At 61.8% G+C, this 57671-nt stretch carries 46 protein-coding genes (2 of these 46 only partly in view); 24 read left to right on the top strand and 22 right to left on the bottom strand.

What is annotated here, in order from left to right:
- From IHE57_RS13660 to wecC, 4 genes are all read right to left on the bottom strand, one after another.
- Positions 1-477, bottom strand: the 5' portion of a protein-coding gene (locus IHE57_RS13660; protein WP_209373823.1) for a Gfo/Idh/MocA family protein. 516 nt of this gene lie to the left of the window's left edge; only the first 477 of its 993 coding nucleotides appear in the window; it begins with the start codon at positions 475-477; its stop codon lies off the left edge, out of view.
- A gap of 1 nt (position 478) precedes the next feature.
- Positions 479-1591 carry a DegT/DnrJ/EryC1/StrS family aminotransferase gene (locus IHE57_RS13655; protein WP_209373821.1) on the bottom strand — a complete coding sequence of 371 codons (1113 nt, stop codon included), beginning with the start codon at positions 1589-1591 and terminating at the stop codon, positions 479-481.
- Entirely contained in the window at positions 1588-2190 is a 603-nt protein-coding gene (locus IHE57_RS13650; protein WP_209373819.1) for an acyltransferase, read from the bottom strand. The genes IHE57_RS13655 and IHE57_RS13650 overlap by 4 nt, the downstream gene beginning before the upstream one ends.
- Before the next feature lie 125 nt (positions 2191-2315).
- Complete coding sequence (gene wecC, locus IHE57_RS13645; protein ID WP_209373817.1) at positions 2316-3575, bottom strand: UDP-N-acetyl-D-mannosamine dehydrogenase; 1260 nt, start codon at positions 3573-3575, stop codon at positions 2316-2318.
- A gap of 237 nt (positions 3576-3812) precedes the next feature.
- Here wecC and wecB point away from each other — a divergent pair, with 237 nt between their 5' ends.
- A complete protein-coding gene (gene wecB / locus IHE57_RS13640; RefSeq protein ID WP_209373865.1) occupies positions 3813-4919 on the top strand; it encodes a non-hydrolyzing UDP-N-acetylglucosamine 2-epimerase in 1107 nt (368 codons plus the stop codon).
- 7 nt (positions 4920-4926) lie between these two features.
- On the opposite strand, the gene IHE57_RS13635 is transcribed toward wecB, so the two are convergent.
- Entirely contained in the window at positions 4927-6810 is a 1884-nt protein-coding gene (locus IHE57_RS13635) for a glycosyltransferase family protein (protein WP_209373815.1), read from the bottom strand.
- Positions 6811-7151: 341 nt separating this feature from the next.
- Here IHE57_RS13635 and IHE57_RS13630 point away from each other — a divergent pair, with 341 nt between their 5' ends.
- From IHE57_RS13630 to IHE57_RS13600, 7 genes are all read left to right on the top strand, one after another.
- Positions 7152-8987 carry a polysaccharide biosynthesis protein gene (locus IHE57_RS13630; RefSeq protein ID WP_209373813.1) on the top strand — a complete coding sequence of 612 codons (1836 nt, stop codon included), beginning with the start codon at positions 7152-7154 and terminating at the stop codon, positions 8985-8987.
- A gap of 194 nt (positions 8988-9181) precedes the next feature.
- Positions 9182-10024 carry an MraY family glycosyltransferase gene (locus tag IHE57_RS13625; protein WP_209373811.1) on the top strand — a complete coding sequence of 281 codons (843 nt, stop codon included), beginning with the start codon at positions 9182-9184 and terminating at the stop codon, positions 10022-10024.
- The gene (locus tag IHE57_RS13620) at positions 10021-11280 is read left to right on the top strand and encodes a glycosyltransferase family 4 protein (RefSeq protein WP_209373809.1); all 1260 of its coding nucleotides are present in this window, start codon (positions 10021-10023) and stop codon (positions 11278-11280) included. The genes IHE57_RS13625 and IHE57_RS13620 overlap by 4 nt, the downstream gene beginning before the upstream one ends.
- 71 nt (positions 11281-11351) lie before the next feature.
- Positions 11352-13016 (top strand): glycosyltransferase family 4 protein, encoded by a 1665-nt coding sequence (locus tag IHE57_RS13615; RefSeq protein WP_209373807.1) that lies wholly within the window; start codon positions 11352-11354, stop codon positions 13014-13016.
- Entirely contained in the window at positions 13013-13894 is an 882-nt protein-coding gene (locus tag IHE57_RS13610; RefSeq protein WP_209373805.1) for an ABC transporter permease, read from the top strand. The genes IHE57_RS13615 and IHE57_RS13610 overlap by 4 nt, the downstream gene beginning before the upstream one ends.
- Complete coding sequence (locus tag IHE57_RS13605; protein ID WP_209373803.1) at positions 13881-15218, top strand: ABC transporter ATP-binding protein; 1338 nt, start codon at positions 13881-13883, stop codon at positions 15216-15218. The genes IHE57_RS13610 and IHE57_RS13605 overlap by 14 nt, the downstream gene beginning before the upstream one ends.
- Positions 15218-16096, top strand: coding sequence for a DUF6270 domain-containing protein (locus IHE57_RS13600; RefSeq protein ID WP_301541245.1), 879 nt, complete (start codon positions 15218-15220; stop codon positions 16094-16096). The genes IHE57_RS13605 and IHE57_RS13600 overlap by 1 nt, the downstream gene beginning before the upstream one ends.
- A gap of 821 nt (positions 16097-16917) precedes the next feature.
- On the opposite strand, the gene IHE57_RS13595 is transcribed toward IHE57_RS13600, so the two are convergent.
- The 4 genes from IHE57_RS13595 to IHE57_RS13580 all read right to left on the bottom strand — a co-directional run bounded on the left by IHE57_RS13595 (position 16918) and on the right by IHE57_RS13580 (position 23022).
- Positions 16918-18720 carry a hypothetical protein gene (locus tag IHE57_RS13595; protein WP_209373799.1) on the bottom strand — a complete coding sequence of 601 codons (1803 nt, stop codon included), beginning with the start codon at positions 18718-18720 and terminating at the stop codon, positions 16918-16920.
- A 923-nt stretch (positions 18721-19643) separates the two neighbouring features.
- Positions 19644-20567 carry an LCP family protein gene (locus IHE57_RS13590; protein WP_209373797.1) on the bottom strand — a complete coding sequence of 308 codons (924 nt, stop codon included), beginning with the start codon at positions 20565-20567 and terminating at the stop codon, positions 19644-19646.
- 138 nt (positions 20568-20705) lie between these two features.
- The gene (locus IHE57_RS16790; protein WP_209373795.1) at positions 20706-21692 is read right to left on the bottom strand and encodes a YceI family protein; all 987 of its coding nucleotides are present in this window, start codon (positions 21690-21692) and stop codon (positions 20706-20708) included.
- Positions 21693-21816: 124 nt separating this feature from the next.
- Entirely contained in the window at positions 21817-23022 is a 1206-nt protein-coding gene (locus IHE57_RS13580; protein ID WP_209373786.1) for a YbfB/YjiJ family MFS transporter, read from the bottom strand.
- A 175-nt stretch (positions 23023-23197) separates the two neighbouring features.
- Here IHE57_RS13580 and IHE57_RS13575 point away from each other — a divergent pair, with 175 nt between their 5' ends.
- Positions 23198-24799 (top strand): hypothetical protein, encoded by a 1602-nt coding sequence (locus IHE57_RS13575; protein ID WP_366933963.1) that lies wholly within the window; start codon positions 23198-23200, stop codon positions 24797-24799.
- Between the two features lie 393 nt (positions 24800-25192).
- On the opposite strand, the gene IHE57_RS13570 is transcribed toward IHE57_RS13575, so the two are convergent.
- From IHE57_RS13570 to IHE57_RS13545, 6 genes are all read right to left on the bottom strand, one after another.
- Positions 25193-26275, bottom strand: a complete 1083-nt coding sequence (locus IHE57_RS13570; RefSeq protein WP_209373784.1) for an XRE family transcriptional regulator — start codon at positions 26273-26275, stop codon at positions 25193-25195.
- A 19-nt stretch (positions 26276-26294) separates the two neighbouring features.
- The gene (locus tag IHE57_RS13565) at positions 26295-27092 is read right to left on the bottom strand and encodes a hypothetical protein (RefSeq protein ID WP_209373782.1); all 798 of its coding nucleotides are present in this window, start codon (positions 27090-27092) and stop codon (positions 26295-26297) included.
- 303 nt (positions 27093-27395) lie between these two features.
- Positions 27396-28787, bottom strand: coding sequence for a cation:dicarboxylate symporter family transporter (locus IHE57_RS13560; protein ID WP_209373780.1), 1392 nt, complete (start codon positions 28785-28787; stop codon positions 27396-27398).
- Positions 28788-28926: 139 nt separating this feature from the next.
- A complete protein-coding gene (locus IHE57_RS13555) occupies positions 28927-29199 on the bottom strand; it encodes a GNAT family protein (RefSeq protein WP_209326161.1) in 273 nt (90 codons plus the stop codon).
- Positions 29200-29292: 93 nt separating this feature from the next.
- Positions 29293-30663: an alpha,alpha-trehalose-phosphate synthase (UDP-forming) gene (locus IHE57_RS13550; RefSeq protein ID WP_209326162.1), complete on the bottom strand. Its 1371-nt coding sequence runs from the start codon at positions 30661-30663 to the stop codon at positions 29293-29295.
- A 109-nt stretch (positions 30664-30772) separates the two neighbouring features.
- Positions 30773-30988: a CsbD family protein gene (locus tag IHE57_RS13545; RefSeq protein ID WP_209326163.1), complete on the bottom strand. Its 216-nt coding sequence runs from the start codon at positions 30986-30988 to the stop codon at positions 30773-30775.
- A 429-nt stretch (positions 30989-31417) separates the two neighbouring features.
- Between IHE57_RS13545 and IHE57_RS13540 the strand changes: the two genes are divergently transcribed.
- From IHE57_RS13540 to IHE57_RS13525, 4 genes are all read left to right on the top strand, one after another.
- Positions 31418-32074: a TetR/AcrR family transcriptional regulator gene (locus IHE57_RS13540; protein ID WP_209373778.1), complete on the top strand. Its 657-nt coding sequence runs from the start codon at positions 31418-31420 to the stop codon at positions 32072-32074.
- A gap of 82 nt (positions 32075-32156) precedes the next feature.
- Positions 32157-32564 (top strand): hypothetical protein, encoded by a 408-nt coding sequence (locus IHE57_RS13535; protein WP_209373776.1) that lies wholly within the window; start codon positions 32157-32159, stop codon positions 32562-32564.
- Positions 32565-32610: 46 nt separating this feature from the next.
- Positions 32611-34269 carry an ATP-binding protein gene (locus IHE57_RS13530; RefSeq protein WP_209373861.1) on the top strand — a complete coding sequence of 553 codons (1659 nt, stop codon included), beginning with the start codon at positions 32611-32613 and terminating at the stop codon, positions 34267-34269.
- Positions 34259-34960: a response regulator gene (locus tag IHE57_RS13525; protein ID WP_209373774.1), complete on the top strand. Its 702-nt coding sequence runs from the start codon at positions 34259-34261 to the stop codon at positions 34958-34960. The genes IHE57_RS13530 and IHE57_RS13525 overlap by 11 nt, the downstream gene beginning before the upstream one ends.
- 80 nt (positions 34961-35040) lie before the next feature.
- Here IHE57_RS13525 and IHE57_RS13520 read toward each other — a convergent pair whose 3' ends face one another.
- Positions 35041-35952: an Ltp family lipoprotein gene (locus IHE57_RS13520; RefSeq protein ID WP_253720276.1), complete on the bottom strand. Its 912-nt coding sequence runs from the start codon at positions 35950-35952 to the stop codon at positions 35041-35043.
- A gap of 195 nt (positions 35953-36147) precedes the next feature.
- Here IHE57_RS13520 and IHE57_RS16785 point away from each other — a divergent pair, with 195 nt between their 5' ends.
- Positions 36148-38430, top strand: a complete 2283-nt coding sequence (locus IHE57_RS16785; protein WP_209373772.1) for a helix-turn-helix transcriptional regulator — start codon at positions 36148-36150, stop codon at positions 38428-38430.
- 58 nt (positions 38431-38488) lie between these two features.
- Here the strand turns inward: IHE57_RS16785 and IHE57_RS13510 are convergent, their stop codons facing one another.
- A complete protein-coding gene (locus IHE57_RS13510; RefSeq protein WP_209373770.1) occupies positions 38489-39391 on the bottom strand; it encodes a LysR substrate-binding domain-containing protein in 903 nt (300 codons plus the stop codon).
- 168 nt (positions 39392-39559) lie between these two features.
- Between IHE57_RS13510 and IHE57_RS13505 the strand changes: the two genes are divergently transcribed.
- The 3 genes from IHE57_RS13505 (at position 39560) to IHE57_RS13495 (ending at position 42797) form a co-directional block, all read left to right on the top strand.
- Entirely contained in the window at positions 39560-40477 is a 918-nt protein-coding gene (locus IHE57_RS13505; protein ID WP_209373768.1) for a CoA transferase subunit A, read from the top strand.
- Positions 40474-41304, top strand: coding sequence for a CoA-transferase subunit beta (locus IHE57_RS13500; RefSeq protein WP_209373766.1), 831 nt, complete (start codon positions 40474-40476; stop codon positions 41302-41304). The genes IHE57_RS13505 and IHE57_RS13500 overlap by 4 nt, the downstream gene beginning before the upstream one ends.
- 77 nt (positions 41305-41381) lie before the next feature.
- Positions 41382-42797: an MFS transporter gene (locus tag IHE57_RS13495; RefSeq protein WP_209373764.1), complete on the top strand. Its 1416-nt coding sequence runs from the start codon at positions 41382-41384 to the stop codon at positions 42795-42797.
- Positions 42798-43239: 442 nt separating this feature from the next.
- Here the strand turns inward: IHE57_RS13495 and IHE57_RS13490 are convergent, their stop codons facing one another.
- Complete coding sequence (locus IHE57_RS13490) at positions 43240-44565, bottom strand: sigma-70 family RNA polymerase sigma factor (protein ID WP_209373756.1); 1326 nt, start codon at positions 44563-44565, stop codon at positions 43240-43242.
- A 501-nt stretch (positions 44566-45066) separates the two neighbouring features.
- Between IHE57_RS13490 and IHE57_RS13485 the strand changes: the two genes are divergently transcribed.
- Positions 45067-46824, top strand: coding sequence for a SpaA isopeptide-forming pilin-related protein (locus IHE57_RS13485; RefSeq protein WP_209373754.1), 1758 nt, complete (start codon positions 45067-45069; stop codon positions 46822-46824).
- Between the two features lie 96 nt (positions 46825-46920).
- Positions 46921-47145 (top strand): LPXTG cell wall anchor domain-containing protein, encoded by a 225-nt coding sequence (locus tag IHE57_RS16780; protein ID WP_366933966.1) that lies wholly within the window; start codon positions 46921-46923, stop codon positions 47143-47145.
- A gap of 126 nt (positions 47146-47271) precedes the next feature.
- Here the strand turns inward: IHE57_RS16780 and IHE57_RS13475 are convergent, their stop codons facing one another.
- Positions 47272-47925, bottom strand: coding sequence for a histidine phosphatase family protein (locus IHE57_RS13475; RefSeq protein WP_209373750.1), 654 nt, complete (start codon positions 47923-47925; stop codon positions 47272-47274).
- Between the two features lie 207 nt (positions 47926-48132).
- Positions 48133-50706: an HNH endonuclease signature motif containing protein gene (locus IHE57_RS13470; protein WP_209373748.1), complete on the bottom strand. Its 2574-nt coding sequence runs from the start codon at positions 50704-50706 to the stop codon at positions 48133-48135.
- 695 nt (positions 50707-51401) lie between these two features.
- Here IHE57_RS13470 and IHE57_RS13465 point away from each other — a divergent pair.
- Positions 51402-52607 carry an NAD(P)-dependent malic enzyme gene (locus tag IHE57_RS13465; protein WP_209373746.1) on the top strand — a complete coding sequence of 402 codons (1206 nt, stop codon included), beginning with the start codon at positions 51402-51404 and terminating at the stop codon, positions 52605-52607.
- 101 nt (positions 52608-52708) lie between these two features.
- On the opposite strand, the gene IHE57_RS13460 is transcribed toward IHE57_RS13465, so the two are convergent.
- Both IHE57_RS13460 and IHE57_RS13455 read right to left on the bottom strand, forming a co-directional pair.
- Complete coding sequence (locus IHE57_RS13460) at positions 52709-53131, bottom strand: organic hydroperoxide resistance protein (RefSeq protein ID WP_209373744.1); 423 nt, start codon at positions 53129-53131, stop codon at positions 52709-52711.
- A 138-nt stretch (positions 53132-53269) separates the two neighbouring features.
- A complete protein-coding gene (locus IHE57_RS13455) occupies positions 53270-54382 on the bottom strand; it encodes an SPFH domain-containing protein (RefSeq protein WP_209373741.1) in 1113 nt (370 codons plus the stop codon).
- A 311-nt stretch (positions 54383-54693) separates the two neighbouring features.
- Between IHE57_RS13455 and nagB the strand changes: the two genes are divergently transcribed.
- From nagB to IHE57_RS13435, 4 genes are all read left to right on the top strand, one after another.
- Complete coding sequence (nagB, locus tag IHE57_RS13450) at positions 54694-55476, top strand: glucosamine-6-phosphate deaminase (protein ID WP_209373739.1); 783 nt, start codon at positions 54694-54696, stop codon at positions 55474-55476.
- Positions 55477-55581: 105 nt separating this feature from the next.
- On the top strand, positions 55582-56418 hold the full coding sequence (locus tag IHE57_RS13445) for a CoA transferase (RefSeq protein ID WP_209373737.1): 837 nt from the start codon (positions 55582-55584) through the stop codon (positions 56416-56418).
- Positions 56419-56573: 155 nt separating this feature from the next.
- On the top strand, positions 56574-57653 hold the full coding sequence (locus IHE57_RS13440; protein ID WP_209326183.1) for a glycosyltransferase family 2 protein: 1080 nt from the start codon (positions 56574-56576) through the stop codon (positions 57651-57653).
- A protein-coding gene (locus tag IHE57_RS13435) for a hypothetical protein (protein ID WP_209326184.1) crosses the window boundary here: on the top strand, positions 57650-57671 show its start. Its footprint extends 896 nt past the window's final position; only the first 22 of its 918 coding nucleotides appear in the window; its start codon is at positions 57650-57652; the stop codon falls past the right edge of the window. The genes IHE57_RS13440 and IHE57_RS13435 overlap by 4 nt, the downstream gene beginning before the upstream one ends.

Genomic DNA, 57671 nt, shown 5'->3' with positions numbered 1-57671 from the left:
GACATCGGCGATTCTGCTGGGGAATGGGCCTTGTCGACTGGTTGAGATCTGATAAATTTCGCCGAGGTCTCCTGCTTGCAATCGTCTGCGAAGCTCCTGCAGAGACGCATTGTATCGCTCAATATGACCGACTGCGCCCACCAGGTTGGCGGCCTGAAACAGCTCGGCAAGTTCGAGCGCCTCAGCATAACTTCCCGCGAGGGGCTTCTCGATGAGCGCGTGCACGCCTGCTGCAGCAAGCTTCTTTCCGGTCTCATAGTGCAAGTGCGTCGGTACGGCTACTACGCAATAGTCAATTCCGAATTCGATTAGCTCATCGATACTAGAGAAGACGGGTAGATTGCCTGCCACTCCGTGAGGGTCTCCAAGTGCGTCGGCCACGGCAACGAAATCGACTCCTTCAAGCGCGTGGAGATTTCGGGCATGGTGACGCCCCATCATGCCAAGGCCAACCAGTCCAGCTCTCAAATCAGGCATGTCAAGCTCCAGCCCGTACCGCGGTGTTCACTCCGCGCACGATTCGGTCGAGGTCGGATTCGCCGAGTTTAGGATGGATCGGAAGTGATAGACACTCCGAAGCAGCTTGCTCGGTGGCAGGAAGGTCAAGACCTGGAGCGAATTTAGCCAGAGAAGGCAATCTGTGGTTGGGAACCGGATAATAGACACCAGTGCCGATATTGAACTCATCTTTGAGGGCGTTGGCGACTTGATCGCGGTCGGCAGCTTCCGCGCCGTCCAAACGAATCGTGTACTGGTGATAGACGTGCTTACGACCTTCTGGCACGTGAGGAGTAACGACTCCTTCCAGGCCCGAATTCAGATAACCTGCGTTCGCCCTACGAACTTCAGTCCAGGACTGTACTTGGCGAAGCTGCGCACGTCCGATAGCGGCGTGGACATCCGTCATGCGGTAGTTGAACCCGATAACTTCGTTCTCGTACCGCCGTTCCATACCTTGGTTGCGGTAGACGCGTACTAAGCGGAGGAGCTCTTCATCCGTTGCGGAGAGCATGCCGCCTTCGCCTGAGGTCATATTCTTTGTCGGATACAGGGAGAATGCTCCGAACGAACCGAAAGTACCCACCTGGCGCCCCTTGAACTCAGCGAGGTGAGCTTGAGCAGCATCTTCGAAGAACTGCAGATTGTTCTCGTCGCAGATGTTCTGCAAACTTGCGATGTCAGACGGGAGCCCATAGAGGTGAACGGTCATGACGGCTTTGGTGCGGTCCGTAATGCTCGCTTTCACCGAGGCCGGGTCCAGTGTGTAGGAGTCGATGTCTATGTCGGCGAATACCGGTGTCGCGCCAGTCAGAGCGACGGAATTGGCAGTGGCCGCAAACGTAAATGAAGGAACGATGACTTCGTCGCCCTCGCCGATTCCAGCGGCAAGGAGTCCGAGGTGGAGAGCAGATGTACCGGAGTTCACCGCGACACATGTTGCCGGGCTTGCCACTTGTTCAGCGAATTCCTGCTCGAACTTAGCGACTTCCGGTCCTTGTGCGATCATGCCAGTCTTCAACACATGGTCCACTGCGTTGCGCTCTGTATCACCGATGATCGGTGATGCTGGCGGTATGAACTCACTGTTCATTCAGAGACCTCTTCCAATTCGTCAGAATCTTCCTTCTCTCGATAGACATCGCCTGTCGAGTTGTCTTTCCACAATCCGCTTTCGTTCATTTCAAGGGGTGTGCCTGATTTACCCACCCACTTGATGCGCCGCGCGGGTACACCTGCAACTAGGGCATGCGGTGGAACATCGCTAGTGACGACGGCGCCCGCTGCTACTGTTGCCCAAGCCCCGATGCGAACTGGAGCAACGCACACAGCGCGGGCTCCGATCGCTGCACCCTGCTCGATTCTGACGCCCACTGCGTCCCAATCGCTCGCATCCTTCTGTCCGCCGTCGGGATTGATAGCTCGCGGGAAAGTATCGTTTGTCAGAACTGCGGCCGGTCCGATGAACACACCATTGGCCAGATCCGCCGGCTCGTAGACGAGTGCGTAGTTTTGAATCTTGGAGTTGTCGCCGACATGGACGTCTGAACCGATATAAGCACCTCTGCCGACGACGACGTTCTTGCCAAGACGAGCTCCGTCGCGGACTTGTGCTAAATGCCAGATTGAGGATCCTTCACCAATGAGGGCGCTGGCATCAACGTCGGCTGACTCTTGAATTCGTAGGTTCACAGCTGTGCTTTCTGGACAGGTTCGCGCGTGCAGATGCGCCTTGACACTATTGCAGTCATATTCTTAGGAAGCATACGGCAACTGTCCGGGAAAAATGTAATGCAGCAGAGGGGCTTCCACTCGGATCAAGTCCAAACCCCTCGAGTATCGTGGACGATTTTCTGAGCTAAGATCGATGGGTCGAGTTGGGTGAATTCTTGATGATCAACGAGTAGCAAAACTATGTCGGCGTGTTCAATGGCGCTTTCAGTCCATGACAGTGAGACATTCGGACAAGCTTGGAGCTCGACAGGGAGCTGATCGATGTTGGGTTCGGCTACGAGTATCTCGGCCTCTGGTAACTCTTCAGCCAACCGACCTACAATTTGTCGAGCTGGACTCTCACGCAGGTCATCAATGTTTGGTTTAAAAGCCAATCCCAGAGCTGCGATCTTCACGCTGCTTATTCGGCGGGCTTGTGGCAGCAGCTTGTCGATTACAAACTCCGGCTTTGCATCGTTGACTTCACGAGCTGTCTTGATGAGTGACGCCCTATCGGGCGACGCAGCTACGATGAACCACGGGTCGACTGCTATACAGTGTCCGCCCACTCCGGGTCCCGGTTGGAGAATATTCACTCGGGGATGGTGATTGGCGAGCTCAATGAGCTCCCAGACGTTGATATCCAGCGAATCGGCAATCATTGAAAGCTCATTGGCGAAGGCGATGTTTACGTCGCGGTAAGCGTTTTCGGTCAACTTCGACAGTTCAGCGGTGCGAGCATCAGTCATGAGGAATTCGCCTTCGCAGAACAACTGGTAAAGCTCGCGGGCGCGCTCGCCGGCGTTTCCGTTCAGAGTTCCGATGATTCTGTCGTTGGTGCGGAGTTCGATCATAATTCGGCCAGGAAGAACACGCTCAGGGCAGTGGGCGAAGTAGATCGAATTGGGAGCGTTGGGCTCCAACGTCAGATCAGGGCGAACTTTGAGTATCGTCTCGGCGAGGAACTCCGTGGTGCCCGGGGGCGATGTTGATTCTAGCACCACGAGTTCGTTGCCGACGAGAAGTGGTGCAATCTGCTCACCAGCATCTCGGATGTAGGACAGATCTGGCTTGTGGCCGTCGACAAATGGTGTAGGCACGGCGACAATATAGGTCTCTGCGTGCGGGGTTTCCGTTGTTGCAGTGAGGAAGCCTTGAGACACGACACCGGCCACAGTTGTTGCCATGTCCGGCTCGACGAACGGGACGAGACCGCGATTGATGACTTTGACGTTCTCAGCATTTGTATCTACGCCGATCACATTTGCTCCCGAACTGGCCAATACGGCAGCTGTCGGCAATCCGATGTAGCCGAGTCCGATGACAGCTACTGTCGGGCGTCGTGTAGTTGCGCTGGGCGGCATACGTGCGGTGCTCCGTCTTGTTTAATAGTCACGGTCGAACCGATTCTAATTCAGAATTCTAAAGGCCGGTAAGGCCGAAATCTGCGAGTGCATCGTGCGTGGAGGGAACGGCAAGAGAGAAGGGTCAGAGCTGAGGACGGTGCTATATCCTGTAGAACGACCTTGATCAGGGGGCGTTCATAGTTTGCGAGGGAGATACGGTTGGACGAATACGGTGCCGAGAGTGAATCACGGGTCATGGTCATTTATGGGACCCGACCGGAAGCTATCAAGATGGCGCCCGTAATCAAATCGCTCGAGGCGGACTCCTATCTCACTCCCATAGTCGTTGTGACTGCACAACACCGCGAGATGCTCGATCAAGTAAATCAGGTATTTGGCATAGTTCCCGACGTCGATCTCAACATGATGGCGCATGGGCAGTCATTGAACAGTATCGCAGGCAGCGTCATCTCCAAGATCGACGAAGTGCTTGCCGAATTCGAGCCAGATGCTGTCGTTGTCCAAGGCGATACGACGACGGTGATGGGAGCAGCGATCGCTGCCTTCAATCGGGAGGTCCCGGTCGTCCATCTGGAGGCCGGGCTGCGTAGTGGCGACATCAACTCTCCGTTCCCGGAAGAAGCCAATCGGAAGATAGTTTCCCAGATTGCACGGGTACATCTAGCGCCGACCACGGTCTCGCGAAGCAATCTGCTGGCCGACGGGGTTCCCGAAGAGAATATCCACGTTATCGGAAACACTGTGATTGACGCCCTGCAGTGGGCCGTTGAGCGACCAGTGAAATTCAGCCTCCCCGAACTCCAAGCGCTCGAATCTGATGATCGTCGAGTTCTGCTGGTGACCACACACCGACGAGAGAACCTCGGCGAAAATATGGTGAACATCGGCAAAGCCCTGCGGAATCTAGCCACTCACTATCCCGATCTGCTGATCATCTGGCCCGCGCACAAGAATCCGAAGGTCCGCGCCTCGATCGCTCCTCAAATTCAGGACCTCGACAACGTCATATCCATTGAGCCCGTCGAATACGGCGAGTTTTCGCACCTCATCAACGCCTCCGACATTGTGCTCACGGACTCAGGTGGAATCCAGGAAGAAGCACCCAGCCTCGGCAAACCGGTCCTGGTGCTCCGGGAAAACACCGAGCGGCCCGAGGCTATAGACGCCGGAACGGTCAAACTGATCGGAACTGCGACAGAGACGATCATCTCCGAAGTTTCACGTCTCCTCGATGACAAGACGGCATATCGGGAAATGGCTAACGCCGTGAATCCGTACGGCGACGGTCACTCTGCGGGACGCAGCGTGGATATCCTCAACGAACTGCTCGGCAACCGCTGAGCTCTAGTCAGAAACAGTAGTGTCCACGACTGAATCCGAAGCTGTGGACATTGCTGTTGGCCAGGAGCAGATCGTCGTCGACATTCCAGGTGTGTCCATGAGAGTCACGGACTTGAACGAAGTTGAAGCGATCTGCTGAATAGATCCGTGCTCCTGCGGAGACCAGCCGACGCTGAAGGTCGGTGTCTTCACCAAGTGTGCGATCGGCAAACGGGAATCGTTGGAACAGCTCTTTGCGGCCCAACAGGGTGGGTCCCATGACCAAGTCGGTGAACCGATGCTCGCGTTCAGGGAATCGACACATTACGATGTCACGGTTGCGCAGATGAAGGTAGTGAGCTTGTTTGCCGACAAGATCCGCATTCGAATAGCGCAGAGCCGCGAGCTGATCTGACAGGTAGTGTTCGCCATATATGTCGTCGTCATCCATCTTGGCGATGATGTCGCCGGAGGCTGCCGCGACGCCTCGGTTGAGGCACGCGCCTAGAGAGTCTGAGCTTGCGGCTTCGATCAAAGTCAGATTCTCGATGCCCAGTTCAGACGCACGCTGCATCGCCTCTGGCGATGATTTGAAGCCGTGCTGGACGACGATCAGCTCACGGTTCTCAAGCTGTTGAGCGGCATGAGTTTCAAACACATTGCTGAGGTGCTCTGGTCGGTTTGTCGAAACCACGACAGAAACGGACCGAGGAATCGGATCACTGTATTCGACGCCGATGACATCCATGATCGACATCGCGCGATGAGTGTAGGTGTGTTCTTTCCATATGCGTCTTTGCGCGAGATGAACCGTGCGGTTCCGCAGTTCGCTGCTTCTGACGAACGCTCTGAGGACCAGTTCGGCTTCTTTCTGAGTTTCAGGCTGAGGGAGTTCTGAAAGCGGGAAGAACCGCTTCGTCGCTTCACTGGGAGTTGATATGACCGGGGTTCCGGATGCCGCGATTTCAAAGATGCGCCTCGCGCACATGCTTGGCGAGTCGACCACCGAATTTACGTTGAGAAAGACTTTGTAGTTCTTGTACGCGGTCAGCAGATTTCGATAGGGCAACGACCCGACGACTCTGTCCGCCAGGCGCCCGGGAAATTGATACCGTTCATCATCGCCGAGAAACCGAGAGAAGATCTCGAGTCCATGCTCCATTCGAGAAGACACCTCGTCGGCTGCTCCCAACAGCAGGTCCATCTGCGTTCGTCGTTCGGGGAACTTGTGCGTAAAATACATTCCCGCGAAAGCAATATCGCGACCAGCAAAGTTCTTCGACGGACGGACAGGAGAATGAATTGCAGGCTGGGCGGCAAACGCCAACGGGTAGACACGGTCATGGCCCAGCAATCTCTGGTAGTCGCCAACAAGCCGTACGTCGCTTGTGAACACCACATCGAACATTTTGGCAAGGGGGAGAAAGTCATCGAAGTGCGGCGGGTCTTCCTTGTTCCAGAAGACAGTAGGGATTCCGCAATGTCTGCATTCTGCCAGCAGTTCAGCAATCTCTGTACTTGGTCCGGTCGTACCGGTGAGTTTGAACTTCCAGTCTCCGCCGTTGCCGTTCCAAGCCGACTCAACGAATACGAAATCGAGAACGGCAAGCTGAGACTTCCACGCAGTGCGCTTCAGCGGGATAGTTTTCCATTCGTAGCTAAAGCTCTCGGCTGAGAACTCGTCGAGGATGGTACCCACGTTGAGGTTTTCAAATGCCGGACGACGATCGGTTCTCGGCGCTGGAGGGAACTCGTCTTTGAGATTGTCTGCATCTAGATGAGCCGTCGAAGCACCGCCGGCAACCGGTTGGGCAATGTTCCGACGACGTCTCCATTTCTGAAATTGAGCAGGTCCACCTTTGCGAAGATGCCAGAGACCTGTCCTCAGAGTACGAAGCGGCGATTGGGCCACTGTTGAATCCTTTCGGTCAGATCAATGTCGGGCGAAGGCTGGACGCACATGTGCACGGCTCAAATAGTGCTAAACACCGCAAGTGAAAACGCTCTCGGCGAAGAGCGTCAAGCGAAATGCAACCAGTTCTTATCGTTTTCCGCAGTATTCCTGTGCGAAACCTGTTAGGCCCAATAGTACAATCAAGAGGTCGCAAGAGGCTTAACCAGCTCCTGTGAGATGCAGGTGGCCCAAGTAGAGTAAGTCGAGCCAGACCATGGACGTCGAGGGAAACGAGGACAGTGGGAAGCAACTCCGGGCCCCATCCCTCGCGGACCCCGATTCGGCGATACGGCAGAGCTATGGCGCTGTCTCTTATCGACGGTCTCGTTTTTGCGTTCCTCGTCGTGGTAATGACGCTTGTGCGGTACGACTTCCATGCGCAACTCGTCAATGTTCCCGGTATATTCGTGTGTTCTGCGATCGCCATGGCCGTCTTCCTCATCGGCGGACCGCTAGCGATCTATCGCGGCCGCTACCGACGCGGTTCGACTGACCAGTTCGCAGCAATCGTCGGGACCGTCGCTTTGGGCGTCGGGACCATGTGGGTGGCGGAATTTGCTTTCGCCAACAGTCTGCTCATCCCGACCAGCGTCCCTATTGCTGCTGGTGCGCTGATGATCGTGGTCAAGAGCCTCGAAAACTGGGCTCGTCGCAATCTGCGCCAGCGCAGTCTTACGACTTCGGGATCGTCCCGCCCGACACTCGTCGTCGGAGCCGGCGATCAGGGGATGCTCGCCCTCGACATGATTGCCCACGATGCGAAGAGCGAATACGTCGCCGTCGGCATTCTCGATGACGATCCGGCTAAACGGCACCTGCGCTACAACGGCATCAGAGTTCTCGGACCAATTTCCGAAATCGCGGCGCATATCGACCGCACCGGCGCCGGAGTAGTGATCATCGCCATTGCTGACCTGCCACCCGAAGAGCTTTCACAGATCGCGTCGAACCTCAAATCTCGTCTTGTCGAGATCAAGATCATGCCGAAGCTCTCTGATTCCAACTACACTCGACCGGAGCCGGACTCAGTCGGCGTTTCCGATCTACGGCATCGAGGCTTCCGCGATATCAGCTTTGAAGATCTCATCGGCCGTCAGCCGATCTCGACCAATATCGATGACATCGCCTCCGCTATCACCGGGAAAAGCGTCCTCGTCACCGGTGCGGGCGGCTCCATCGGATCCCAGCTGTGCCGCCAGGTCTCTCGTTTCGACCCGGCTCGGCTCGTCATGACCGACCGCGACGAATCCGGGTTGCACGCCACGGAACTTGGACTTGAAGGTTCCGCGCTGCTGACCAGTGATGACCTCATTCTTGGGGACCTCAGAGATCCTGCGTTCATCGAAGCCCTGGTCGGAGAAACGCGGCCCGACATCATCTTCCACGCCGCAGCTCTCAAGCACCTGACCTTCCTTGAACGCTTCCCCGAACAGGCCGTTCGTACAAACGTCGGAGCAAGCCTCGATCTGCTCCAAGCTGCTGTGACTCATGAGGTCGATTCCTTCGTTCATATCTCCACTGATAAGGCCGCCGGGGCAACTTCCGTGCTCGGTCGGACGAAATTCTCAATCGAACGTGCGATCGCCTCTGTGGCGGCAGAGACCGAACGGCGGTACATGTCAGTGCGTTTCGGCAACGTGCTCGGCTCCCGTGGATCCGTGCTTGAGACCTTCGTGGCTCAGGTCGCGGCAGGCGACCCCGTCACCGTTACTGATCCGGAAGTCACTCGGTATTTCATGACCGACGATGAGGCCTGTGAACTTGTTCTGCAGGCAGCAGCGATCGGCGGTCCTGGAGAGACCTTAGTTCTCGATATGGGCGAGCCGATTCGCATCGCCGACCTTGCCGAGCGAGTGATCGCGTTGTCGGGTCGCAGCGATGCGCAGATCGTCTACACGGGCCTGCGGCCGGGAGAGAAGCTCACCGAGGCACTCCTCTCGCCGGGGGAAGTCGACAGCCGACCCAACCATCCGCTCATCACACAAGTGCCGATCACACCGATCGATCTTGAGAAGCTTGCAGCCCTCGTCGCCGAATCTCGCGATCCGCAGGTCTACACCCACCGGGAAGACCTCGCAGCAGGGTTGACGAGCCTCCTCGACGCAGAATCACAGGACACCGGAGTCGGCTCCTGATGGATCTGCAGTCGCTGGTGATACTCGTCGGAGCCGCAGCGATCACGGCGGTCAGCGTGCTCGTCGTCTTCCCGCTGCTGCGCAGAGCAGGGATCGTCGACGTCCCCTCGCATCGGTCTTCGCACACGTTGTCGACCGTGCGCGGAGGAGGCATTGCCATCGGTTGTGGGATCACCGTCGCAACCGTGGTCGTCATGATCTGGAACATCACCGAACACGGAGTCTTCGGACTCGGCAGTATTCTGCTGCCCGCCGGGTTCCTGGTGCTGACGTGGTGCTATTCGGCAATCGGTATGGCCGACGACCTTGACTCGCTGCGACCAGCCGGTCGATTAGTGGGGCAGATCGTCCTGGCTCTGCTGTTCAGTGCGACCATCGCCATGATCTCTTCTCAGGGCATTGCCCACCTGCTTGCCTTCGCCGTCCTTGGAGTGACCACCGTCAACGCCGTGAATTTCGTTGACGGCCTCAACGGCTATGCCGCTGAGTGGACGATCATCACAGCGGGGTGGTTCGCATTCGTCGGCTCGTGGATCGGTGAGAAGGACATAGAACTGCTCGCTTTGGCACTGGCAGGTGCAGCAGTCGGTTTCCTCCCCTTCAACCTCGGACGGGCAAAGGCCTTCCTCGGAGACACCGGCAGCTACGGAATCGGTGCAGCCGTCTTTGCGCTGGCAGTATGGCTCTTCGTTGAAGGTGTGCCGATCGTTGTCATCGTGGCTCCGATCATCTTCGTCTTCTTCGATGTCGGTCTCACCTTGGTGCTTCGTCTGTTTCGGGGCGCGAATATCCTGCTTCCCCACAGGGAACACATCTATCAGCGCATACAGCAGGCAGGGTGGCCGCACGGCTCCGTCTCGCTTTTCCACTCATGTCTGTGCATCCTCGCCTGCATCATGGCTGTGCCGACGCTGGTGAGCGGCAATACGGCAACGACTTACCCTGCCCATGTGTTTTGGGTAGTGCTGCTCGCTCTCTACGCGCTGTTGCCGCTGTGGCTCCGGCGACGTGCTCGGAAGGGGGCGGCGAACACATGAGGATCCTCCTGCTCAGCCATTACTACTGGCCCGAGGTCGGCGCTCCGCAGCGCCGATGGGCGACCCTCGTCAGTCATTTTGTCACCCAGGGGCACCAAATCGTCGTCGCAGCGCCTCACCCGCATTATCCGTACACGAGGCGCGATGAGTTCTTCGGTTCTCAGGTGGGGCGTCTGCGGAATCGGGTCGAGGCGAAGCTCGGCGGGACGTGGGAGACCGGCGAGCTGGGGGAGCGGATCCTTCGCGTGCCCTACCTGCACAGCGGAAGCTCTATGGCCCGTCAGCTGCTCGATCAAGGAGTCGCTTCGGCCGGCGCCGTGAACGCGATCATCGGAAAGATGCGCGGACCTCACACACCTGATATCGTCATTTCGACGACACCGGCCCTGCCGTTTCTCTTCGCAGGGGACATCGTCGCACGAGCGCTGCATGTCCCTCATATTGCCGAAGTTCGAGACGTCTGGCCCGATCTCATCAGCGATCTGTCGCTGGTGACGAATGCAGTCGGAAGGCACCTTCCTCGATTAGCGACTACCTATCTCGAAGAGAAGGCCCTTCCCGGGCTGCTCACAGTCGCCCAGCGACGAGCATCCGCGGTCGTCGTGACGACCGAGAGTTTTCGCTACCTCCTGGAACGTCGAGGGATTCAAGCTGAGGTCGTCCGCAGCGGTGTCGCACGGTCCGAGATCGACCAGACACCTCATCAGTGCACCGCCGACGACACCGACACCAAACTGCTCTACGTCGGCACCGTCGGTCGGTCACAGGATCTTGCCTCGGTCATCGCCGCGGCCTCGAGAGTCCCCGGTATCAGACTTCGCATCGTCGGCGACGGCGCAGACAGATCGAACCTGGAGACTCTCGCCGGAACGCTCGAAGCACCAGTCGAATTCTTCGCGCAGACCACCGGGCAAGCACTCGCTGATCATTGGGAATGGGCCGATGCAGGACTTGTCAGCCTCGGCGACGTTCCTGCCCATTCGCTCACGGTGCCATCGAAGCTCTATTCACTCATGGCCCGTCGGGTGCCGATTCTCGGTGTCGTGGCGGGGGAAGCGGCCGAGATCATCAGCGAGAACAAGGCTGGTGTCGTAGCTCGCCCCGGAGGTGTCGATTCGATCGTCACCGCGATGCAGGCATTGGTGCAGGGAGTCGAGAGTCCGGACGCCGCCGGTCATCAGTGGGTGGTCGACCACGCCTGCGTCGACGTCATGGGCGCAAAATACGACCAGATCCTTGAGCAGGTGCGGTCATGAACCTCAAGTTCCTTGCCAAGCAGATCGGCAATGCGGTCATCACGACTGCCGGCCACATGAACGAAGACCGTGTGTTCTTCTCCATGCAGCTTGCACGCAGGCTCCCGAAAACAGCATCACAGACAGTCGGTCGTCTGCTCGGGAAAGTCCCCGGTGCTGCGACACGTGCCGCCTCGGCGTGGCTGATGGGACAGGAGAGCCGCGCCAAGACCATCATCACAGCGGCCGAGGAGGAGAATCCGTCTCGGCTTCTCGGTGAAATCGCACTCAACCTCGGCATGCTCGACGTCGCTGATCGCATCGCTGATTCCCTTGAATCCGCAGCCTCGCTGCGCTCCCGAATCTTGTGGACCGAAGGCAAGATCGACGAGGCGATCCATGCCCTTCCGGATGGCAAACGCAAACGACGTCTCTCTGCAGAGCGCATATCCATGTCGCCTGGATGGTGGCCCGACACCGACACGTACCTCACTGCTCGACCCGCGGCCTGCACGAGCGCTGGAGCCGCCGCGTCCCTGCACGTGCTGACGAACTCACTGCCTCACACGAGATCCGGCTACGCCTATCGCAGCCACCTCATTCTCACTACCCTCAAAGATGCCGGGCATCGCGTGGCAGCGACCACTCGTCCCTCCTACCCGGTGACGATCGGTCGCCTCAGTGCAGACACAGTCGAGACTGTTGACGGTGTCGATTATCTTCGCGACGTGCCTCTCCGCCCAGCCGCCACTCCCACCGCACGGCTCGATGAGCAAGCAGCATGGATCGCGGACCAGGTTCTCGAACGTCAGGTCGACCTGTTGCACACCACTACTCACTACGTCAATGGGTTGGCCACCGGTGCAGCCGCCCGAGCAATCGGACTGCCCTGGGTGTATGAGGTCCGTGGAGTTCTCGAGGAGACCTGGGCTGCGGCTGGCAGCACCCCTGCCGAACGTACAGCCCGACGGACTAGTCAGCGCTTCGCACTGATGCGCTCGAAGGAGATCGAAGTCGCCTCAGCAGCAGATGCCGTCATCACTCTGGGTGAAACCATGCGGGAGCACCTCGTCGCCGGGGGAGTCCCAGCCGAATCGATCACACTCATTCCGAATTCCGTATCCGAGGCTGTGGTGAACGCGGACCCAACCCGTTCTCCGGCTAAGGCCCGAGCCCTCCTCGGTCTGCCAGAGGACGGTATCTGGGTCGGTACAGCCGCTTCGATCGTCGGCTACGAGGGTCTCGACGACCTCGTCGATGCCGTCGTTCTCGCCCGCAGACAGGGTACGGATATGCGGCTGCTCATCGCCGGCGATGGCGTCGCATTGCCCGAATTGCGAGAACGTGCCGCGGCACTTGGAGACAGGGCGATGTTCACCGGGCGTGTGTCGCAGACTCAGGCCATCGACTATCAACTTGCACTCGATGCCATCGTCATTCCGCGTAAGGACGAACCAGTCTGCCGGTTAGTCACACCGATCAAACCGATTGAAGCGATGGGACTTGGACGACCGGTCGTCATCTCGGATCTCCCAGCTCTGCGAGAGTTGGTGCCGGGGAATGCCGGATTGTGGACTCCGCCGCAAGCGCCTCAACTTCTGGCAGAATCGCTGTCCGAATTGGCTTGGGATGACGGCGCACGAGAGAATTACGGACAGAATGGACGTGCACACGTTCTTGCGACGCGCAGGTGGAAGGAAATCGGACGACGATATGGGCAGGTCTATTCTCAACTCATGGAAGCTGAAGTGCGATGAGTGAGACGAAGAATCCCCTGGGGCTGAGCTCGATTCCATCGGTCTCAAGCGAGGGACTCGTTCCTGTCGGACGACGAACGAGTCTGCGTAGCTATCTAGGTGCGTTGTGGAACCGTCGACACTTCATCGTCGCCGAATCCCGTGCCAAAATGTCCAGCTCGACAAGGAAGAATCTGCTCGGCTACGGTTGGCTGTTCCTTAATCCCCTGTTGTCGGTGCTCGCGTACTGGTTCATTTTTGGCTATATTCTTCAGACTCAAAGAGGCATCGACAATTTTCTCGGCTTCCTAGTCGTCGGAGTGTTCTTTTTCAGTTTCACCAGCAAGTGTATGACCGGCGGAACTGGAGCGATCCGCTCAGGCGCGTCTATGATCAAGGGATTCCAATTCCCGCGGGCGGCACTTCCGATCTCGACTGTCGTTCGTAATTTCCTTGACTTCATGCCGACTCTGCTCGTCATGGTCATCGTGCTTGTGGTCGTGCCACCGCTCGAAGTCATCACCTGGCGCATTGCCCTAGTTGTCCCGGTTATCATTCTGCAAACGCTCTTCAACGTAGGTCTAGCATGTTTCCTTGCACGTCTCGGTCATAAATTCCCCGACCTCACGAACCTAATGTCAATCATCAGCCGGTTCTGGTTCTACGGGTCAGGTGTGTTTTTCTCCATTGAAGATCGATTGGGAAATCATCCGATGCTTTTGGAAGCCATGCAATACAACCCGATGCACGCGTACCTGACGATAGCGCGCAACTCTCTGCTCTACGGGCTGGATTCGGATCCCAAAATGTGGGTCGTTGGAGCCGTGTGGGCATTCGGACTACTCATTGTCGGATTCTTGTTTTTCTGGAGAGGGGAGGAGAACTATGGTCGACTTTGAACTCCATGATCCGACAATTGTCGCCGAAAATGTACAGGTTCGCTATACCGTCAGCACAAACGATCCAAGTCACCGAGCCAAAGGTCTCCGACGATTGAGCAACGCCATCGTGGGACGTCGAGGTCAGACAACGGTTCGCGCTCTTCGCGGAGTCAATTTCGTCGCCCGCGAAGGGGAGATGGTAGGCATTGTCGGTGCTAATGGCTCCGGTAAGTCGACGTTTCTGCGTAACCTTGCCGGAGTTGAGCAGCCAGATCGTGGACGCATTCTCGTCCGCTATCAGCCGCTTCTGCTTGGAGTCAGCGCTGCGCTACAGCCAGCACTGTCTGGTAGTGAGAACGTGCGCCTCGGATGCCTTGCGATGGGGCTGTCACCCGCAGAAGCAACCGAAGCCTTTGACTATGTCGTCGAGCTCTCCGCTCTTGGCGCGGCGATCCACCGACCGATGGGAACATACTCTTCAGGGATGGGGGCCAGGCTGCGATTCGCAATCGCGTTGGCCGCGCGGCCGAAGATTCTGCTTATCGATGAGGCACTGTCGACTGGAGATGCGACCTTTGCCGAGCGTAGCGAACGAGCAATGGACGAGCTTCTCGCTGAGGCAGGTACAGTGCTGCTGGTCAATCACGCTGCCAAGGTGATCCAAGAATTGTGCACCCGCGCAGTTTGGATGCACAAAGGTGAGATTCTGATGAATGGTCCCGCAGAAGCAGTGGCCGAAAAGTACCGGTGGTGGGCGTGGAACGTTGCTAAAGGGAACGAACAAATTGCAGATAAGCTCCTTCATGACGTAGTCAGTAATGCCGTCAGAGAAGAAATTGACGTTCTTGAGCCGGAACTCATCAAAAATCCTATACCTCGCCACGCGGCACGGCGTAGGAAGAAGTTGATTCGTAACTCGCGGCATGTCAAAAGACGGACCAGTTCCACTCGCATTGGGGAAGCGTCGTCCTCGGCTGTTCAGACTGACAAGCCGCAAGTATGGCCAGAGAATTTAGACATTGAAGTCCCCAAGGCGACGTTTCCTGCGTTGCCAAAACCGGCTTCTCAAACAAGTAACGGACCGCGAAGTCACAACGAACTCCCGCCGCTTAGACTGCGTCCTAAAGACAGCAAAGTTGTGCTTCGTGCAGAGAATCCTGAGGATCGCGCTTCGACAGTAGCTGCATCGGATGATTTGACCGGAAGGAGGCTTAGTTCGAGGGCACGAGAAATGGCCGAGGATAGATATCAGTTGCGCCAGATGCGGCGAAGTGATGAGGAAGCCGGAGTTGAACGAAAACGTTACGACTCGGTGCCAGAAGTATCCGGAGACACATTGTGATGAGAATTGGGATATTCGGTTCATGCGTCAGCCGGGACACCTGTGAATTCATGCGAGACGCTTTGGTAGTTGTCTATGTTGCGCGGCATTCAGCAACAAGTCTCCAGTCCCCTCACGGCGTCAGTCGACTGGATCTCAATAGGCTTGACTCACCGTTCCAAAAACGAATGGTGTTAGGAGACCTGGAAGGACGTGGAGTCGACCGAATTCAGGGGCACGCCGATGAGCTTGATGTTGTGCTAGTTGACCTAGTCGATGAGCGGCGCGGCTATTGGCAGTTTCCAGACGGAACGACAATGACCAACTCTATCGAACTGGAATCTTGCGGGGCGTCTCGTCAAGCCAGGATGTCGGGTGCTCGCTTAGTAAAATTCGGCACCGATGAACATTTTGAAAAATGGCGGGCTGGCTTCGAACTCCTTGTCACAGGGTTGAAGTCGACGGACCTGCTGAACCGGTCGATTTTCATTGATATCGAATGGGCAGCTGCCATTGAGGGCGCGCAACATCCTCAGAACGATAGAGTGTCGCAGTTGGGCCGTCAGTTGCGACGGTTTCAGCGAGGAGCAAGAGAAGTCAACCGGAGCCTTTCTCGGGGCCGAAGTGTCGCCGAGGCGCTGACAAACCTACGCAATGTTCCACCAACCGAGGCCGAGGAATATTCTGATCGGGCGCTTGCGGCCAATGCCGATTACGCTCGTTATCGCGACCTTGCTCGTTTGAAAATTCCGAGTACCGTCACGAGAACGAGTGCTCAGGTTCGGATTGGAAGAGAGCACAAATGGGGACCACAGCCCTTTCACTATCGAGACGCCGATTATCGATCTATAGTTGAAAGTGTTACAAAGATGGTGAAGGGATTCGGCCCGAGTAAATAGCACCGACGAAATGATAAGCGGCTAACGAAGAGTTCGAAGTAGCACCAGAATGCCTAGTGCAAGTAGGCAGAGCGTGTACTGTGGATAGTATTAGCCCGCCGATGTTCAGAAAGCTTCGGTCCGCTTTAGCACGTGGAATAACGGTCTTATTGATTGGGTGCTATCGAAGCGAGGGACTGTCCATCGACGCCGGTCCAAGTCAAGCCACGACGGAATCCCGGTAATCGCCCGACTTAGGTTGGGCGGAGACTCGGCAACGCTCGATATATCGGCCGATAAGCAAATTGGTGGGCTTCGTCAGGACACTCTTACACTGACCTTTGAAACGCTCGATCCCACGAAATCAAATTTGGCACGCAGACACACACATCCAGCGTCGACGAGTAGCTGTAGGGAAGAGACATTTGGTAGCGGGTGTTGAACGGCATACAGAGCTCTTAGATTGGATGTGTTCGATGAGGTGAGATTCAGTGTCCACGATGTCACGAAGTTACACACCACTTCGTTACACAGGTGCTACCGAATAGCGCTTCCGTACAAGCAGACCACAGCTCGCCGAGCAAGCGCGCGCCCAGCGAACCCACGGTCAGAGAGAATCTAATAGGGCGGGACAGCCTTGGTTCTACCTGGTCGTTCCACACCGAACTTGTGCCAGGAAGAACCGAAAGACGACATCGCGGTCGGCCCTGCCGAGGTGATTAGTGGGTCGCAATCGAGTACTTCAAAAGCACCAGGTAGGTATGATCGTGACCGAAGGTCGATTCACTGCTCATTGTGAAGTTTCTGTGGCCCGCATTCAGGCTCTATCTAGCGGTGGCGGTTCACCCATCAGAGACTACTGTGTTGATCCTGTCCAGCAGGGAGTTAAAGCCCGCGTGCCAAAATACTGTCTCAAAGAAGGAGTTAGTGCGAGTTCGACCTCCGGGCAAATCAACAATTGCCTGTTCGACAGCGGCAGTAGAAAGGTCGAAAAAATCATTCTTTTTAACACTGTATTCGACGGACGCAAGAAAATCATCGCGATCAACTTCCCAGTAAGTGGGTTGTATTGTCACTTTATTTGTCACGGCGGGGTCGCTCCCAACCGCTGCCTCGTGGAAATAAGGAACTGATGACCACTCAGGGACTAGCTTGTTGGTCATTTCACGAAGAGCGTCTCCGTTCAGCTTTGAAGCGGGGTCATCCCAGAACACGTCCGCGACCATAGACGTTGAGAGCATGGGAATAAGCGTGTTTGGTCCGGGATGTGGGAACTGTCGTCGCATGCGGTTTACCAGGAAGGAGCCGTCGAGTGCATAGAAGCCGGTTATACCGTGGTCCGCCATCTCATCAAAGGTCGCCTTAAATTGATCGACGCCGCTCTCACGTATCTCAGCGGGCGCCAGGTGACGCATTTTTAAGAATGAACTCTGCATTCGATTAATCGCAGTTTCGGGATCACGTGAGATGACTTCGTTCTTCGTATAGTAATGGCCGCGGGCGAAATCCCCGAAAGCTCCGGACAGTGCCATAGATCGAACCGGAATCGGTTTGCGCCGAGGAGAGTTTTTTCGCATGAATGTTGGCCAATTGTCTCCGCCTGTGAATTCGAACCAGTCCGCTGCCCTCTCGAGAATCGGTGAGAGCTGGGTTGGCGGCTTTCCTGATTTCGCTTTGAGGCGATTGTCTCGGCGTTCCCACCTAAAGTGCTTGCGCGATTTATCATGGAGCTGCTCGGCTATGTCTGCCTCCAGATCGGGTGGTACGGCGGTGAAGGACTGAAAATCGAGATCTGACTGCAGTGCAAGTGCGGTCACGAACCTGGAATCCCTGCCGCCACTTAGACCGACGCTGAGGGAATTTTGTAATAGCGGCTTGGCCGTCGAGATCAACTTGAGCGCTGAGTCGATCGCATTGCCATATTGTGCAGCTCTGTCTCGGGAGCTCGATATGACGGAATAGAGCGAGGTGGGAAATCGAATTTTGAGTCCCAGGCTTGTCATTTTTACAAGCGTGCCTCCCGGGGCTCGTTTAATACCGTGTACATAAGTGTTATCGCCGACGGCTCCGCCGGTAGTGTAGTAAGATTCCCAATATTTGCGGTCGGACTTCGTTGGGATATTTCGGGCGACTGCGATAGCCGCTATATTATTTGATACGACGGAGAGCTCCTTGTGAACGCAATAATATAGTCGGCCGATTCCGAATGAATCATTCATTGCATGCGCTGTGTTGTCGTAGAAATTTGCATAGAAGAGGGAAAGAGGGGCTGCTGTGGGCTGGCCATCAGTCATTTTGAGGATCGTGTTCCTCGTGTAATCTAGCAAGGCTCGGCCGGAAGTATCTTGAATGACTGCACTGTCAATGATGGTGCTAGCTGTGGCCGCAAACTCCTGACTTGTCGCGCAGTATTCATTCCCAAACGAGGTCGTATACGATCCCGGGATATGAAAGCTGTACGTTCCGTTGTGACCGTTCGCCGTGATCGCGTCTGCCTCAATTTGAAACAATCTGGCCAGCCTAATTTTAATTCCGAGGGCCTCTTGGTCTCCTCGTTTGCAGTGTGCGAGGAGGATTACTGGTTGGTTGCTATAGGCATTGGATAATTCTTCGATCATGTCGGCCGCCCTTTTCGTGGTGGTCATGTAGCCCAGTTTAAGTATTATTATTAGTTGTAATTCTACCAGTTGTCGGCCTGGTGAAGTACAGTCGTAATACCGCATGCAGTTTGAGCGTCTTGCATGTTTGGGATGGCCTTTTGCCGGTGTTCCTGGGGTATGGTTCCGGATATGGTTCGCCGAGCTCATGTCTTTGGCCGTAGTGTCCCAGCGCGCGTTCGAGCTGCTCTGTTTGCTTAGGTAGTTCAACTTGAGCGAATAGCCGTGCCCATGAGCTGAGGAAATGTTCTCGCACGCTGCCCGTATCTATTTGTCACCGCATCGGGCATCATCGAGCCAGCTTGGCGCGGAGTCAACGGAGTTTAATTGTGCTGTGATCGAGTGATGGTGGCGTTCGCAATCTCGTATAGTGGTGAGTTCTTAGCGTGAGACAGACTAACTCAACCCATGTGCTCGACGGTCCAAGTGACTATCCATCCTCCTCCTCTCGTCCGTGTTCGACTTGCCAATCGGCCATTTGCCGGTCTGGAAGCATCCGCGGAGCCCAAGCCGAGGCTTCGTGTATTTCAATATTTGGCAGCGTGTAGTCCGTCGCGGGTGTGGTCGCCGGATGATGAAGAACTCGTTGTATCGCTCAATTTTTGGTTTGGTGTGCCACAATCTTGATCGAAGGCGTAGAACTTGGACCCGGACGGAGGGGATTCGGCACATTAGAGACCGATATTTTGGCTGGTCTCCGGCTCGACGTGTTGTTCGCGATGGTCATGGTCGCAACCGTTTATGAAACGTAGGGGCCGGCTATTGCTCGGAGATTAATGTAACAGCATCGTGAATGTGCGATTGTAAATCGCCTCTGTCCGGTTGCGAGACGCCGGAAATATAGGCGATATTGCATGGACTTGAGCACTTTAGGTGAGGAGCTGTTGAGACCCGAGAGTTCGAGGCGGGAGTTAGTACCCTAGTGATACTAGGTAGCGGAGGAGATCTGCGAAGTCATCGTGGGCCAGGGCTTGTTTGAGTGCCGGCGCTGCCTCGGGGTCGAATTCGACGACGACTGTGCCATCGTCCTCACGATGCGAGTTCGTGGGAACGGTCACCACTGCGACGTCGTCAGACTGCACGGCGCGGAGAGTGTTGGCGATCTTGCTGAGTTCGACGGTGGTCAGCTCGGCATTGTGCTGGATGCCCGAAGCGAAGTGTCCGAGCACCGCTGCACCCTTGTTCGGGTCTTTCACCAGTCCGCCGGACTTGAGGGCCTGGATGAGAGCCCGGACAACTGCGCGCTGATTGCGGGTTCGTGTCTGGCCTGCATCATCGATGGGGTCAGCAGCGGTGAAGACTTCCGATGTCGCTCTATCGAGGGTGTTCGTCCCTTCGACGAAGTCGGTTCCATCTGCGTTGAAAGCGGCGCGGCTGTACACCTGGAGGCCGCCGAGCTCGTCGATGACTCGGCCGAGAGCGTCCGACTCGAGCTGGGCTATGTGATCGATGCGAATGCCGAGGAACTCCTCAACCATGGCGACGACGACCGGCCACTCGCCCTCGTCGGCGATAGTCGCGAAAGTCTGACCTGCCTCGATCTGAGTGGAGGGATTAAGAACGAGAGCTGCGGCGAAATCGCCGCCGGCGGGAACGTGGATGACCGCGAACGTGTCACCTTGGCTCGATGAATGCGGGGCCGCCTCGGCGAGGATTCCGGGATTCGTCACCCGAAGCATCAGGGTGCGGGAATCGTCCGCTGCCGGGCGGATCTCGGCGGGTGGGAAAGCCGCCTCAGCGGGAATGGTCTTCGACGCGTCATCGAATTCGGCACGGGCGGTGTTGAGGTCCTTGAGAGAACCGATGGCAGAGACCATCTTCGTCGGCTTGGCCATGGCAGCCCCACTCCCTCTGTCAGGTCATACGGTGATGGTCCCAATAATAGCCGCGGGTGAGATCGGCTCGTGTACCGATCTCACCCGCGGTGAAGAATGCTGTGCTGGGCCGCTGGAGTCAGCGGAAGTGTGCTGGGCTCAGCGGAGGCCGAAGATCTTTCCGAACGCGCTCCCGGACGACTGCGAATCCGACTGATTGGTCTCGGGAGTTTTGTCCGCCTGCTTGTCAGCCGGTGTTTCGGCGGGCTTGACCGGCGGCGGGGGAGGGAACTCGGTGCCGGCGGGTTCTGCGTTCGGGGCCACCGATGCTGCGTTCTCCGGGGTCTTCGGCGCCGGAGGGGCAGTCTCGTCGGCTACCGGGGTCGGGGTCACTGATTCCGGAGCCTCGGGGGTCGGCTGAGCGGGTTCCGGTGCCGGGGCATCAGCGGAGTTCTCCGGAGCATTGGCCGCCGGTGCCGCGGCCTGCGGTGCTGTGGTGTCTGCCTCAGGGGCAGAGGTCGCCTCGGTGGCGGGCGCCGGCGGAACGGTGGAGGTCTCTTCCTGGTCGGCGGCCTCGGGAGAATCGGTGGGGGCCTCCTCGTCGACCTTCTTGATGAGGGAGAGTTCGAACTCCAGGGTGATCTTGTCGCTGACGAGTACGCCGCCGGAATCGAGCTTCGTATTCCACGTCACGCCCCAGTCCTTGCGGTCGATGCGCCGGGAGCCCTCGAGGCCGGCGCGGAGGTTCCCGAAGGGATCGGTGTCGATGCCGATGAGCTCGAGCGGAACCGAGACGGTCTTCGTCATATCGCGGATCGTCAGCTCACCGGTGACGATGAAGGATCCTTCGTCTACCTCGTCGATGGCCGAGGAGACGAACCGCATTTCCGGGTAGGTCTCGACGTCGAAGAAGTCCGCCGAACGCAGGTGGTTGTCGCGGTCCTCACTGCGGGTGTCGACGCTCGCGGTCTCGATGATGACCGTGGCGGTCGACTGCGAGAGGTCCTCGGCGATGTCGGCCGATCCGGACACCTCGTTGAACGCTCCGCGCACCCGCGAGACCATCGCGTGGCGAGTGGAGAATCCCAGTCGAGAGTGGGTGGGGTCGATGTCCCAGTGGCCGGTGATCCCAGGCGCTTCTGTCATGGGGTCGCTCCTTCGGTTCCGCCGCGCTCCCCGGAAGAAGCGCCTTAACATATGTGATCGTTGAAATGGCAATCGCCTTCGTAGTCTGACACGCGAGGTCGGGTATGTGCCACCTCGGTGCGGTTCAGCGGTCAACGTTGCCGGTGAGAATGCCGGTCAGAGTCAGGGCCATGGCGACGGCCAGAGCGATCGCTGAGGCGATGAAGGCCGCGGCGATGTTCTCGCTCAGAGCTGCTGCGACGACGGCAGGGCCGACGATCTGGCCGATGCTGTACCAAGACGTCAGCTTCGCCGAGGCGTTCGTGACTCCCATCTGCGTGCCGACGCCGATCGTCATCATGACGACCCCGATGAACGTGAATCCGAAGAGGGCCGCAGCGATGAATAGGACGATGGGGGAAGAACCGAAGACGGCGAGCAGAGCGCCGAACACCTGAAGGCAGTAACAGAGAGTCAGGGATTTGACCGTGCCGATGCGGGCAGCGACTGCCGACCAGGTCAGGGGAGAAGCCGCTGTGGCGATCCCAGCGATGAGCCATGTCGAGGCGGCGGCAGTCTCGCCGAAGACGGGCCCGGCTAGGACCACGAGATAGGTGCCGATGATGATGTAGCCGCCGCCTTGGAAGAAGTAGCCGGTGGAGAGGATGGCCATGGCTCGGCGGCGGTTGGCGTCGAAGGGGGAGTCCGCCTCGGTGAGGGCGGCGGTGGGTTCGGTTGTTGCGCCGGTGTCGGGGCGGGGATCCGCCAGCTTCGTGGCAGGGGAGGCGGGGATGTGGGAGGGGATCGGCCAGGTCCATGCGATGATCGAGAAGACTGCGGACACGGCCGCGCAGATGAGCCACAGCTGACGCCAGTCGGCGAAGCTGCCGGCGGCGAGCACGATGGCCCCGGAGACGAGAATGCCGAAGCCCACCCCGCCGTAGGAGATGCCGCCGTCGTGGGGCTTCCGGGAGTTCGCGGGAATGCGTTGGGTCACGCACACGAAGATCAGCCCCGAGGCGATTCCCGCGACTGTGCGGATGCTGCCCTGCCACAGCAGGTTCGGTGTGAGGGAGACCGCGGCCAACCCCACGGTGGAGACGATGAGACTGAGGCGGTAGACGAACCGGTTGGGTTCGACCCAACGTCGGGCGATGACGAGAGTGCCGATGAAGTAGCCGACGTAGTTCAACGTAGCGATCCATGCGCCGGGGGCGGAGCTCCAGTGCAGTGCCGCGACCATGAGCGGCAGCGCCGGGGTGTAGAAGAACCGCCCCATGCCCATCGCAACCGACAGGCCCAATGCTCCGCGGACGGGAGTGAGGGAGAAACTGCCGGAGCTTTCGGGCACAGTGGGTCCTCTCATCGGGTGGCGTGATCTCCACCCCTACGATGCCATGACTGCGGGGCGGGCGCCTCGGCGGGAGGTGATGCGGACATGGGATCTAGGCTCGAAGGCACAGGCGGCGTCTCAATTGCGACTGTGGAAGTTGTTGATTCCGGGGGAAGAGGGCAAAGTTATTGCAGTGAACATCAGAAGGAGTATCCAGGGCGGCGTCGTGGCGCTCGCTCTCGTTTTGTCGGGATGCTCGTGGTTCGATTCAGATGATTCATCGCCCTACCCAGATCCGAGTCCCACGCCGACTGAATTCGAACAGGCGATTGTCGACACTGCCTCGGGCGAATCTGCAACTGTCACTGCGACGGCTGACCGGACCGGCCCTGAGTTCACAGCTGACAACATCGGGGTCTCCTTCGAGGCCACCGATCTGGCCGACCCTCGGCTCGATCCGTCGAAATCCAATCTCGACGAGCAGCTGAAGGCGCTCGGGTCTCCGGCACTGCGGTTCGCCGGCAATGCCCTCGACCGGAGGACGTTCTGGACGTCCAAGGGAGAGAAGCCGAAGCACGGCGAAAAGGTCATCATCACTCCTGGTGACTTCAAGAGGCTGAAGAAGCTCGTTGACGCTACCGGTTCTACGGTGACCATCGGCATTCCCCTAGGCACCTACGATCCGAGGCGTGGAGCGGACATGGCCGCGTACGCGATCGACATCCTCGGCGATTCCCTTGTCGGTCTTGGGATCGGAAACGAACCGAACGGGTATACCGTCGACGATGTTCCCGGTGGCGCCGTGCGTGGTGATAGTTGGAACGAGGACAAATACGTTAAGCAGCTCGAATCGTACGCCAAAGCGATCCATGCGAAACGTCCCGAAGCGCCGATCATCGGCCCCGATGTCTATGACGGAGCATGGATGACGGCCTTCGCAGACTCTGGTGTGAAGAACAAGGCCGCGATCGCGCAGCATTGGTACCAGCTCTACGACTGTGACGCCACCCAGGTGCCCGGTCGCGGCCCGCAGGCGGCGAACCTCATCGACCCGTTGGCGAAGCAGGCGGCGAAGAAGAACCTCGGCATCGGCAAGGACAAAGCTGACGCCGCAGGCCTGCCGCTTTGGCTCGAAGAGACCGGGCCGACGAGCTGCCCGGGCACGAACGACACCTCACTGACGAATGCCTCGGCGCTGTGGGCGGCCGACTACACGCTCTATGCGGCCACTCTCGGGGTCGAACGCATGGCCATGCACTCGATGCTCGGAGCCTGCAGTGGGGGAGCTCCGATGTCGCTCATCTGCGATCCGGCCGATCACGGGCAGCGGTCGAATGAGTTCCAGGTGCGTCCGAACATGCTCGGGTTGCGACTGCTCGTGCCCAGCCTGGGCGGGCACTTCACTCGCACGTCGGTCTCCGGGGGTGGGAACATGAGCGCCTACACCGTGGTCAAGAACGACGGCCGCACTCTGGTGACGACGGTGATCAACGCGAACGACGCCGCGAAGGTCGGCGGCAATCCTGTGACGTTGTCGATGCCTTCGGGGTTCGCTGTCGATTCGGCCGCGCAGGTTTATGGGGCGTCGAATGATGTCAAGAGTGCGACGCAGGTGGTGCCTGCGAACCCGTTGCCTGCCGATGTTCCGTTCAGTGGGGAGGAGCCGACGGACTCGGTGAATGCGTCGGCTGGCTCGAGTTCGTCGCCGGCTCCGAGTGACGAGACGGGGGATGGGAAGCTGAGGATCGACCTCGCCGGGAGCTCGGTGACGGTTTTTGTGATGTCCAAAGGGTGAGTTTCTGGGGAGGGTGGGTTTGCATCCTGCTGCGGCCGCTTCAGCGAGGGAAGACGAAACACCGCGGGACCGACGTCCTGTGGGCGTCGGGCTGGCGCAGGAGCTCACCGCACGGGTTCCGACCCACAGGGCTGGCACGGCGAGACGTCGAAATCTTAGACCAGGATTTGGTGTCGCTAGCGGGTGAGTTGCATGCCCGTGCACAACTCATCCGTCGTCTTAGCACACTTCACGCGTAAATTTCGTCCATGGTTCTGGCTGCTCTTCAAGTGCCGACCGAGCTCGCACAGGCCAGGATTTTCGTGCTTACTCGCGTTCTAGTTCGTCCACACTTGCCGATTATCCGCTCGGAGCGAGGCGATTGCAGGCCCACGGCAGGCGAGCCCAGCTCCTCTAGAATTCGGAACTAGCTGTGCTCGGGATTCGTGAAGTTGCGACGTCAAATAGATTCACTGGAAACCCGGAGCCTGCCAGGAACGTGTTGGCATCAATGCCCGAGTCGCTGAGCAGCTCCTTGGCGCGAGGCAACATTGACGGCATTTCAAGGGTTGAAATCCGGCCAGGTTCAGCTCGGCGCCAGCCGTTTTGTGACATTCTGATCATTGCATTGCGGTAGGAAACGTCGCTCATGATGTCTAATGAGCGAGCGCGGAAGAGGAGCGCCGCAAGACTAACGCCCCAGTACTCTTTCACTTCGGCGAGTTGTGCCCAGGCCTTGCCTGCAGTAGACGAGGGAAGATACTGAGAGATCTCCGCAGCCGGCATTAGAAATTCGGATGCAAAACGATTGGCCTGGGCCTCAGCCATCTTTCCACCCGGCTCGGCGTCGTGGTGCATGATGAGATGGCCTAACTCGTGTGCGACATCAAATCGCTGACGGTAATAATCGTCTTTCACGGGATTCAATACGATTACGGGACGGGCCGCAGAGCGAAAGGAATAGGCGTCGATCGCCGCCATGCCAGGTTCGCTGAACACCACTACGACACCATTGCGTTCTACTTGACGCACTACGTGTTGCACCGGACCGGCGGAAATGCCAAAGAAGGTACGCGTCTCAAGTGCGGCCTTTTCCGGAGTCATCAAATTAGTCTCTGAATCGATTGGAAAATCTGGTAGAGAAACATTTGGGAATTCGACCGCGTTTTCCAGCATGTCTGCGAGCTCAGCAACAGATTGTCCAAACGCCTCGGCCCCGTCTCTTGCGATCTGGGGTGTTGAACGCAAAGAACGGAAATGGGGCCTATTAATCCTCGGGGGTGCTCCACCGCCGAAGAACTGAGGCTCGACGTGGAGTGCCAACGCGAGCTTGGCCACAGTTGCCCGATTCGGTTGTTTGGTGCCGCTTTCCCACGCGGTTACTGAGGCTGGTGACATTTCGATCAACGAAGCGAGATGTGACTTTTTCAGACCGGCCAGCTGGCGGGCCATGGTTAAGCGTTCACCATTGAAGAATGAAGCTGCGGCAGTGAGCATATTAAGCGACCGACGCCGCTCAGTCATGGATGGAACCCGTCCCCTCGTCCTTGGTGGTCTTCTTGATGCGCACCGGCACATCTTCGACTTCAGTTGAGGCACCGTCGTTCGGAATTGGTGCTGGAATAGGCTGCCCCGCGACACTCATCATAGTGCCGCTCGACAGAAGCGACAGCTTCCAATACCAACAGGAATCATTTCGAAACTCAGGGTTCTTGCTTTGGCCGATGTAGAGCTCGAACTGCTTGCTCGCTGGATCAAAGGCGTGAGCCGCGACAAGGGTCACACCGTCAAACGCATCGTCGTCTGGGATGCCTCCAAGCAGCTCGAGGCCGAAATCCTCTGCTTCGAAGAGCGCGTCTTGATAGGAATAGGGCTGTGAAGCAACTTGACGTTTTGCATTGCTCCGCTGTTCCCATTTGATCTCGTCAATCCCGCCCAGGAAAAACGACTGCAGCAGGACTCGATAGCCCGGAATGGTCCAACCTGGCGAGTTTTTATAGTTGCTACGTTTAATCGCGCCGGCTGGAATATCTGGCATCGAGTGGAGCTCATCGGGAGTGATGCCGCGCCCGACCACGTCGTCTGAGGCGCCATCGACATCTTTGCCGAGCATGTACTGCTCGTTGGAAGTTGCTCGGTCAATACGGTTTGTGAAGTGTTTGTAGTTGAGGTACCCCACTACTCCTCGATCGTGGCCCTGGTCTTCGTCATACATTTGGTCGGTCGCTCTGAACGCCGCGGGAGCGGCCCATTTGAGTACGTCGAGCAGGCCCGAGCCCTCGAGCGCTCTGATGGCTTTCTCATCCGAAGTCATGACACAAAGATACTCTAAGACCAGTAAATGGCGCAATGAATTTTACTGTGAGTATGTTGCGCGCTTTAAAGAGCTATCTGCTGTGTAAGATTCAGGGCGGCTATTCAGTCGACTACGATCGGCCCGTTGTGAAGGGGGCCCGGTCACCTTTTCCACAAGTCTCATCCAAGTCGGTCGGCTGGTGGGGGGAGCCATGAAGCCACGGCCACCTCGGCGAGGGGAGACGAACCACCACGGGTGCCGGCGTCCTCACGATGAGGACATCGGCACCCGTGGTGGTTGTGATGCGGGAACGACCGGAGATCAGCTCGCGGCGGCGATCTTCTCCTTCTCGCTCTCTTCGAAAACGGCCGCTTCGACGTCTTCGGCCGCCTCGGCGTCGGAAGGCGCACCGTGGGCATCCGGCTCGAGCGAGAGCTCGTCGAACGGACTCTGGCCGGCCAGCGTCGCGCGCGCCTGGTCGAGGTCGATCTCTCCGGTCCACTTGCCGATGAGCAGGGTGGCCACGGCGTTGCCCGTGAAGTTCGTCAGTGCACGGCACTCGGACATGAACTTGTCGATGCCGACGATGACGCCCATGCCGTCGAGCAGCTCGGGACGGTGTGACTGCAGACCTGCGGCCAACGTGGCCAGGCCCGCACCGGTGACACCAGCGGCGCCCTTGGAAGCGATGATCATGAACACCAGCAGCGAGATCTGCTCGGGGATCGACATCGGCATGCCCATAGCCGAGGACACGAACAGCGAGGCCATGGTCAGGTAGATGGCGGTGCCGTCGAGGTTGAACGAGTAGCCGGTGGGCACGGTGATGCCGACGACCGGCTTCGAGACTCCGGCATGCTCCATCTTCGCGATCAGGCGCGGCAGGGCCGACTCCGAGGACGAGGTGGAGAAGATGAGCAGGAACTCACGGGCCAGGTACTTCAGCAGCAGGAAGATGTTGAGGCCGGTGACGACCTTGAGCAGCCCGCCGAGGACGATGACGATGAACAGGGCGCAGGTGAGGTAGAAGGCTCCCATGAGGGTGGCCATCGCGCCGATCGCGGCCCAGCCGGTGGCGCCGACGACCGCGGCGATCGCACCGAATGCGCCGACGGGAGCGGCCCACATGATCATCATCATGAGCTTGAAGACGACTGCCTGGATGTGCTTGATGCCGTTCAGCACCGGTTCGCCGGCCTTGCCCATCGACTGCAGTGCGAACCCGACGAGGAGGGCGAGCACGAGGGTCGGCAGCACCGGGATGTCGCCGGGAATGAGGCTCATGAGGAACTCGACGGTGGCATTGTCGCCTCCGCCGGAGGACTCCTCATAGGGGGTGATGTGCAGGCCGGAACCGGGGTGGATGAGGTTGCCGACGACGAGGCCGATGACCAAGGCGAGGGTCGCCATGACGAGGAAGTAGATGAGTGCGAGACCCCCGACCTTGCCGACGGTGGCCGCCCTCGCCACGGACCCGACGCCGAGGACGATGGTGCAGAAGATGACCGGGGCGATGATCATCTTGATGAGCGCGACGAATGCCGTGCCCAGAGGTTTGAGGGCGATGCCGGCTTCGGGGGCGATGAGGCCGATGGCGGCACCGGCGATGACCGCGACGATGACCATGATGTAGAGCCAGTGCGTACGATCCTTCTTCCGCGGCGGCGTGCTTACCGCGGGTGTTGCTTCTTCGTTGTGTGGCGACGTTGCCATCGTTCCTCCATGCGATGCTCTGTCCGCAACCGACGCCCTGCGGTGGGCGCCGATCGCGCGCGGCGCTGGGCCGCGGGGGTGATTTACCCGACAAGATTGGCAGGAACTGTGACCGGTGTCTCGGTTGCGTTCATAGTGTTCACGACATGGCCGTGTCCGCCTCTTCGAGGGCCTTGCGCGCGATGGGGCAGGTGATGGTGAGCTTCAGTCGGCGGCTGCGCACATCGTCGAGTGCCCGGCGCATGAGCTCCCTGCGGTGGTCGTCCGCCGCGGACGCTTCGATGGCTTCGCAGTAGATGAACATGACTTCGTTGTCATCGGGTTCGAGCTTGTAGTGCAGCGCGGCGACGAGCTTGCCGGGCAGGTAGAGATCGTATTTCGAGGACATCTGGTTGTTGAGCATCGTGTACACAGTCGTCTCCTTGGGTAGGGGTGGTTTTGGGTGCTGGGTGGTCGGGAGGGTGATGAGAGTTCAGGGCGGCGCGGTGCCGTCGGTCGGCCGGTGTCAGGTCGGTGCGGGTGCTGCTTCGCGCAGGTCGTGGAGGAAGGCTCTGGCCCAGTGGTGGACGTCGAAGGCGGCGACGGTGTCGGCCATCGCATCCATACGTGTCCGGGCATCCTCTTCGTCGAGTGAGGCGGCGTGATGGATCGCCTTCTTCAAGCCGACTCTGTCGTGCGGGTTGACGATGACGGCCTGGTCGAGCTCGTCGGCGGCCCCGGCGAACTCCGAGAGCACGAGCGCGCCTCCTCTGCCGCGGCGAGCGGTGACGAATTCCTTGGCCACGAGGTTCATGCCGTCCCGCAGCGAGGTGACGAGCAGGATGTCGGCAGCCAGATACAGGGCCACGGCCGCCTCCGTCGAATACGAGTGGTGGGAGTAGTGGATGACATGACGCCCGAGGCTGGAGAACCGGCCGTTGATGCGCCCGACCGTGTGCTCGACCTCGTCGCGCAGCTCCCGGTAGGCGCGGACGCCTTCGCGTGAGGGGACGGCGATCTGTGCGAGGCAGGTCCTCTCCGCATCGAGCCGGCCGTCATCGAGCAGCTCCTCGAAGGCCCACAGTCGGTGCAGGATGCCCTTCGAATAGTCGAGCCGGTCGGCGCCGATGATGAGCGTGTCCGGATCGCCCAGGTCGCGACGGAAGCATCGCGCCATCTCCTGCACGGTCGGGGACTCGGCCGCTGCCCGGATCTCCTCGACATCGATCGAGATCGGGTAGGTGCCGACCCGGCAGTTGAGCTCCTCGGGGTCCCTGCCCAGCAGCTTCTGCGCGGCATGGCGGAAGTTCACGGCATCGGCCTCACGCTGGAAGCCGATGACATCAGCGCCGAGGAGGCCGCGGAGGATCTCGTCGCGCCAGGGCAGCTGGGCGATCTGCTCGAGAGGAGGGAAGGGAATGTGTTCGAAGAATCCGATCCGGACGTCCGGGCGCTGAGCGCGGATCATCTCGGGCACGAGTTCGAGATGATAGTCGTGGACCCAGATCGTCGCACCGGGGGCGGCGGCATCGACAGCCGCCTGAGCGAATCTCGCGTTGACGCTGCGGTAGGCGCGCCACCACGAGCGGTGATACTGCGGAGCGACGATGAGGCCATGGTGCAGCGGCCACAGCGTGGCATTGCAGAAGCCTTCGTAGTAGCTCCGATGCTCCTCGGCGCTGAGGGAGACGGGCACGAGGCTCATCCCATCGAAGTCGAACGGTGCGAAGTCGTCGTCATAGGTTCCGGCCCAGCCGACCCAGGCGCCGCTATGCTCGCGCACGACGGGGGCCACGGCCGAGACCAGCCCACCGGGGGAGGCCTCCCAGACCCCATCGCTGCGGTCCACCGGGAGGCGGTTGGCCACCGCGACGAAAGCATGGCGCTCAGTTCCCATCATCTCTCTTCTTCTCTCGTCGGCTCACAGGCCAGGCGCGTTCGTATGGGATCTGAAAGCATGGCCGAAGGGCGGAGACGGATGGTGCCCCGCCCTTCAACCGCGTCCCTCAGTCCTCGGATGAGTCCTTCGGACCCTTGAGCGAGTCCTTGACGCCCTTCAGCGAGTCTTTGACGTCGTCGCCGAACTGCTTGCTCTTGCCCTTGGCGGCATCGGTCTTGCCTTCGGCTTCGAGGCCCTTGTCATCGGTGGCTTTGCCGGCAGCGGCCTTGGCCTTGCCCTTGAGCTCTTCTGCCTTGTCAGAGGCCTTATTGTGAGAATCCATGCTGGTTCCTTTCGCAATCGCACTTATTCAGGTTTCGCGGAGACGCTTGAAGCGGCTCCCGATCCGCAGATCAATCGGCAGTGAATCTCAATGTCTCTCCTTATCTGCAGCCAGAATGGGTAGACCTCTGAATTCATTGTTCGTCATTGGCGTTTACGTTGTAAGCAACTTAGCAGATGGCTCTGAACAGGCGCAATGACGTATGGGTCAGAAATTCGGCCCATGGCCCGCACTGTCCCATTGTTACCGTGGAGTTCGCTGAGGGGTCGCTCCGCGCGCTGTAAGGGGAGTGGTAGCTTGGGACACCATGAGATGTTTACGGCGTAATCGTCCTTCAAGAACTCCTCTCAGCTCGTTGACCCGACCAAGTAGACTGGCGGGATATGCCGCGCATATTGCGACATGTTCGACGAGGGAAAGAAGGTGCACGTGGTTCAGCAGCGACTCGACCGAGCTCAGATCGTCGAAGCTGCGATCGCCTTCGTCGACGGCTGCGGTCTCGACGAGCTCACTATGCGCCGGCTCGGCACGGCGCTGGAAGTAGAGGCGATGGCTCTGTACCGTCACATCTCCGGGCGGGCGGATCTCCTCGAAGCTATGGTCGACGAACTCATCGACGGACTCTTCGATGACGAGCTCATGACAGAGGACTCGCGCTCATGGGAGGAATACTTGCAGCGGGTCGCCAACGCGACTCGCAAGCTGGCCGTCGCCCATCCTCGGATCTTCCCACTCATCGCCACGCAGCCGCCGCAGGCCCCCTGGCTCCGTCCTCCGCCGCGCAGCATTCGTTGGGTCGAGGACTTCCTTTCGTCTTTGCAGGCCTTCGGCTTCTCCGACACAGAGGCCGTGGGCGCCTACAAGGCCTTCACGAGCTTCCTCGTCGGAGCCCTTCTGCTCCAGGCCTCGTCGATGACTCCAGAGGCCTTGGGGGAGGAGGACGGATCGTCCTCGCAGACGGATCTGTCCGAGTACCCCACGGTCGAGCGCCTGCAGGACCTGCTCATGGAAGACCATGCCCAGCGTGAGTTCGACGACGCCCTCGACGATCTCATCGAGCGCATCCGCACGAGCACGGAGAAATAGTTCGACCCCGGGCTGTGGCGCACCCGCTTCGCTCACGGCTAGTCTTGAGACCGGCGACAACACCACTATGAAGGAGCAGGATATGAAACTCAGTACAGCACTTCTGCGCGCAGTTCCCGGCGCTTTCATCCTCAACTCGGGCATCGGCAAGCTCGGCATGGACGAGGAGACCGCCGGAGGCCTCCAGCAGATGGCCGTCAACGGTGTGCCCATGGTCGAGAAGATGTCCTCAGAGCAGTTCGGCAAGTTCCTCAGCTACGGCGAGATCGCCGTCGGCTCGGCCCTGCTGCTGCCCTTCGTTCCCACGCGCATCGCCGGTGCCGCACTGACGACGTTCGCAGCCGGCCTCGTCGCGAACTACTTCTCCATCGACTCGATGACCGAAAAAGACGGCATCCGCCCGTCCCAGGACGGCATCCCCCTGGCGAAGGACACCTGGCTGGCCGCGATCGGCCTCGCCCTCGTGATCTCCGGCGGCAGCAAGAAGTGACAATGACTCCGGTGTCGGCTGACCTGCCGTGCCGGTAGCACCTGCGATCGACGATTCGGCGGCCCCACCTCGGCGGGGTCGCCGCTTCCGTCCCCAGGGCGGGCCACTGGCCAGGCGGCTCTTCCTCGTCCAGCTCGTCCTCATCGTCATCGTCTGCACCGCTCTGTCGGTGACCAGCTACGTCACGACGAAGAACAACATCCGCCAGGCCACCGCCGACCGGGTCCTCAGCATCGCCGAGACCATCGCGCACGATCCGTTCGTGACCTCTGCCGTGAGCGGCGACGATCCTTCGGCGAAGCTGCAGCCCTTTGCGCTGACCGTGATCAAGACCGCCGAGGTCGACTTCGTCACGATCATGGATCGCGACGGCACCCGCTACACCCACCCGGACGTCGATCAGCTGGGCAGGCACTACCTCGGAACCATCGACCGAGCACAGGCCGGGCACAGCCAGATCGAGGAGTACGCGGGCACCTTGGGGCCCTCGGTGCGCGCGATCGTGCCGATCGAGGACGCCGACGGCGAGGTCACCGCGATGGTCGCCGTGGGCGTGACGCTCGAGACCCTGTCCGTGGCCCAGGCGGCGTCGCTGCCGCAGATCATCATCGTCGCGCTGGCCGCGATCGCCCTCGGCGGGCTCGGCTCATGGCTGCTCAGCCGCTACCTGCGCGAAGTGACTCTCGGCTATGGGCCCGAGGAGCTCAAGCGGCTCTTCGCGTTCTACGACTCGGCCCTGCATTCGCTGCGCGAAGGGCTCATCCTCGCCGATGACTCCGGTCGCCTCGTCCTCTACAACGACGAGGCCGCCGCCCTGCTCGGCCTGCCCGAGCCCGATGAGTCCACCCCCATCGCCCTCGCCGAGGTGGCCCTGCCCGAATCAGTCCGTGACCTTCTGTCGACCGGTCGGGTCGCCGTCGACGAAATCCACCTCACCGAGGACCGCGTGCTCGTCATCAGCCAGAAGAAGGCGAGCCAGCCGCGCAGCGGCCGCGGATCCGGGCGCGGGGGCGGCACGGTGGCCACTCTGCGCGACCGCACGGACATCCAAGAGCTCACCGGAGAACTGGCGACGATGACGACCCTGTCCGAGGCGCTGCGGGCGCAGACGCATGAGCACGCGAACCGTCTGCACACCGTCTCCACGCTCATCGAACTCGGCCGCAGCCAGGAGGCCCTCGACTTCGCGGTCAAGGACAAGCAGGAGGCCCAGAGCCTCACCGACTCCTTCGTCGGCTCCCTCGACGAACCCTTCATCACCGCGCTGATGATCGGCAAGGCCGCGCAGGCTCACGAGCGCGGCATCGAACTCACGGTCACCGCGACCGGCGAACTGCCGCCCGGTGCCCTCGACGCGCGCGATCTCGTCACCGTCGCCGGCAACCTCCTCGACAACGCCATCGACGCGGCAGCCGACTCGGAGGAGAAACACGTCTGGGCGGACTTCGTCGCCGCCGACGGGGAGCTCATCATCACCATCGCGGATTCCGGACCCGGGATCGACGAGGATGAGATCGATGCGATCTTCCACCTCGGCGCTTCGAGGAAGTCCGAGTTCGCCGATGTGGGCGGGCACGGTTTCGGGCTCGTGCTCGTCCGGCAGGCGGTCGGCCGCCTCGGTGGGGATCTCGAGGTCGAATCCGATGGTGGGGCGATCTTCACGGTCACGCTCCCACTCGGGGAAGGAGATGCTGATGAGCGATGACGCCGCACTGCGCGTGCTCATCGTCGAGGACGATCCGCTGACGGCGCAGGCGCACGCGGACTTCGTGGCCAGGGTGCCCGGGTTCGAGGTCGTCGGAACCTGTCTGAGCGGGCACGAGGCCATCGAGCGCGTCGACGAACTCGACGCGGGCGGCACTCCCGTCGAGATCGTCCTGCTCGACATGAACCTCACTGACTCGCACGGGCTCGAAGTCGCGCAGCGGCTGAACTCGCGCGGCAAGGACGTCGACATCATCGCGATCACCGCGGTGAGGCATCTGCAGGTGATCCGCTCGGCGATCGCGACGGGCATCACCCAGTACCTCATCAAACCCTTCACCTTCGCCGTGTTCAGGGAGAAGCTGGAGAATCAGCGGGAGTTCCGGCGCGGGCTCACCGGGTCCGGCTCGCTGGCGACTCAGGCCTCGGTCGACAATGCGCTGTCGGCGCTGCGCTCGGTCTCGGCGACTCGACTGCCCAAGGGGCTGATCGCCGAAACGCTCGAGGCAGTCTCGGCCGAGGTGCGCGAATCCGAGGTTCCGGTCTCGGCCACCGAGGTCGGGCAGGCGCTCGAACTCTCACGCGTGACCGTGCGCCGCTACCTCGAGCATCTGGTCGCGACGAAGCAGGCGGTCAAACAGCCCCGCCACGGAACGCCGGGTCGACCGGAATATGAGTACCGGTGGACGTAAAGCGGGCGAAGGAATCGTTTCCTTCGCCCGCTTATGCAGGTCACGCGTTGTTTCAGCGCGAGACCGGGGTCTGAGCCGTCTCAGTCGTTGAGGTGCTCGATCGCGTAGTCGGCTTCCGAGGAGGTGAACTGTTCGCCGTACTCACTCGTGAGCTGTTCGTGGATGGCATTGGGTGACATCGCCATATCGTCCTGGTAGGTCTTCGCCGTTTCCAGCGCGTTCTGGTTCCAGTCCGCCTTGATGTTGTCGATGGCGTACTGTGCTGCGTCCTCGGAGAACTGGTCGCCGTATTCGCTCGTCAGCTGATCGAAGATGCCCTGCTTGCTCATGTGCATCATGTCCGAGTAGGTTTCGGCAGACGTCAGGGCTGAGGTGTACTCGGCGGGAACGCTCGAATCGTCCTCCTCGTCAGCCGGTTCTTCAGCGGGCGCTTCCTCCGCAGGCTCTTCGGCGACCGGTTCTTCGGCCGGTTCCTCGGCGGGTTCTTCTTCCGCCGCGGGCTCCGCCTCGGCGGGCTCGTCAGCAGGTTCCTCCGCCGGGTCGGCCACGGGGGCCTCATCGGCTGCCTCTTCGGCCTCCGAGACGATCGACGAGTCGTCGGTCTGCGGTGCCGGAGCAGAGACTGCAGCGACTCCGCCGATGATGAGTCCCAGAACGAAGAAGATGCCGGTGACGATCCAGGCGATCTTCTTGTTCTGGTCATAGCCCTGGAGGGGCAGACCGTGCTTGTCCTTCCGCGCACCGGCCAGGGTGAGGATCAGGTCGATCAGCGACCACAGGCCGAAGCCGCCGAGGGTGATGAGCTTGAGGATGCCCGTTCCGATCTTGCCCAGATAGAAGCGATCGGCACCGAACCCGCCGAGCAGCCACGCCAGCAGCCACGTAGCGAGGAACGATTTCTGCCCGGCGAGGGGCTGGTACTGCCCATATGCGGGCGGCGCGGGGTTCCACTGGCCTGAGTGGTTCATCGGGGCAGGCGGCTGCTGGGTCATTATCACTTCCGGATTCTCGAAGAGGGGTGTTCCACCATCCAATGATAGGTTAAAAGTTAAACTAAAAACGTCAGATGTTGTCTCGGTTGTGTAACGATCGAACTCTGCCATACTGTGAAACGCACGTCCCCTATCCCCGCAGCTCCCCGGCTGCCACCTCGGCCTGCGCCGAGACGAGAGAGAAGATCCCCAATCGTGAAAGCCAGACCTTCGAACCTTCCCGAGAAACCGGACGAGTCGACTCCTCAGGCCCCGTCATTCGATGCGCAATTCGGACCTCGTGCCGCCTCGGCGGCGGAATTCGCTGCAGCGATCGACCTCGACGAATCCCTGGCCGAGGCCGACCTCGACCAGCTGTTCCGTGCAAGCGGCGGCCGCACGCGCATCGCCGGCGCGCTTGTGCGGGCCCGCGTCGACGCCGGTGTCCCGGTGACCGACACGGATCCGGACCGGACGGTGGCGATGCTCGCCCCCGCGCTCACTCCTACGGTGTCCGGCACCTCGCGCGAGGACGGGGCTCTCTACCTGCTCGCTCTGTTCGCGTGGACCCCGCAGATCACCTCGAGCATGGTCGACCTGGTCCATGCCGCGTTCACCGCCGCCGAGGTGACGACTACGGCCACGCCCGAGGACCTCACCTCGCTGCTGACCGCAGAGGGCCTGCTCACCGCATCCGCCGACACCGATGCGGTGTTCGCGGTTCCGGACCTCATCCGCGCACTCATGCGCCGCGTCACCTCCGTCGACACGAGCCTGGCCGCGAAGAGCCCGCACGAGGCCCTCGGGGCGGCCATCTCCGATGCCGTGGGTCGGCAGCGTTCGGACAGTCGGGACGGGCTCGCCGAACTCCTCGACCTCGTCCTCGAGATCAGGGGTTGGCGTGTGCTCGAACGGGCGTGGGCGCGCCGTTCGGCCAACGTCTTCATCGATGCGCCCAGTTCCATCGAGGCCTATCTCAGCGTCCCCGAGGATGTGCTGGCGACGAATCCGATCCTCACCTTGGCCCGCAGCGCGGCCCGCCGGATCGACTCCACGCGAACGCGGCTCGGCACCGATGACGCGGCCGAACTGCTGGCCGCTACCGACTTCGACAGCATCGTCCTGCCCGAACTGCACGGTCGGCTGTTCGCCGAATCCGCGCCCGCGCTGACCGCTGACGAGCTGACCGTGCTGACCATGCTCGAAGCGCGCACGCACCGGCTGAACCGGGAGAACGAAGCGGCGTTGGACGTGATCGAGGTCGGGCGGGCACGACTGCGCAGCCTCGGCGCGGGGGCACCTGGGCCCACGCTCATGCTGCAGGCCGAGCTCAACCTCGAGCACGGGCGGAACCTGGTCATCGCCGGGCGCTTCCCCGAAGCGGTGGGGGTGCTTCAGCGGGTCGTCCAGTTCGCCGAGATCTACGCTCCGAACTCGCCGCACCCGCTGCTCGGCGGGCTGGTGGAGACGGCTCTGGCGGGAATGGGGCACGGGTACGGATCGGACATGGATCGCAGTCTGGAGCGGGCGCGGGACAGTGCCCGGAGGTTCGGAATGGAGGCGCTGCCGGAAGAGCGCACGGCAGTGTGCATCGAGATGATGCGCAGTCTCGACCGGCTCGACCTCGAAGCCGCCGGTCGTTTCCTGGCCGAGCTCGACGCGGCGAGGCCCGCTCAGTTCCTCGGGCCGATTCCCGACATCGCCCGCAGTCTCTACTATGTGTGCCGAGGGCGGGCCTCGATCGCGGCGAAGCTGCTGACGGAGAACGCGCGGATCGCGTTCACGCCGATGGCGGGTGTCCCGAGCTCGCGGCTGTCGGCCCTCATCAACATCGCCGGTTTCGTTCTCGTGGCGGCCGGGGAGGCGAAGACCCTGCAGGATCTGGGTGATCACATGGGACCGCAGAGCCCCGGTTACTCGATCGTCAAGGCCCGGCAGGCCCTGGCCTTCGGACAGCACGACCGGCTGTGGTCGGAGACCGCGCAGATCCTGAATGGAGATCAGGGGCCCAGGCTCAAGAGCTGCGCCATGGCTCTGCGTGCCGACATCCTCCATCACGAAGGCCGAGGTGACGAGGCTGTCGAGGCCTTCGCCCATGTGCTCGACTACTGTGCGATCTCCTCGTCGGCGTTCGCCCTCGTGCAGCTGTCGAAGACGGCCAGGGAAGCGCTCATCTCGGCCTCGGCCGACCACCCCGGATGGGACGCGCTGGCCGGGTCCTTCAGCGGCGATGGGGTGACGACGGCGGTGCTGCAGAGACGACTGCTCGAACTTCCGGAGACCTCTCCGGCACCGCCGACCACCCCGACCGACCTCACCCCGGCCGAGATGTCGCTGCTCTTCGCGATCGACTCCCCGAAGTCCGTGGCGCAGATCGCCAGGGAGTTCGGAGTCGTGTCCGGGACGCTGAAGAACCGCCTGTCCGCGCTCTACCGCAAACTCGGTGTGCGCAGCCGCGCCGAGGCCGTGGCGCACGCCCACCGGATCCGGCAGGACTGAGCGGTTCCAGGGGGCCGATGTGCCTGATCCTAAAGGCGCAGCTCCTGAGGGCCAGCTCCTACGAACACAGCTCCTGAGCGCACAGCGTTCCTGCCAGACGCCGAACCTCGTGGAGGGCGGGCCGGTCATCGTCCCTGCGCCAGGCCATGAGGAGGGGATAGGGTCCCTGTTCATCGTCGAGGGGGACGAATCTGACCTTGGGGAAGGTGACATTGCGGGGAACCGATGACACGGTGACCGAACAGCCGAACTCGGCTCCGACGAGGGAGAGGATCGTCCACGTGTCCGGAGCCGTCTGGGCGACTCTCGGGCTGAATCCCGCGGCATGGGCCAAAGAGTGGAGTCTCTCGATGGTCAGCGAGCCCGGGTTGTGCGGCAGAGTGATGAAGTCTTCAGCTTCGAGGTCCGCCATGGACACGGACTCTCTGTCCGCCAGAGCATGTTCGTGGGGCAAGGCGACGACGAGGGTCTCCTCGGAGATGGTGCTCGTCGCGATCGACTGCGGAACGAACGGCCAAAGGCCGAATGCGAGGTCGAAGGACCCGTCGGTGATGTGATCGAGTACGGGCATCGCGAATGACGCACTCTGCAGAGACAGCTGGATACCGGGGTGGGTCCGTCGCACCTCCTGCGAGAGGCTGCCGACGAGCTCATGCGTGGCGATGCCCGTGAACGCCAATCGCAGATGCCCGATCTCGCCCTGGCCGGCGGACTTCACAGCAGAGGCGGCGAGTTCGAAGCTCGTGACGATCGCCCGAGCGGGCTCGACCAGTGCCTCACCGGCGGCTGTGAGGGTCACCGCTCGCGTCGTGCGTTGGAAGAGCTGGGTGCCGAGTGAGGTCTCCAGGCTTCGGATGAGTCGGCTCAGCGGCGGTTGGGACATGTGCAGCCGCACGGCGGCACGACCGAAGTGGAGTTCTTCCGCCATGACGAGGAATGCCCGGATCTGCTTGAGGTTCATGTGCCTGCGCCTCTCCCTTCGGTCCGGCCGGCTGCGCTCCGTCAGCTGAGGCCATGAGGATTCTCATGCTGAAACGGGAACAATCGCTCCATAGTTTGGTATTGGACTAGCATAAATGATCTTGCGAAGATGAGGTGGATCACAGCGGATCGGCGTTCGAGGAGGACCATGGTCGATAAGACAGCGAGTCTGTCAGAGGCAGTCAGCACACATCTGAACGATGGGGACACCGTGGCACTCGAAGGGTTCGGCCACCTCGTTCCCGTGGCCGCCGCCCACGAGATCATTCGGCAGCGGTTCTCCGGTCTCACTCTCGCGAGGATGTCCTGCGATGTCATCGTCGACCAACTGCTCGGAGCCGGCTGCCTGCAGGGGCTCATCTCATCGTTCGTGGCCAACAGCTCCGCCGGGTCCCTCTACGAACTCCGTCGCCGCGTCGAACACTGCGACCCGGAGCCCCTGTGGTTCGACGAGTACAGCCATGGCGGCATGGTCGCCCGCTATCAGGCCGGGGCTGCGAAGCTGCCGTTCCAGCCGATCGCCTCCTACCGCGGCAGCGATCTGGCGAAGAAGAACCCGCGGATCAGAACGGTCGACGACCCGTACGGAGGACCGTCGATCCATGTCGTTCCCGCGCTCAACCCCGACCTCACGATCGTTCACGCTCAGCGCGCCGACAGCCAGGGCAATGTTCAGGCGTGGGGGATGCTCGGCATCCAGACGGAAGCCGCATTCGCCGGTCGTCGCCTCGTCGTCACCGTGGAGGAGATCGTCGATGAGGACATCGTCCGCTCCGATCCGAATCGCACGATCATTCCCGCGCACATCGTCGACTCCGTCGTACCGGTTCCGCGCGGTTCGCACCCGCACGCGGTGCAGGGCTACTACGACCGGGACGACGAGTTCTCCCGCGCATGGTCGACGCTCGCACGCGAGGCCTCTGCGGTGAGCGCCTGGCTCGAGGAGAACATCCACGGCACCGCCGACCACGAAGAGTTCCTCTCCCGGATCGGGCTCGACCGCTTCGACCGGCTGAGCATCCGCGACACCTTTTCGACACCAGTGAATTACGGAGGCCGAGTATGACTGCGACCGCTCGCACAGAGAGCACCGCCGAAGTCACCATCGCCGATGCGGAGGGACCGGAGTCCGTGACGAGCAGCGAGCTGCTGACCATCCATTCGGCCAGGGCATTGGCTGCCCGTCGTGTCGTCTTCGCAGGCCACGGACTGCCGACGCTTGCCGTCTCACTTGCCCAGCACACTGTGGCACCGGAGATCGAGATCGTCTACGAGTCCGGGGTGACCGGCGCGCGGCCGCCGGCGCTGCCGCGCAGCATCTCCGATTCCATCCTCGTCCCCGGGGCCGCCTCGGTGATGCCGATGACCCACCTCTTCGCCTACGTCCTCCAGGGACAGCGCATCGACGTGGGATTCCTCGGTGCCGCCCAGGTCGACAGGTACGGCAGCCTCAACTCCACCCTCATCGGCTCGGATTGGGACCACCCGGATTCGCGACTGCCCGGCTCGGGAGGTGCCATCGAAGTCATGGCCGGCGCCGCCGAAGTATTCCTCGTTATGCGCCGCCACACTCCGCGCACCTTCGTCGAGACCCTCGACTTCGTGACTTCCCCGAGTCCGCACCAGGCGAAGAGCGCCGAGGCGGGGACGCCACCGGCAGGTGCTGGTGTGACTCACGTGATCACCGACCTCGGCGTCATGACCAGATCCGAACCCGATGAAGAACTGACGCTGACCTCGATCCATCCGGGAGTCGATGCCGCCGAGGTGGTCGCCCGCACCGGATGGGATCTCAAGGTCTCCGAGGCCCTCACGACGACCGAACCCCCGAGCAGGGAAGAGCTGCGCCTCCTGCGCGAAGAGCTCGATCCCAGCCGCATCTACCTGCGCTGATCCCGATACATCCGTTGCGGTGCCGCTTCCGGCACTGCTGCCCGTTCCACCCACCGAACACTCCGAAGAGAGAGCCGATGTCAACGACGACACCTACCACCAGAACTCAGGATCCCGACGTCACACCGACCGAACTGCGACGCGCAGCATGGTCATCGTGGTTGGGCAGCTCCCTGGAGTACATGGACTTCACCCTCTACACCCTGGCCACTGCACTGGTCTTCGGGCCGTTGTTCTTCCCGAACGAAACGCCTGCGGTCGCACTCATCTCCAGCCTCGGCGTCTATGGTTCGGGCTTCCTCGTCCGACCCGTCGGCGGATATGTCTTCGGCAGGGTCGGGGACAAGCACGGACGTCGCCTCGTCCTCATCATCACGCTCACGATCATGGGCATCGGAACCACAGGCATCGGTCTGCTGCCGACGTACGCGCAGATCGGGGTCTGGGCACCTGCCCTCCTCGTGCTGCTGCGCCTGGTGCAGGGATTCGGCGCCGGTGCGGAGCTCGCAGGTGCCTCGGTGCTCCTCGTCGAGTCCTCACCTGTGAAGAAGCGCGGACTCTTCGGCGCGATCGTGGCCATGGGCACCAACAGCGGCGTCTTCCTCGCCACTGCTCTGTGGTCGCTGCTCACTCTCATGCCCGATGAGCAATTCCTCAGCTGGGGCTGGCGCATCCCCTTCCTGCTCAGCATCGTCACGACCTTCGTCGCCCTGATGATCCGCACCCGGGTTCGAGAGTCGCCGGTCTTCGAAGAGGCGAAACAGCGTCGGGAGCAGCAGCAGGAGGCGAAGAGGCAGCAGCCGAGCATCTGGGCCGAGGCGGCAAAGTCGAAGAAGTCGTTCCTCATCGCACTCGGCATCCGGATGGGCGAGAACGCGTCCGTCTACCTCGTCAAGGGCTTCATGGTCGGATGGGTCGTGTCCACTATCGGCGTCGACTCGTCCGTGGTGACGACCGGGCTGATGATCGGCACTGTCATCGGCTTCGCGACTGTGCCCTGGGTCGGCACTCTCACCGATCGGTACGGCCGACGTGCAGTCTTCATCACCATCACCCTCGTCCAGATCGGATTCGCCGTCCCGGCGATGCTGCTCATCGAGACGGGCAATCCGATCGTCATCGCCGGCGTCTTCGCGTTCTTCATCGCCGGTCCCGTACCGAACCTCTACGGCGTCGAGTCGAGCTGGCTGGTCGAACTGTTCGGCTCGAAGCATCGCTACACGTTCATGACGACGATCAAAGAGATCGGTTCGACGGTCTCCGGTGGCCTCGCGCCTGTCATCGCCGCCTCGCTCGTCGCCGCGATCACGGGAACCTGGTGGCCCGTCGCCCTCGTTCTCATCCTGTTCGCCGCCTGCGGGCTTGTCGGAGCACTCGCAGCTCCGGAGACCCGGGGCCGAGACCTCAACTCGGAGATCGATGCAATCGACGAGGTGGCCGCGGATGCTTCCTCAGAGGTCCATGAAGCAGTCGGCGAATCGCGAATCGGCTGAGCAGAGCGTCCTCCGGGTGACTCAGTGGCAGTACTCCCACCAGCCGAAGTCGTGGCAATGGAATCCATCGGCCCCGTCTTCGCCATCGGCATCCGAAGTGTTTTCACCATCGGCATCCGAAGCGTTGGTTCCTTCTGCTTCCGCGTCGGAATCCGGTTCGGGCTCGGGTGAGGGCGTGCTGCTCGGCTCGGGACTGTGCTCGTCAGAGTCCGTCGGCTCCGGTTCGGGATCACTCTCAGCCGTCGGCTCCTCGGCCGGGGTGGGCCCGGCAGTCTCGGTGGTCCTCGCAGGTGAGGGCTCATCCGGTTCCTCAGGCGGAGCCTCGGCGGGCTGATTCTCCTTGTCCTCCTGTCGAGGCTCATCCCGGTCACCCGGGCCAGCCGGCTGGCTCTCCGCTTCAGCGTCGGGCGCATGGGCGTCCTCCGTCTCCGGCGACGGTTCCTCACGTTGGCCCGGCGTTCGAGCCTCGTCGCGCGGATTGGAGCGTTCGGGGCCCGCCTTCTCCGGGCGTTCCTCTGCACCCGCGCTCTTCCCACTGCCGTCTTCCGACGCTGTCGCTTCCGGTGAAGACGTCGGCCGAGGTGTCGGCGGTGTCGAGGCGGCAGGCGCCGAGGAGGTCTCCGCCGCAGCGGCGGTCTGCGGGGCAGAGTCGTTCTGAAGATTCACGAGTGTGACAGTACCGGCCGCGATCGCCGCGATCGCCGCGGTCGCGGCGATGCTTGCGACTGCGACCTTGACCGCCGAGGCCCCCGCTGCGATGCCGGCCGTGCTGCCGCCGGAGCTTCCCGCAGCCGCTGTGCCTGCGCTGCTCTTCGAACCCCCCGGCGAGTGCGCTCGAGTGGGGTTCAGGAGCGGCGGAGCTCGAGTGCGGTGCGGACGCGACGCCGATCGTGCTTCCTTCGGACAGCAGCAATGCCCCTTCGGGGAAATGGCCGATCTCGATGAGCGCGGCGGCGAGAGCGGCAGGCGTGATCCACGCCCGGAACGTCGTGTTGAGACTGCGGAGTCTGAAGGACTGACGGCGGCAGTGACTGCAGTGGCTGAGATGCGCCTCGATCGCCTCGGCGCGTTTCGGGCTCAGCTGCTGGCGGACGAAGCGTGCGAGTTCGGCGGAGTATTCCGCACACTCGGGAGGACTCGGTTCGACGTGCTCCTGCAGGTAGGCGGCCCGGAGACCTTCCCGGGCGCGGCGGAGGAGCGAGCTGAACGAGTTCGGAGACAGGTCCATGGACTCGGCCGCATCGGCGGTCGGTGTCCCGTCGATGTCGATCAGGGTGAGCGCGCTCTGCCATGTGTCGGGGAGTCCTCGGAACGCTCGGCCGAGCTGATCGCGTTCAGCCACCTCGGCGGCGTGGTCGCTCGGTTCGCTGTCGGCGAGGAACGTCAGCACCTCGGGCTCGACGACCGTGGTGGCGCGGTTCGTCGCAGTGCGCCGGTACGACTCGGAGCGCACAGCGGCCATGAGGTAGGGCTTGAATGACTCCTCGGGGCCCGCGTTCTGTCCCCACGCGCGCCAGATCTTGGCGAAAGCCTCGGCGACGGCGTCCACGGCTCGACTGCGGTCGCGGTTGAGGCGCAGCGCGAGATGGAGTGCGGGCAGCCGATGCCTGGCATAGAGCTCGCCGAACGCTGAGCGTCCGGCAGAGGAATCGGGCCGGTGGTGCCGGATGCGGGCACAGAGCTCGGAGTCGCTGAGCTCGCTGCTCGTGCGCGGAAGTCCGAATGGGGAATGGGAATCGTCGGCCGAAGAGGACCATGCCTCGGTCATCGGCTCAGCGCCTCGGGGGAGGGGCACGGACGTCGCTGTTGAATATGCATGATGGGGACCTCAACTGTGATTCGGGGAACAGTTCGGGGCATTTCGGGGGAGTGCTGAAACTCTACAGGAGAAGTTCTCGGCGTCCCAAACACTCGCGGCTCGACGGAACAAGGGCGAAACGTCGGCCGGGACCGGGGGAATGTCGGCCGGGGGAGCAGGAGCGACTCGGTGTTTCCGTGCTGTGGAGAAAAACTTTCGGAACTCGCGAACGAAAGCAGCCGCACGCGGGTCTCAATCTGTGGAGAGGTCAAGACCCAAGGCCGCTCCACGCCCGAGCCGGCGGTTGCACAGCCGCCTATTCGGGTCCCCTCCGAGTCCCGGACTCATCCGAGACGGCCCTGCGGAACCACGTGGCTGCAGGGCCGCCTCAACCCGCCATCGTCAGTGCATCCCCTCGCCTGTCGTTCAACGAACGTGCAGTCGGTGGGCCCTTTCTGAAGGAGCATCCCCTTGTCTCTACCGCGACATCCTCTGACGAAGCACGGGGCGGCGATCCTCGCATCGTCCGTCCTTGCCTCGTTCGCCTTCCTCGGCGCTGCCGTCGCACCTGCGCAGGCTGCGCCCGAACCCCAGCCGAACCCCTCATTGGCAGACAGGTGCGGCCTCGATATCGGCGTCGTCCTCGACCTGTCGAACTCTCTGTCCGATCGCGATGTCGCTGATTCGAAGGCGGCCGCGAAGGCCGTCGCCGGCGGTCTCGCCGGAACCCCGAGCAGGGTGTCTGTCAACTCCTTCGCAACCTTCGGCCCCGATGGCACCAACGAGCCGATCGCCAGTACGTCCGTCGCCACCACCGATTCCGTGAACGCGCTCAACGAGCGGATCGACTCGCTCCGGCGAGTGCCGCAGGACTCAGGCGGCACGAACTGGGACCGCGGACTCGGACAGCTCGACGGAACGGACCACGATCTGGTCCTGTTCGTCACCGACGGCAAACCCACAGCCTACGGAGTGCCGGGATCCGAGCGGGGCAACACCGACCGCGGTACGCGGACCGACCAGATCGACATCGACAAGGCCATCGAGTCGGCGAACGCGCTGAAGTCGCAGGGAACCAAGATCGTCGGCTTGGGGGTGGGCAGCGAGATCAACGAGGCCAACATCAAGCTGGTCTCCGGTCAGACCGCAGGCGAGGACTACTACGTGGTCTCCGACTACTCCGTGCTGACCGAACAGCTCCGTGAGATCGCCACGAAGAGCTGCCGCGGAACTCTCAACGTCACGAAACTCATCGACCCCGGAGTCGGGGAGCACGGAAAGACGACTGCGAAGTTCCCAGGTGAGGGCTGGACGATCTCGTCCCCGGACTCTGTGGACGGAGTCGAGAAGACCACCAGCGCTGACGGGACGGTGAGCTTCAAACTGAAGACGCCGGCCGAAGGCGTGCAGGCCACGGAGAAGCAGCAGGAAGGCTACCGGCTGCAGCAGCAGGCCGGATCGAACGCGGTGTGCACCGCGGATGGACGCAAAGTCGGCACCAGGAACATCGCCGATGGATTCGAACTCACCGAGGCGGTCGACACCGACGCGATCATCGCCTGCCGGATCGTCAACGAGCAGATTCCTGGGGCGCTGAGCTGGAAGAAGGTCGACGAAGACGGGAAGGCGCTCGCCGGAGCGGAGTTCACTCTCACGGGGCCGGACGGCAAGGACTTCGTCGTGGCCGACAACGGAGAGCATGACGCCGATGAGGCTGCCGGCCGGTTCGAAGTCACGGATCTGGCCTGGGGCGATTACACCGTGAAGGAGACCAGCGCTCCCGATGGATACGTGCTCTCGGACGAGTCGCAGACCGTGACGATCAACGGTGAGAAGCGGAAGGCGACGTTCTCCGACGTGGTCAACAAGAAGGACGTCGGTGCCGGTGATCCGGATGCCGGCGCCTCAGCGGGTCCCGACGGCGAAGATGATGCCTCGAATGATCCCGAGGGCGACGACGACGCCTCGCCTGACCCGACTGGTGAAGACGATGGTTCGAAGGATTCCGAGGGCGACGACGACGCCTCGACCGACCCGACTGGAGAGGACGACGCGTCCAAGGATCCCGAGGGCGAGGACGATGCCTCGACTGATCCGAATGGAAAGGACGACGCGTCGAAGGACTCGGACGTAGGCTCCTCGGCCGACCCTGATGCGGACTCTTCGAAGAATCCTGACGCGGACTCGTCGATGAATCCGGATGCCACTAGCTCAACCTCGGCGAACTAGAACGGCGATGACTCCGCGACCACGGATTCGGATGCTGATCACTCGAACGGGTCGGCTGCGACGAGCTCCGATGCGGATGATGCTGCGTCGGGCACGATCGACGCGGATGCCGCTGCGTCGAGCGCGACCGCCGGCGACGGCACCTCAGCCGCTGGATCTGCGAGCGACACCGACGGAAACGATCGCGGCAGTGACGGCGATCGACTGCCGAGGACAGGCGCCGCGGGGACAGTGACGTTCGGCCTCCTCGGTGTGGTCCTCATCATTGGTGGAATCGCTGCTGTCCTCGTGTCGCGGCGGCGGAAGACCGCCCAGATGTGATGATGCGCGAGCGTGAGACGTAAACAGAGGCGGAGCCGAACCACATCGGCTCCGCCTCTGGCGTTTGTCGACAGTGGCGCCGAAAATCAACGACGCAGGTCGGTCAGGCGGATCGGCGAAGCCGGCTCACCGGTACGTGACGTCGGCCGGCGGAAGGTGCCCGTGGTCGTTGAAGGAGATGAGGCTGGTGCCGTTGCGCCCGGTGATGATCTTCGTGATGCCGGTGTTGATGGTCACCCGGTTGAACGCCATCCACTGGTCGAAGCCCCCGCCGAGCAGCCGAGCCGCCGTCCAGGAGATCGCTCCGGCGCTCGAGACGACGATCGTCGCCTCACCCGAGCTCATCGTCGCGAATGCCTTCTCGAGCGCGCCGTCGACTCGGTCGGTGAACTCAGAGAACGTCTCCCCGTACTCCGTGTCGAAGTCACCGCTGGCCCAACGGGCGCAGCCGCGTTCCAGCTCGGTCTGGAAGATCTTCGAATCGTGCTTCGCACGAGGATCCGTCTTGCCCAGCGCGCCCGTGAGCTCCCAGGCGCTGAACTCGTTCCACCCGGGGTCGATATCGGTCTCCAGCTGAAGCCCGAGGCCCTCGACGACGCCCGCAGCGGTCTGTCGTTGACGCAGCATCTGACCGTGGACGATGCGAACGGGATGCACACTCTGCGCGCCGAGGTGGCTGCCTGTGATGCGGCTCTGCTCTTTGCCGAGGTCGGACAGGCGGTCGTAGTCGTCGGTGCCGAATGAGGCCTGTCCGTGTCGGACCAGAAAGAGCACGCCCATATTCCACTCCTGCTGAGGAAAAACATAAGAGAAGGCGGGCCGCGCCCGCTCCATCAGCGAGCCTAACCCGTTTCGACGATCAGTGCCGGATTGTCCGGAGAGTGTCGGGCGGGGAAGGAAAGCACGGTTTTCGAAGGGTTATGTGCGCCGGGAAGCGATGCGCGGTCCGAGAGGGGGAAGGATGGTTTGTCGGGTTCGTATACGTGATCAGAACGGCGGCGGATCGACTTCGAGGTCGCGATCCCAGTTCACTTGGTTACCGGTGTAACGAGCGTCCCAGGGGTCGTTGGCTCCTGAGCCGACGCCTCGGCGGGAGCGGCTGTTGTCTCCTTCGCGAGCGCCGCCTTCACGGTCAGCGGTTGTGGGTGTGCCGGACGCAGTTGTGTCAGTCGTGCTGCTGTCGGTTGAGAGGTCTCGGGCTGCGGACTTGGCAGACGCAGATGTGCCAGTCTTGTTTCGACTCTTACGGCGCATGCGTTCTGTGAATTCGGCGAAGTAGCGGTTGCCGGTCAGCTGTTTCATCGATGACGCATCGGAACCGGGTGGGAGGCAGAGCTGGAATACGGCATTCTCCCAATCGAGAGATCGCTGCACCATCCTCCGCTGTCGTGCTGTGCGCTGATCCTGGAGCGCCTGTGACAGTCGTCGATTCCGGGCTTCCCGTTCCTCCGCGAGGCGCTTGGCCTCGTCGCGCTGGCGAATCAACGATTCACCAGGCATGAGTTCGAGCACCATCGGGGGAGGCGGGGCCATCTGCTCGGGCAGCCGCCAACGCTCAGGGCGCATGTCGGCCAGGGCTGCGAATTCCAGAGCTTGAGCGATATTGATCGGCTGGTCGGGAGGCGACACCGTGGTGGAGATTCCGTGCCGGAAGTCGTAGTCGAGCTGCCAGGAATCAGGCATAGTGACCCCCAGGCGACCGGCAGTCTTGAGCGCATGATGTTTTTTGCACAGCGGGTGGAGGTTGCCAAACCGAGTGAGCCCTCCTTTGAGAGGGTCGAGGTGGAAGAACGGGATGACATGGTCCATCTCAGACTTCTCCGCTGTGCGCTGGCAACCGGGAACGGTGCAGTTGTTCCACTGCTCTACCAAAGTCTTCCGCAGATCCTTCGGAACCGGATAGCTCGTGGCCTTCGCATCGATCGGGGTTCCGGTGGCGGGGTCGGTGAGGATCCTCTGGATGGTCTTCGAACGACCAGCGATCGTGCGGGCCACCTCGGCGGGAATCGGCGAGCCGTCGGCCAAAGTGCCCGGCAGCTCCGAGTCACCGGTCAGGGTGAGGAAAGGAACGGTTGCGACGGTGGCGGCCTGCTGCGACAGCCACCACTGACTGGTCGGCATCCGCAGCTTCACCCAATACTCCACGGGACCGAGGTTGTCCTCGGAGTCCGGGCGGAACGCAGAGCCGGCAGCGCAGTCGTCGGACTGTTCGACGTCCGCCGGGTGCTGCCTGGGCATTCCGCCCGGACTCGTGGGTGCGACTGGGGGCGTTCCTGGACTCGTGGGTGCGACCCGAGGCGATCCTGAGATCGTGGGCGAGCCACCAGCCGATCCCGAACTCGTTGATTTCCTTGCCACTGTTTCGGCGAAGTCCTCAAGACCGGCGTCGGAATCGACTCCGGGAACCATTTCCCCGTCGGCATCGAGCAGTGGAGCTTCGCGGGTGGTTCGGATGCCTGTGATCGGGTCGACCGAGAGGACTTTGACGCTCAGTTCGGGGACCGGCCTGATCAGCAGGTCGTACTGGAGCTGGTCGATGGTCCGATCGTCGTTCAGCTCCATCCCGGACGGCAGATTGAACGTCGTCGTGTTCTTCCCATGGACAGCGCGTGCCATGGCGCGGATGCGGTTGTAGCAGGAGTAGATCTCCGCCGAGGGACCGCTTACGATGAGGCAGGCCGAGCCGTCTTTGCTGCCTTCGACATCGACCCGACGACGCTTCGTGGCGATCTCGGTCAGGTCGGTCGGAGGTACGAGCAGGCTGATCATCTTCTGCAGTGCCCTGCGCAGAGTCTCGCAAGTGATATCGGCCCGCTTAGTGGCCAGGAACGAGTCGACGTCGGGAAGGTGCTGGAATGCAAGATTGCGGCACAGCTGGGAGACGACGTCGATATGAGCCTGAGTGAATTGGCCACGACGGACGCGGTCGGCGAAACGGGGGAGGCCGTAGAGGATCGTCATCGCCGCTGACAGCTGCCGATAGGTGCGAGGGGTGTTGGTGCCGAGCGCGGTCGAGATCTCGACCAGGTCTTCGGGTTCGACGTTGTCGTAGACCCACGTCGCAAAACACGTGTGGGGATCGAACTCGGGAAACTCCGGAAGCAAGCGTCGAGCGGACTCTGCGGCCTCCTTCTTCTGGGCACGAGCGAACTCTTCGTCGTAGGGCACGAGAGACGAGGAAGTCGTCTCGGCAGTCTGACTGACGGTTCGGCCGCTGCCGGCCGGACGGTCGCTGGCGGCTTGACGGTCGGTTCCGCTGCGACGGGCCTCGATGTCTCCCTCTGCTTCCCCGTCTCGACGGGCCAGAGTTCCTGCGATCGTCTCGCAACGGAAAGGTTCGGAGCCCTCGGGCACTGAGAACTCGAGGTTGAGGAAGATCTGCTCGAGCACCACTCCGGCAGCTGACTCGAGGACCGCGAAATGGGCACGATCCGAGGCTGTCGCGACCTCCGCGAATCGGGTCATGTTCGATTCGAAGCGGATGGCATAGCGCGGTGACGGCTTCGTCGCTCCCGGCTTGCCGGCCCGCGGCGGAGCCGACCGGGTAGTGGTGCCCTTCATGTTGTTCTCACCTGCCTCGGACCTCGTTGTCGGAGTAGTGTGGCTGATTTGAAAAGCTCTTAGCATCATGATACACGATCAAAAAGCCAGTGGCCATAGCAAAAATAAAATAGATTCGAATATTTCTCGATTTCGTATGAACTGTGCTTTCGTTCTCTGATCATCCTCGCATCCGCCACTGACACAGGAACCGACACAGGAACCGGCACAGAACCCGACACAAAGACCGACACAAGGAACTGCCACGGGGAACGGGAAGCGGGGAGCCGCCTCGGCGAAAGGTCTGCAGAACATGCCACCTCAGCGGACATGCGGCCTCGATTTAAGCGAATTTTCGCGTGAAATGAGGGAGGTCATCGGTTATGCTGATCGGGTTGCCGGATGCGACCCATGAGGTCGGTACTCGCCCCATGCGAGCCGTATCCGCACAGCGCGCAACCGCGGCGCCCTTCACCTAGGGTCTGCACCACGGGACGCGCAGACGTCACCGATCATCCTTCACTGGTGACCAGTTCTTCGTTCCGACCGCCGTCGACGAACTCATTCCGGTTCGTCACCGTCGACGAGCTCATTCGAGTTCATTCGAGCTCATTCGAGCTCTGCTGTCGACGCACCCACACGGGCCTCGGCGCTTCGACGATCACTGCCGATGGCACCGGCACCGCCCTGCCGTCGCACAACCACGAGGATCAACCATGACGACCACCGCCCATAACTCCACCGCCTCCGACCAGAACTCGCAGTCTCCGATCACCGATGAGGAGATCTTCGCCGCGCACGAGGGTGGCAAACTGTCCGCCGAGCTCACGAGCCCGCTGCAGACTCAGCGCGATCTCTCGATCGCCTATACGCCGGGCGTGGCCAAGGTCTGCACCGCGATCAAGGACGAGCCGCAGCTGGCTCGCACGCACACCTGGACCGGCCGCCTCGTCGCGGTCGTCTCCGACGGTTCGGCCGTGCTCGGCCTCGGCGACATCGGGCCGCAGGCGTCCCTGCCGGTGATGGAGGGCAAGTGCGCCCTGTTCAAGAGCTTCTCGGGTCTCAACGCGATCCCGATCGTGCTCGACACCAACGACACCGACGAGATCGTCGAGACCATCATCCGCATGGCCCCGACCTTCGGCGCGATCAATCTCGAGGACATCTCGGCCCCGCGCTGCTTCGAGATCGAGGACCGCGTCAAGGCCGCGCTCGACATCCCGGTCATGCACGATGACCAGCACGGCACCGCCGTCGTCGTCCTCGCGGCGCTGACGAACGCGCTGCGCGTGGTCGACAAGTCCTTCGACTCGATCAAGGTCGTCGTCTCCGGCGCAGGTGCCGCAGGCGTCGCAGTGGCGAAGATCCTCGCCGACGCCGGCGTCACCGATGTCGTCGTCCTCGACTCCAAGGGCATCGTCGAATCCGGCCGATCCGACCTGTCCGAGACCAAGCAGGCCATCGCCTCCGCCACGAATCCGCGCGGGATCTCCGGCGGGATCGGCGAGGCCCTCGACGGAGCCGACGCCTTCATCGGCGTCTCCGGCGGCACCATCGACGAGGCGCACCTGGCGAAGATGGCCGACGAAGCGATCATCTTCGGCCTGTCGAACCCCACCCCCGAGGTGGCCCCCGACATCGCCGCGAAGTACGCGACCGTTGTGGCCACCGGCCGCAGCGACTTCCCGAACCAGATCAACAATGTGCTCGCGTTCCCCGGAATCTTCCGCGGCGCCCTCGACGCCGATGCCGACGAGATCACCGATGACATGAAGCTCGTCGCTGCCCGGGCGATCGCCGACCTCGTCGGCGATGACCTGGCTCCCGGCTACATCGTGCCCGGTGCGCTCGATTCCCGTGTGGCGCCGGCCGTCGCCGAGGCGGTCGAACGCTCCGCGCTGGAGGCGATGACCGAGCGCTGACGGTCAGTCAGTCCGCACACGGCTGAGGGGAGGGTGAAGAGAGTTCTTCACCCTCCCCTCAGCCGTGCTGTCTGCCGACCCTTCAGCTGCGGGGCCCGAGCTCAGTCGTCGGTGACGTTGATGGTGACGTCGATGTTGCCGCGGGTGGCGTTGGAGTACGGGCATACCTTGTGGGCTTTGTCGGCCAATGCCTGAGCCTCGGCCTTGTCGAGGTGCGGGAGGGTGACCTCGAGTTCGACGGCGATCTGGAAGCCGCCCTCGTTGTCCTTGCCGAGGCTCACGCGGGAGCCGACCGAAGAATCCTCGATATTCGCCTTGGTCTGACCCGCCACGAGACGCAGCGCCGAGTGAAAGCAGGCCGCGTAGCCGACCGCGAAGAGCTGCTCGGGATTCGTGCCGTTGCCGCTGCCGCCCATCTCCGTGGGGGTGGCGAGATCGACATCGACCTGTCCGTCGCTCGTGCGACCGTGGCCATCGCGGCCTTCGCCGGTGGCCAGTGCTTCTGCGGTGTAGAGGGCCCTCATGATTCATCCTTTCGTCGGTGGCGCGTTGCGCGGCCGGGCGCTGGCCGGCGTTCGTCCTGCGGCTGCCCCGCGTTCGTCCCGCGTTCGTCCCGCGGCTGTTCCGCGGCTGACGCGCGGTGCGGGCTCAGCGGTCGATCATTACCGTGGATCCTGCGGAGGCTGCTGTGGGCTCGTCCACTGCTGGGCGATCGACTGTGCTCTCGACTTCAGCGACTGTGCGTTCGGCTGATCGGCCCCGCCCGAGTTCGGCGGCGTCGTCGGCTGCGGCGGGACATCGTCGCGATCCGAGCGGCGGCTCGAGGTATACCGGCTGCCCGGAGCACTCAGCGTGGCGCCGTCCTCGGCGGCGTTGGCGGCGAACAGGGCGTTGCGGATCTCCTGACCCATCTCGCCCAGACCGCCCGGGTTCGAGGGCATGAACAGCACGTTCGACCGCCCTTCCTGGGCCACGTTCTGCATGGTGTCGAAGTACTGGGTCATCATCAGCAGCTGCTCGGCGGTCTTGTCGATGCCGACCTCCTTGAGCTTGGCGTACTGCTCGGCGATGCCGTTCGCGATCGCCTTGCGCTGCGAGGCCACACCCTCACCGTGCAGGCGCATCGCCTCGGATTCGGCCTCCGCCTGGGTGACGCGCTTGATCTTGTCGGCCTCAGCCAGGGACTGTGCGGCGACCCGGTCGCGCTGAGCGGCGTTGATCGAGTTCATCGAGTCGCGCACCTTCGGATCCGGAGTGATGTCGGTGACCAGCGTGCTCACGATCTTGAATCCGTAGCGCTTCATCGACTCCGAAAGCCGGCGCTCGACGTTCTCCGCGATGTCGTCCTTCGATTCGAATGCCGTATCGAGAGTTAGCCCCGACAGCGCAGAGCGGACGGTGTCGAAGACGTAGGAGCGGATCTGCTCCTCCGAGTTCGCCAGCCGGTAGTAGGCATCGGCGACATTGTCCTCTTCGACGACGTACTGGACCGCGACCGGCACGGTGACGAAGACATTGTCCTTCGTCTTCGACTCGATGTTGACCTCGAGCTGCTGGACGCGCAGAGAGATCGGCTTGCTCGTCGTCTCGACGAGCGGCATCTTGAAGTTCAGCCCCGGCTTCGCGACCTTCTTGAACTTCCCGAACCGTTCGACGATGACGTTCTCCTGCGTCTTCACCGTGAAGAACATGCTCGTGCGCAGCTTGCCGAACAGCAGAACGGCGATGACGAGGATGACGATGACTACAACTATGGTGACCGCGAATCCAGTCATGATGCTCCAATGCGTCGTAATGTCGGCCGCGACGCGACCGCTGTTGCCTACCACCCTAGTAGTCGAACACCGCCGGAGCATATGACAAGGGCGCTTTTTCGACCGCGCGACCGAGCCGCGAGCGAGCCGCGACCGAGGGAAACGAAGTTCGGAGCGCTTGGGTGAGGCGACGCGATCAGGGCGCGGCGCACTCATACAATGGAACGCAGAACGGACGTCGAGGTGGAAGCCGACCAGGGCCGAGACGTCACCGTGCGGTCATCGGGCGTGGCACGGACGACGACGCCGAGGCATTGCAGACGGGAGATCCCATGGAAGTTGTCATCGCCGATGATCAGACGCTGGCGATGCTGGCAGCCGACGCCATCGAACGGCTGCTGCGCACCGAGGCGGCCCCCGTCCTCGGGCTGGCGACCGGATCGAGCCCGCTGCGCATCTACGATGAGCTGACCCGCAGACACGAGCAGGACGGCCTGTCCTTCTCCCAAGCGCAGGCGTTCATGCTCGACGAATACGTCGGACTGGCCGCCGATCATCCGGAACGCTACCGCAATGTCATCGAGACGGAGATCGGCTCCCGCGTCGACTTCGGCCCCGGCGCCGTGCACGGCCCGGACGGCCTCGCCGAAGACCTTGACGCCGCGTCAGCAGACTACGAGCGAGCGATCGCCGAGGCGGGCGGAATCGACCTGCAGATCCTGGGCATCGGCACCGACGGGCACGTGGCCTTCAACGAGCCGGGGTCGTCCCTGTCCTCTCGCACGCGCGTGAAGACCCTGACCGAGCAGACCCGCGTCGACAACGCCCGCTTCTTCGACGGCAACCTCGAGCAGGTGCCGACGCTGTGCCTGACCCAGGGGATGGGCACGATCATGGAGGCCGGCCACCTCATGCTCGTGGCCACGGGTGCGAACAAGGCCGAGGCCGTGCACCAGATGGTCGAGGGACCGATCTCGGCGATGTGGCCGGCGACGGTGTTGCAGATGCACCGGCACGTCACCATCTTGGTCGACGATGCGGCGGCGTCGCGCCTGCAGCTCGGCGACTACTACCGGCACGCCTACGCGAACAAGCCGGAGTGGCAGAACCTCTGAGCGGGCGGCGTTCGAGCCGACCCCCGCGCACATGACTCACCTGGCCAACTGCACATGGCCAGCACTTTCAACCGGACACGTGACCCGCACCTTTGAGGAGAGACGATGGATGATCGGCAGCCGCTTGACGGAGTGACAGTGATCTCGCTGGCCGGCAATCTGCCCGGGCCGCTGGCCGCGGCGCGATTGACTGCCCTCGGGGCGCGTGTGATCAAGGTCGAGCCGCCGGCCGGCGATGCCCTCGCCGCTGCCGTCCCCGCCTATTACGAGGAGCTGACCGCAGGTCAGGAGATCCTCACGATCGACCTCAAGGACCCTGCGGGGCGCGGCCGGCTGAGCGAGCTCGCCGCGGACGCCGACATCCTGCTCACCGCCATGCGCCCGAAGGCCGCGGCCGCGCTGGGCGTGCCCGAACTCGTCGAGGAGAACGCTCTCGTCCACGTCGAGATCGTCGGTTTCGCAGGCGACCGCGCCGATGTCCCCGGACATGACCTCACCTATCAGGCCGCGCACGCCACTCTCGTGCCCGAAAGCATGCCGACAGTGCCCGTCGCCGACGTCCTCGGCGGTGAGCACGCCGCGCTCGAGGCCGTGGCCGGTCTGCGCCGGAAGGAACAGCGCGGAAGCGGGGAAACGGGCGGAATCGTCAGACGTGTCGTCCTCGACGAGGCGGCCGCCTGGGCGGCAGGACCGGCCCGGCACGGTCTGAGTTCACCGGGCAGCCACCTCGGCGGGGGTTCGCCCTTCTACCGCACCTACGCCACACAGGACGGGCACGTGGCCGTCGCCTGTCTCGAGCCGCACTTCGCGAAATCACTGGCCGCGAACCTCGGATCCGAGCACGAGGCGCTCGAACGCGCCTTCGCCGCCGAGCCCACCGCGCACTGGACCGAGTTCGCCTGCACGCACGATCTGCCGATCGAGGCCGTCGTCGCGGGCTGATCGGCCGCGAGGTCGTCGTCGTCACCTCGGACCGCAGATCGCCGACCGGCACCTCGAGTCCTCGCAGGTCGCCGACGCAGGTCGCCGACGCAGGCTCCACCAGGCTGTGTGACCCCTCAAGGCCGCGCCCGCGCACATGTGGGAAGATTGAAAGCGTGTCGAAAGCAATTGAGATCCTGACCCCGGAGGGCCTGCCGCCGCTGGCCGAGAGACCCGGAGTCTCCTACATCATGCCGGTGCTCAACGAGGCCGAGCACATCGAGCAGGCGATCACCACGATCCTCGCCCAGGACTACGACGGGGACAAGGAAGTCGTTCTCGCCCTCGGCCCCTCGACCGACGACACGAACCGCATCATCGCCGACATGGCGGCCGCCGATGCGCGGATCCAGACGGTCGACAACCCGGAGGCCGCGACCCCGATCGGGCTCAACCTCGCCTTCGCCGCGACCCGTCACCCGGTCATCATCCGCGTCGACGCCCACTCCGGACTCAACCCCGAATACACGCAGCAGGCCATCGACACCCTCCGCGAGACCAAGGCCGCGAACTGCGGGGGACTCATGCTCGCGAAGGGCAGGACCGCGTTCCAGAAGGCCGTCGCCCGCGCCTACATGTCCCCGGTCGGCCTCGGCGGCCCCGCCTATCACTCCGGCGACGAGGCGCAGGAAGCCGAATCGGCCTACCTCGGCGTCTACCGACGCGAGGTCTTCGAAACCCTCGACGGCTTCGACGAAGGCATCCGACGCGGACAGGACTGGGAGCTCAACCTGCGCATCCGCACCGCCGGCGGCCGCATCTGGTTCAACCCCGACATGGAGGTCACCTACTGGCCGCGCGGAACGTGGTCGAAGATCGCCCGCCAGTTCTGGGCGACCGGCATCTGGCGCGCCGAGCTCATCCGCCGCTACGGCGGGCAGAACTCCATCCGCTACTTCGCCCCACCGCTGCTCGTGCTCGGCATGAGCGCCGCCGTCATCGAGACCCTGCTGCAGCTGACGGGCCGGACGAAGACGTGGCCGAAGCTCCTCCGCCGATTCACCTCACTCGTCCACGTGCCCAGCTTCGGCTACATCGCCGGGATCCTCGCGACCGCCTCGGCGGCGAAGGACTGCGGGAGACGGGAACGGTTCTGGTTCGGCATCGTGCTGCCGACCATGCATCTGTGCTGGGGCGCCGGATTCCTCAGGGGCCTGGTGACCGGAGCGGGAACGACGAAGGACGGAAGCCGATGAGCAAGCGGAAGCCAGGCC

The sequence above is a fragment of the Brevibacterium renqingii genome, from assembly GCF_017808105.1.
Lineage (GTDB): Bacteria > Actinomycetota > Actinomycetes > Actinomycetales > Brevibacteriaceae > Brevibacterium > Brevibacterium renqingii.
Note: the sequence above shows the minus strand (reverse complement) of the source record. Positions and strands in the feature narration are given on the sequence as shown.

Excerpts from the sequence above, each read along its gene's own strand:
- IHE57_RS13655 (WP_209373821.1), bottom strand. The coding sequence starts at position 1,591 with ATGAACAGTGAGTTCATACCGCCAGCATCACCGATCATCGGTGATACA.
- wecC (WP_209373817.1), bottom strand. The coding sequence starts at position 3,575 with ATGCCGCCCAGCGCAACTACACGACGCCCGACAGTAGCTGTCATCGGA.
- wecB (WP_209373865.1), top strand. The coding sequence starts at position 3,813 with ATGGTCATTTATGGGACCCGACCGGAAGCTATCAAGATGGCGCCCGTA.
- IHE57_RS13630 (WP_209373813.1), top strand. The coding sequence starts at position 7,152 with ATGGCGCTGTCTCTTATCGACGGTCTCGTTTTTGCGTTCCTCGTCGTG.
- IHE57_RS13625 (WP_209373811.1), top strand. The coding sequence starts at position 9,182 with ATGATCTGGAACATCACCGAACACGGAGTCTTCGGACTCGGCAGTATT.
- IHE57_RS13620 (WP_209373809.1), top strand. The coding sequence starts at position 10,021 with ATGAGGATCCTCCTGCTCAGCCATTACTACTGGCCCGAGGTCGGCGCT.
- IHE57_RS13610 (WP_209373805.1), top strand. The coding sequence starts at position 13,013 with ATGAGTGAGACGAAGAATCCCCTGGGGCTGAGCTCGATTCCATCGGTC.
- IHE57_RS13605 (WP_209373803.1), top strand. The coding sequence starts at position 13,881 with ATGGTCGACTTTGAACTCCATGATCCGACAATTGTCGCCGAAAATGTA.
- IHE57_RS13600 (WP_301541245.1), top strand. The coding sequence starts at position 15,218 with ATGAGAATTGGGATATTCGGTTCATGCGTCAGCCGGGACACCTGTGAA.
- IHE57_RS13595 (WP_209373799.1), bottom strand. The coding sequence starts at position 18,720 with ATGACCACCACGAAAAGGGCGGCCGACATGATCGAAGAATTATCCAAT.
- IHE57_RS13590 (WP_209373797.1), bottom strand. The coding sequence starts at position 20,567 with ATGGCCAAGCCGACGAAGATGGTCTCTGCCATCGGTTCTCTCAAGGAC.
- IHE57_RS16790 (WP_209373795.1), bottom strand. The coding sequence starts at position 21,692 with ATGACAGAAGCGCCTGGGATCACCGGCCACTGGGACATCGACCCCACC.
- IHE57_RS13570 (WP_209373784.1), bottom strand. The coding sequence starts at position 26,275 with ATGCTCACTGCCGCAGCTTCATTCTTCAATGGTGAACGCTTAACCATG.
- IHE57_RS13565 (WP_209373782.1), bottom strand. The coding sequence starts at position 27,092 with ATGACTTCGGATGAGAAAGCCATCAGAGCGCTCGAGGGCTCGGGCCTG.
- IHE57_RS13560 (WP_209373780.1), bottom strand. The coding sequence starts at position 28,787 with ATGGCAACGTCGCCACACAACGAAGAAGCAACACCCGCGGTAAGCACG.
- IHE57_RS13550 (WP_209326162.1), bottom strand. The coding sequence starts at position 30,663 with ATGGGAACTGAGCGCCATGCTTTCGTCGCGGTGGCCAACCGCCTCCCG.
- IHE57_RS13545 (WP_209326163.1), bottom strand. The coding sequence starts at position 30,988 with ATGGATTCTCACAATAAGGCCTCTGACAAGGCAGAAGAGCTCAAGGGC.
- IHE57_RS13535 (WP_209373776.1), top strand. The coding sequence starts at position 32,157 with ATGAAACTCAGTACAGCACTTCTGCGCGCAGTTCCCGGCGCTTTCATC.
- IHE57_RS13525 (WP_209373774.1), top strand. The coding sequence starts at position 34,259 with ATGAGCGATGACGCCGCACTGCGCGTGCTCATCGTCGAGGACGATCCG.
- IHE57_RS13520 (WP_253720276.1), bottom strand. The coding sequence starts at position 35,952 with ATGACCCAGCAGCCGCCTGCCCCGATGAACCACTCAGGCCAGTGGAAC.
- IHE57_RS13510 (WP_209373770.1), bottom strand. The coding sequence starts at position 39,391 with ATGAACCTCAAGCAGATCCGGGCATTCCTCGTCATGGCGGAAGAACTC.
- IHE57_RS13505 (WP_209373768.1), top strand. The coding sequence starts at position 39,560 with ATGGTCGATAAGACAGCGAGTCTGTCAGAGGCAGTCAGCACACATCTG.
- IHE57_RS13500 (WP_209373766.1), top strand. The coding sequence starts at position 40,474 with ATGACTGCGACCGCTCGCACAGAGAGCACCGCCGAAGTCACCATCGCC.
- IHE57_RS13495 (WP_209373764.1), top strand. The coding sequence starts at position 41,382 with ATGTCAACGACGACACCTACCACCAGAACTCAGGATCCCGACGTCACA.
- IHE57_RS13490 (WP_209373756.1), bottom strand. The coding sequence starts at position 44,565 with ATGACCGAGGCATGGTCCTCTTCGGCCGACGATTCCCATTCCCCATTC.
- IHE57_RS13475 (WP_209373750.1), bottom strand. The coding sequence starts at position 47,925 with ATGGGCGTGCTCTTTCTGGTCCGACACGGACAGGCCTCATTCGGCACC.
- IHE57_RS13470 (WP_209373748.1), bottom strand. The coding sequence starts at position 50,706 with ATGAAGGGCACCACTACCCGGTCGGCTCCGCCGCGGGCCGGCAAGCCG.
- IHE57_RS13465 (WP_209373746.1), top strand. The coding sequence starts at position 51,402 with ATGACGACCACCGCCCATAACTCCACCGCCTCCGACCAGAACTCGCAG.
- IHE57_RS13460 (WP_209373744.1), bottom strand. The coding sequence starts at position 53,131 with ATGAGGGCCCTCTACACCGCAGAAGCACTGGCCACCGGCGAAGGCCGC.
- IHE57_RS13455 (WP_209373741.1), bottom strand. The coding sequence starts at position 54,382 with ATGACTGGATTCGCGGTCACCATAGTTGTAGTCATCGTCATCCTCGTC.
- nagB (WP_209373739.1), top strand. The coding sequence starts at position 54,694 with ATGGAAGTTGTCATCGCCGATGATCAGACGCTGGCGATGCTGGCAGCC.
- IHE57_RS13445 (WP_209373737.1), top strand. The coding sequence starts at position 55,582 with ATGGATGATCGGCAGCCGCTTGACGGAGTGACAGTGATCTCGCTGGCC.